The organism is Streptomyces sp. NPDC001858, assembly GCF_053594615.1.
Window position 1 is genome coordinate 1 of record NZ_JBSFEV010000018.1, and the last position, 57,105, is coordinate 57,105.

Below are 57,105 nucleotides of genomic sequence, written 5' to 3' on the forward strand. Positions count from 1 at the left end.
CTTGCGGGTGAGGACGATCGAGTCCGGCGCGAAGGAGGTCACGGGGCTATCCGTACCGGTCGGGAACGTTCAGTGCAATGAGCCGTCGGACGGGGCGCGGCCGACTTTCCCCGACCTTGCGCGGCGAACGGGCGGCCTCCCGCCCGCGTTCCCTCATCGACAAGGAGCACAAGGAGCACGATGAATCCCCTCAGCACAGCCCCGTCGGCGGTGAGCACATCGCTGCTGGACGACTTCTCCCTGGAGATGACCGGCAAGGACGTGCCCAAGCTGGAGGAGGCCCGGGACTCGATACCGCAGGGCACGCGTATCAACGTCACCTTCCTCGGCAACGAGAATCCGCAGCTGCGCCTGGAGGCCTGCCGGGCGGTGAAGCGCCTCGGCTTCGTGCCGGTGCCGCACCTCTCGGCCCGCCGCCTCGGCTCGCAGGCCGAGTTCGAGGAGTTTCTCGCCGCGCTCCGGGCCGACGACGCCTGCGACAACGTTTTCACCGTCGGCGGCGACCCCGCCCGCCCGCAGGGTCCCTACGAGGACTCCCTCGCCCTGATCGAATCGGGCCTGCTCCAGCAGTACGGCGTGCGCCAGGTCGGCATCAGCGGCTACCCGGAGGGCCACCCGGCCATCTCCGGGGACGCGCTGTGGGCGGCGCTGCGGAACAAGAGCGCGGCCCTCGCCGCTCAGGAGCTGGACGGCGCCGTCATCACCCAGTTCGGTTTCGACGTCGACCCGGTCCTCGCCTGGCTCGAACAGGTCCGCGACCACGGCATCGTGCTCCCGGTGCGCATCGGGGTCCCCGGCCCGGCCGGGGTGCGGCGTCTGCTGTCGTACGCCGCCCGGTTCGGCGTCGGCACCAGCGCGTCCATCGCCAAGAAGTACGGCCTGTCGATCACCAATCTGATGGGGACCGCGGGCCCGGACAGGTTCCTGCGTGCGCTGGCGGAGGGCCACGACCGGGGTCGGCACGGCGAAATCAAGATCCACTTCTATACCTTCGGCGGCCTGCAGGCCACGTCCGAGTGGATCGCCCAGTTCAGGAAGGACAACCTCGTATGACCGTCACACAGGCCGCACCCGCCACCACGGCCAAGAACCGGGCCGGAGCGGGGCATCAGGCGTCGCTGATCGTGCAGGGCGCCGACGCCACCGGCATCGTGGCGGCCGTGACGTCCGTCCTCGGCCGGCACGGCGCCAACATCGTCTCCCTCGACCAGTACTCCGACGACCCGCAGGGCGGCGCCTTCTTCCAGCGCACCGTCTTCGGCCTGGACGGGCTGCGGGCGGCGACTCCCGCTCTGCGCGCCGACTTCGACAAGGACCTGGTGACGAAGTACGGGCTCACCTACACCCTGCGCGACCTGTCCGTGCCGAAGCGGGTCGCGATCTTCGCCTCGAAGTCCGATCACTGTCTGCTCGACCTGCTCTGGCGACACCGTCAGGGGCAACTCCCGGTCTCCGTCGCCATGGTGATCTCCAACCACCCCGACACCGCGGCGGAGGTGCGCGGCTTCGGCATCCCCTTCTTCCACGTCCCCTCGATGGGAGCGGACAAGTCGGCGGCCGAGGCCGAGCACCTGCGCCTGCTCAAGGACAACGTCGACTTCGTCGTCCTCGCCCGCTACATGCAGATCCTGTCCGCCGGGTTCATCGACCAGGTCGGCGTCCCGATCATCAACATCCACCACTCCTTCCTGCCCGCCTTCATCGGCGCCGGCCCCTACGCGAAGGCCAAGGAACGAGGAGTGAAGCTGGTGGGCGCCACCGCCCACTACGTCACCGAGGACCTCGACGAGGGGCCGATCATCGAACAGGACGTCGTGCGGGTCAGCCATGCCGACACCGCCGCCGACCTCGCCCGCCGGGGCGCGGACGTGGAACGCGCCGTCCTCTCCCGTGCGGTGCTGTGGCACGCCGAGGATCGGGTCATCCGCAACGGCAAACACACCATTGTCTTCGCCTGAGCCGTGTATCGCCCGCCCCACTCGCCCCGCCAGGGAAACCCGCCCGAAGCGGGGACCGGGTGAGTCGTTCACCAGCAGAAGGCGGTCCACCACCATGACAACCATGATCGACGGAGAGCGGCTCGCCCGGAGCATTCGGGCCCGGGTCGCCGAACTCGTCGCCGAACGGGTCGCCGAGGCCGTAGGCGTCGGAGGAGCGCCCGGACTGGCGACCGTCCTGGTCGGCGACGACCCGGCCAGTGCCGTCTACGTCGCCGCCAAACGGCGCGCCATCCGCGAAGCCGGCATGCGCGACTTCCACCGCCGCCTCCCGCAGCAGGCCACCCAGAAGCAAGTCGCCGCCGTCATCGACGAGTTGGCGGCCGACCCGGAGGTCTCCGGCATCCTTCTCCAACTCCCGCTGCCGGCAAAGCTCGACGCCGCGTCGCTGATCGACCGGATCCCCGCCGCCAAGGACGTCGACGGGCTGACCACGGCCAGCGTCGGCCGACTGGCCCGCGGCGAGCGCGGATTGCGGCCCTGCACACCGAGCGGTGTCATCGAACTCCTGGACGCCGAAGGCGTCGAACTCCAGGGTGCGCGCGTCGCCGTCGTCGGCTGGGGGCAGCTCGTCGGCCGTCCGCTGGCCCAACTGCTGCTGCGGCGCGGCGCGACGGTCACGGTCGCCCACGAGTTCACCGCCGACCTCGCCGCCGTCACCCGCCCCGCCGACATCGTCGTGGTGGCCGCCGGAGTGCGCGGTCTCATCGGCCCCGAGCACGTCAAGGCCGGCGCCACCGTCATCGACGTCGGCATCCACCGCACGCCCACCGGCCTGACCGGCGACGTCCGCGCAGCCGAACTCGACGGCATCGCCGGCCGCATCACCCCCGTGCCCGGCGGGGTGGGCCCGATGACGATCGCCATGCTCCTGGTCAACACCCTCCGGGCGGCCGAGTGGGACCGTGGGCGACCTCGTTGGGATCTCTGTCCACTGCACCGGCCCACTGCGTCGTAGACTCGCGCCTGTCACGGCTTAATCGTTCTAGAAGCCGTTCAAGAAGCCGTTCTGGCAGCGGGACGAGGGAGTGGGTCGGTATGAGCCGTTCCGGCCGGGTGACGTTGAGCGACGTGGCCGAGGCGGCCGGAGTGTCGCGGGCGACGGTGAGCTTCGTGCTGAACGACGACCCACGGCAGACGATCTCCGCCGCCACCCGCGAGCGGGTGACGGAGGCCGCCCAGGACCTGGGGTACGTCGCGCACGGCATCGCCCGCGCCCTGCGCGAGGGTTCCTCGCGCATCGTCGTGCTCAATGTCGACCGGGGCATGGAGGGCAACTTCTCCCGGAGTTACGTCCGGGGTCTGGACGAGGAACTCGCCGAGCACGACCACATCCTTCTGGTCCGGCACGGACATGCGATTCCGGAGGCCACGCAGAAGGTCCTGGACACGATCGTGCCGCGGGCGGTGCTACGGCTCGGCGAGGTCTATCTGGCGGGACACGCGCCGGACGAGCAGGACTGGGAGAACGGGTTCGCCGCCAACGCCGCGCTGCAGATCGGATATCTCGCGGAGCAGGGGCACGCCCGGATCGCGATGGCCCTGCCCGACCACGAGTTCCCGCTGACCGCGGCCCGCCTCGGCTTCGCCCAGGAGGCCGCCCGGCGGCTCGGACTCCCACCCCTGGAGCGGTTCGTCGTGCCGGGGCCCAGGGAGGTCGGCGCGGTCGCCGTCGAGACGTTCCTGACAGCGCACCCCGAGGTCACGGCCCTCGCGGCTTTCGACGACGACATCGCGCTGCGCAGCCTCACGGCCCTGCGTGACCTGGGACGACGGGTGCCCGAGGACGTGGCCGTGATCGGCTTCGACGAGATCGAGCACGGCTCGCTGTACACCCCCGCGCTCACCACCGTCCATATCGACGCCGAGGTCCTCGGACGGATCGCGGCCCGCAACGCCCTCGGCATCGACATCGGGGCTCTGGCCCCGGTGCCGGGGTGGATCGTCGTCCGCGCGTCGGCCTGAGCGGCGGCGCGCCCGCGCATGACGGCGGAGTTCAGGCAAGCCGTGCGTCGCGACGGTGAGGTTCCGCATTGTGTGCAGAGTGCGGCGCGGACGAGGGCCGGTGCCCGCTCCAAGGCGTCGGTATTCTCGGCCACGCCCAGGTAAATCGATCTAGTGATCTCGTCGGCGAGCGCCGAGGGAATCGGACCGCAGACAGAGCGGGAGCGTCGCATGGACGGCATGGACGGCATGGACGGCATGGACGGCATGACGCGGCAGCGCAGCACGTACGAAGCGGTACTCGGGCTGCGGGAGGCACGGTTCGTGGCGGAGCGTCCGCCGTTGTTCAGCCCCGCGGCCGCGGCCCAGGACGAGGCCAACGCGCGGGGTGCCTTCGGCTACTTCGCGCAGACGCTGCTGCCGCTGGAGTATGCGGGCTGGGTCGAAGAAAGCGCCGCCCATGTCCGTTCCTGCTACATCGGCGACTGGACCGCGCTGCACAAGGTGAGCATCCGGGGACGCCAGGCCCTTGAATTCCTCGGCAGGCTGGGCATGAGGGACCTCGCCCGCTTCGAGACGGGGCAGATCAAACACCATGTGCAGCTCGACGAGAACGGCTGGGTCGCCTCCGAGGGCGTGCTGTGCCGAGTCGGCGTCGAGGAGTTCGTCTACACGGCCGGAAGCTGCGACTGGCTCTTGTGGCAGCTGTCGGAGGGCGGTTGGGACGCGGAGGCGATCGACATCAGCCCGGACGTGTTCATCTTCGGCGTCCAGGGACCCGCGTCCCTGGACGTGTTGGAGAAGCTCACCGGAGACGATCTGACGGACATCGGCTTCAGCCGCAGCAGGATGTCACGGGTCGGCGGGGTCCCGGTGCGCGTGTTGCGGACCGGCATCTCGGGCGAGCTGGGCTACGAACTGCACGGACCGACCGAGCACGCCGACGAGATCTGGTCCGCGGTCGTGACGAGCGGGCAGGACCTCGGCATTCGTCAACTGGGTCTGCGGTCGCAGCCCGTGCAGCACATCGAGGCCGGCATCGCCACCAACGGGCTCGACTATCTCCCCGCCTCGATCCTCACCCCGGGCGCGCCCCGGCAGTTCCGCAGGGGCACACCCGGTGGCAGCTTCGTTCCCCGCAACGGCGCGACCGACTACTTCCGCAAGCCGGGCGAACTCGGCTGGGGGTTCCGCAAGGGCATACCCGAACGCGACTTCCTCGGCCGTGACGCCCTGGCTCGCGATGCCGCGAGCGGAACCCCGGAACGCGTGCTGGTCGGCCTGCGGTGGAACGCGCGGGACGTCGGCGGCGTCCTGACGTCGTTGCTGGGCGACGACGAAGCGCCCGACCAGATGGAACTCCCTCGCGTGGCCGGTCCCTGCTTCGACCAGGTTCTGGCGTCCGGCGATGCGGTGGGAGTGTCCACCGGCCGGACGCTGAGCGTGATCCGGCGAGCGATGATCTCCCTCTGCGTGATCGATCCCGCGTACACGACCCCCGGCACCGAGGTGACCGTGCTGTGGGGGAGGCCCGGAACACCGCAGCGGGAGATCCGGGCCACCGTGTCCGCTCTGCCCTTCAAGACGGACAACCGTCGAACCGACGTCGCCAAGCCCTGACGCAATCCAGCGGCCCAGGACCGGCCGGGCCGGGTGGGCGTCTCGCGGACGCGCGTGCCGCCCGCGAGCTGCCCGTCAGGGGCGGCGTCCGCCGTCGAGGAGCGCTTGGAACGCGTCGGTGACCGGACGGAGCGCGTCGTCGAGCTCGTCGATGTCGACGGCCTCGCCGATCCTGTCCGCCGCGGCCCACTGCCGGAGCACGGCGACGTAGGCGGCCTGCACCGCCCCGCCGATCGCGGCCGGAACCGGAGCGTTCGCATCGAGTCCCGTGCGCTCGCCCACGTATCCGCTGACCGTCTCGGCCCATACCCGCCAGTGCGCGGCGGTCTCCGCGACGAGCGCGGCGTCCTGGTCGAGCACCCGGAAGCGGTCCAGCCAGGAGTGCGGCGCCGCCTCCTGCGACAGGCGCGTCGACCGGACGATCGCGGAGCGCACGGCCGTCATGACGGGTGCGTCGTCGGCGTCGAGGAGCGCTGATCGCAGTCGCTCGACGGCGCGGTCGAACTCGCGCCAGACGATCCCCGCCTTCGAGCCGAAGTAGCGGAACAGCGTCGAGCGCCCGACGCCGCCCGCGGCCATGATGGCCTGCACCGTCGTCGCCTCGTAGCCGTCGCGGAGGAGGAGTTCGAAGGCGACCTCTTCGAGCGCCTCACGGGACGAGGCGGGCGGTCGTCCTCGGCGGGAGGGGGCGTCGGTCATCGTCCGATCCTAGGGCAGCGTATTTTTGGGACCAGGTACCATTAATCCGGAAGCGGCTGATCACCCGCTCCGCCCACCCACCGACCGCACGCCACCCCACCCCCATTCCCACCGCACCGGCCACCCGCCGGGAGACGGATGTCCGAGGAGCCAACGATGCGCGCATGGCAGTTCACCGAAGTCGGAGCACCCCTCACCCTCAACGAGGTGCCGACGCCGACGCCGGCCGCGGACGAACTCGTCGTGCACGTCCGCGCCGCCGGGCTCTGCCACAGTGACGTCGGGTTCCTCGACGGCACGCTGACGGCGCTGCTGCCGTTCCGTCCGATCACCCTCGGCCATGAGATCGCGGGCGTCGTCGCCGCCGTCGGATCGGACGTCACCCAGTTCACCGTCGGTCAGCGGGTCGTCATCCCCGCGGCCATCGAAGGGCCGGGCACCTCGAAGAACGGCGGCTTCGCGGACGAGGTCGTGGTGCTGGAACGACTCGTCGTACCGCTGCCGGACGGGGTGCCGTTCGACCAGGCGGCGGCCGCCACGGACGCGGGTCTCACCTCCTATCACGCGGTCTCCGTGCAGGGGAGGGTGACCGCCGGATCCCGGGTCGGGATCATCGGCCTCGGCGGGCTCGGTTCGCTCGGCGCCCAGGTCGCGCTGGCGCTCGGGGCGACGGTGTTCGTCGCCGAGAAGAACGAGCGCGTCCACGACTTCGCCCGGTCGATCGGCGCCGCGAAGGTCGCGAACGACATCACCGACTTCGCCGGAGAGGACCTCGACGTCGTGATCGACTTCGCCGGCTTCGGGACGACCACCGACGGCGCGATCCACTCCGTCCGCCGGGGCGGCCGCATCGTCCAGGTCGGCCTCGGCCGCGCCCGGGCCGAGATCGACCTGCAGGCGCTCACCCTCAACGAGGTAGAGCTCGTCGGCTCGCAGGCCGGGACGAAGGAGGACTGCGCGGCGGTGCTCGACCTGGTCGCCGAGGGCCGGCTCACCTCGCGCATCACCGAGATCGCGTTCGAGGAGATCGGCGACGGGATCGGCCGCCTCGAGCGCGGCGAGGTCATCGGCAGACTGGTCGCCCTCTTCGGCTGATCTCAGCTCTTCTCGTTCGGTCACAGGTGTTGCCGGGCCGCGCGCCGGCGGCGTTGTTCGGCCGGGTTCGCGACCGGTGCGGCGAGCAACAGCCTTTGCGTGTACGGGTGTTCGGGGCTCGCGGTGATCTCGCCCGCCGGTCCGGTCTCGACGATGTCGCCCCGGTGGATGACGCTCACCCGGTGGCTGATGTGCCGGATGACCGCCAGGTCGTGCGAGATGAAGAGGTAGGCGACCCCGGTGCGCCGCTGGATGTCGACGAGGAGTTCGAGAACGCGGGCCTGGGTGGTGAGATCGAGCGCGGAGACGGGCTCGTCGCACACGATGAGCCGGGGGGCGGGCGCCAGCGCGCGGGCGATGGCGACGCGCTGCCGCTGGCCGCCGCTGAACTCCCGGGGCTGCCGCTGCGCCGCGTCCCCCGGCAGCCCCACCTGGTCGAGGAGTTCCGCGACCCGCTGCCGGGCCGCACCCGGCGCGATGCCCTGCACGACCAGCGGCTCGCTGAGGATGTCGCCGATCGTCAGGGCCGGGTTGAGGGAGGAGTACGGGTCCTGGAACACCACCTGGATGTCCCGGGACAGCGCACGTCGTTCCCTGCGTCCGGCGTGGGTGATGTCGTGGCCCCCGAAGCGGACCGTGCCGCCGCTGGGCGCGGCCAGGCCGAGCACCGACCGGCCGATGGTCGTCTTGCCGGAACCCGACTCGCCGACGACGCCCAGGGTCTCGCCCTGCCCCACGGTGAGCGACACACCGTGGAGCACCTCGTGCGGTCGGGCCCTGAAGCCCCGTCCGGGGTAGGCCACGCGCAGGTCGCTCACCTCCAGCAGGCTGGTCATCGGGACTCCTTCTCCAGGGCGCCCACGGAGGCGGCCGGCGGGTCGGTGCGCAGGGTGGTCTCGTCGAGGATCGAGTCCAGGAGGCCGCGCGTGTACGGGTGGCGGGGTGCGGCGAACAGTTCCTCCGTCGCGCCGGTCTCGACGACCGTGCCCTCCCGCATGACGGCCACCCGGCCGCAGCTGTCCGCGACCACACCGAAGTTGTGGGTCACCAGCAGGACGGCCATGTTCAGGTCCTTCTGCAGATCGCGCAGCAGGTCGAGGATCTCCGCCTGGACGGTGACGTCGAGGGCGGTGGTCGGTTCGTCGGCGATGAGCAGCAGGGGACGGCTGGCGACGGCGCCCGCGATGAGGACCCGCTGGGCCATGCCGCCGGAGATCTGGTGCGGATACGAGCGGAAGGTGCGCTCGGGTTCGGGGATGCCGACCCGGGCGAGCAGCGCCAGGACCCGCTCCCGGGCCTCGGTCCTGGACATGGGCGTCGCGGCGCGCACGCCCTCCACCAGCTGGGCGCCCACCGTGGCCGACGGGTCCAGGTTGGACATCGGCTCCTGGGGCACGTACGCGATGGACGTCCCGCGCACCGCCCGCAGTTCGCGTTCGCTCAGGCCGAGCAGCTCGCGGCCGTCGAGCCGGATCGAACCGCGGGTGACGACCGCCTCCGCGGGCAGCACCCCGAGCACGGCGAACGCGGTCTGCGTCTTGCCGGAGCCGGACTCGCCGACGAGACCGAGGGTCTCCCCGGCCGAGACGCTCAGGGTGACGCCGCTGACGACCTCCTTCAGTTCGCCGGTCGGCGTCGGATAGGCGATGGCCAGGTCCTCGACGGTGAGCAGTCCGGAGCCTGAGGACGTCTGGGTGGCCGGCGGCCGGTACCCGGTGGCGGTGACGATGCGGACCGGCTTCGGACGGCCGCCTTCCAGAGCGTCCCGCAGCGCGTTCCCGAGCAGCACCAGCGAGGCGGTGATGATGCCGAGCATGACGCTGGGCCACAGGAACTGCGACGGCTCCTCGTACAGGTTGGAGAACCCCTCGGAGATCATCGCGCCGAAGCTGGGCACCGTGTTCGAGCCCACGCCCAGGAAGGCCAGGCCGGACTGGACGGCGATCGAGGAACCCGCGAGGAACGCCGTGGCGATGACCACCGGCCCGCGCACCACGGTGAACACATGCCGTCGCAGGATGCGCCGGTCGGGCAGTCCCGACACCCGGGCGGCGTCCACGTACAGCTCGTTCTTCACACCGAGCACGAGGTTGCGTACGAGGCGGTAGATGCCGGGGGAGAGCAGTACCCCGAAGATCAGCATCGTGGCCTTGTAGTCGCCCTTGGTCACCGGCATCAGGACGATGAGCAGGAGCAGCCCCGGGAAGGTCATGATCAGGCTGAACAGCCACTCGGTGACTCCGCGCACGCGCCGCCCGAAGTACCCCCCGACCAGCCCGGACGTGATCCCGATCGCCAGGGCGATGCTCGCGCCGAGCAGCGCCGAGACCACGCTCGTGTTGATGGAGAACAGGAGCCTGGCGTAGATGTCACGTCCGCTCTTGTCCCCGCCGAGCAGATAGCCGTGGTCGCCGACGCCGGCGTTGACGGCGTCCAGGTTCGCCTCGTTGGCGCCGTGGTCGGTGAGGACGGGCGCGAGCAGTCCGAGCAGGACGACGACGATCAGCAGGCCCGCGCTGACGACGGCCTGGGGATCGGAGAGCAGCCGCCGCAGGGTCGACCGGCGGCGCGCGTTCGGGTTCGGCGTTGTCAACTGGTCATCCTCGCCTTCGGGTTGAGCCAGCCGTTGAGGAGATCGACGACGAGGTTGACGGCCACGACGAGCAGCACACCGAAGAGGCTGATGCCCATGATGATCGGCACGTCGCCTTGCAGGGAGGCGTTGAACGCGTACTGGCCGAAGCCGGGCAGCGCGAAGATCTGCTCGACGATCAGTGCGCCGCCGAGCATCTGGATGAACTCCAGGGACAGCACCGTCAGGGCCGGCCCGGCGGAGTTGCGCAGGGCGTGGCGCAGCACGATGGAGCGGGTGGGGATGCCCCGGGTGCGCAGGGTACGGACGTAGTCCTTGCGCAGTTCGCCGATCATCGCGCCGCGGATCTGCGAGGTCAGGCTCGCGACCCCGCCCATCATCAGGGCGACCACGGGGATGGCGATGCTTGCCGCCCAGCGGGCCGGGCTCTCGCCGAAGTCCGTGTAGCCGGTGGCCGGGAACATCTGGAGCTTGATGGCCAGCACGTACACCAGCGCGATGGCGACGAGCAGGCTCGGGACGAGATAGCCGGTCATGGCGGCGGCCTGCGCGAACCGGTCGACGGCGCCGCCGCGCGCGGCGGCGGCCACCCCGAGGGCGACGCTGATGGCGGAGGTGGCCAGCAGCGCGACGACGACGATGGACAGGGTGACGCCGAGCCGGGCGGTGATCGCGGAGCGGACCGGTTCGCTGGTGTAGTAGGAGGTGCCGAGGTCACCGCGCACGGAGTGCGAGAGCCAGTCGACGTACTGGACCGCCAGGGGCCGGTCCAGGCCCATCCGGGTCTTCTGGGCGAGCACCTGCTGGGGCGTGGCGCCGTTGCCGAGGACGCTGCTCGCCACGTCGTCGAAGGACGTGCTGAGCAGCAGGAAGGTGATCATGGTCACCAGGACCGCGAGCACGAGGCCCGCGGTCAGGCGACGCAGCACATAGAGCGTCATGAGGGGCGGCTCACCCGCCGGACCGCGACGAGCCGGCCACGCCGAACTGCCGGACGGTGGACATCGTGGAGGAGCCGTCGCCGAGGTAGGCGATGCCCTTCTTGGTGGCCCAGTCGCTGCCGAGGTAGAAGACGGGGGACAGCCAGGCGTTCTCGACGCCGAACTCGTTGATCTGCCGGTAGATCCCGGCGGACTTCGCCGGGTCGAGCTCCTTGGCGGCCTGGTCGAGCAGCCCGGTCAGCTTCGGGTCGGTGGTGTGGAAGACATTGCGGAAGCCGGCCGGGGTGTAGAAGCTGCGGGTCATGATCGCGTCGGAGGCGAGGCCCTCCACCAGCAGGAACATCGGGTACTTGCCCGACGCGACGGCGGAGGTGGTCTGCTGGGCGGGCACCGGCTCCCAGGTCGCCTTGACGCCGATGTCGGCGAGTGCCTGCGTGAACAGCGGCTCGAAGGGCTTGGTGAAGACAAGGCTCGGCATGGTCACCGAGAAGCCCTTCGGGTAGCCGGCCTCGGCGAGCAGCTTCTTGGCCCCGGCGACGTCGTAGGGGTACTTGGCGTTGAGCGCCTCGTCGTAGGCCTTCCCCTTCGGGTTGAACAGCTGGTCGGTGGCCTTGCCGGAGCCCTGCAGCACCTGGGTGACCATCTTCTGCCGGTCGAAGGCCATGTTGATGGCCTGGCGCACGCGCAGATCGCCCAGTGGCTTCAGCTTGGTGCCGGCGCGGTCGCCGAGGACGAGATAGGCGCCCGCGGTCGCCTCCACATGCGTGATCCGGAAGCCGGCCGCCTTGAGCGCCGACAGCTGCGAGACCTCGGCCGTGCCGGCGTTGGTCTGGCCCGCCTTGAGGGCGTTGGCCGAGGCGGTCCGGTCGGTGATCACGCGGATCTTGACCGTCTTGAAGGGGTACGCCTTCCTGTTCCAGTAGTCGTCACGCCGGTTGAGGACGTACACCGAACCGTTGACGGTGGTCTTGGTGTCGAGGGTGTACGGGCCCGAGCCGACCGGGTTGAGAGCGGTGCGCTTGGCGGCCATCGTCTTCGGGTCGCCGATCACCCCGGGCGCCGTCGACAGGGCGCCGAGCAGCGAGGCGTCGGGCCGGGAGAGCTTGAGGACGACCGTGGAGGCGTCGGGCGTCTCGACCGAGGAGACGGCGGCGAGCGACAGCTGGCTCTGCCCGGGCGTGGAGCGGATCCGGTCCAGGGTGGCCTTCACCGCGTTCGCGTCCACCGGGTCGCCCGAGCTGAACTTCATGCCCGGGCGGATCTTCAGCGTCAGGGCGAGGCCGTCCGCGGAGTACGCCCAGCTCTGCGCTGCGCCGGGGTGCAGCTCGCCCTTGTTGTCCTCGAGCAGGAGCGTGTCGAAGATCGAGTCCCAGACGTAGGTCGACTGACCCTCGATCAGCTGGGCCGGGTCGAACGAGTTGGGCGTGCCGAGGATGGACAGCGCGAGGGTCGCGTCGGCGCCGGAGCCCGACGTCGCGGCCGGGGCGCTGTCGCACGCCGTCGTGGCGGTCGCCAGCAGGGCGACGGCCGCGACGGCGGCCAGCGCCTGCGAGCGCCGGCGCGGCCGTGGCCCGGGCCTGGAATGCGAGGAGCGGATGCGCATGGGTGGATTCCTTCGTCCTGGAACCTGAAGAGCCGAGGCGTTGGTCGGTAGGTCGGTGCGGTCGTGCACGGATGCCTGCCCGGGCCGGCCGATGCACGCGTGGGGGAGTGCGGCGGAGCCCTGGGTGAGGCCGGCATGCGGTGGTGAACAGGGCCGCTGCGGTGGTTGCGGATCCGCCGCTGCGTCCTGCCGCGCGAACAGTTACCACGTGGTCGAATTTCATTCGGAAGGTAAGCCCCGGTGGCGGGCGCGGGAAGAGTGTGGACCGCGTTCGTGACCAGAGCGTTATCTGGCGGAAAATCGCCGTGCCCCGGCCCTTGTGTTCGCGGCGGTCACAGCCCACACTCCGAGCAGACCGTGAAAAGCTATGCCTTGGAAGGTTTTCAGAATCGTGCCCCGGGAGTCGGGAAGAGGATGCGCACTGTGACCCAGGCCAAGACCCGCGGCCCGTACACCAAGACCCCGGCCAGACGGGCGGAGATCGTCCGGGCGGCGCGCGAGAGCTTCGCCGAACACGGCTTCGCGAAGGCCTCCCTGCGGGACATCGCCGAGCGGGCCGGCATCACCCACGCCGGACTGCTGCACCACTTCCGCAACAAGGACGACCTGCTCGCCGCCGTGCTCGCCGAACGCGACAACGAGGAGCGCGAGTACGCCGAGTCACGGGTCCCGGACATGGACCATCTGACGCCGTACCTCGGCGACCTGCTGCTCCACCACCAGAAGGCCCTCGAGCTGATGCGCCTGTGGATCGAACTCGCGGCGGCGGCCTCACGTCCGGAACATCCGGCGCACGACTACTTCGCGGAGCGCTACGCCTGGGGACGCCATCAGTTCGCTCGCGGCATGCGCGTGAAGGCCGGGCAGGGGCAACTGCACGAGGCGCTCGCCCCCGACCACGCCGCCACCCTGCTGCAGGCCGTGCTCAACGGCCTGCAGTTGCAGTGGGCGCTGGACCAGGATCTCGACATCGTCGGCCCGATCCGGGCCTTCATGAGCATGACCTTCCCGCAGGCCGCTGCCGAACGGGGCGGCGAAGCATGAGACCCGGCGCCCTCCCCTGACGCTCCCGGGATCGCTGTACGGGCGTCTCAATCCGCCTTCCCCATGCGGCGGAAGGCGGTGAAGCCGCCGCGGGGGAGCGGGCCCACGGTCGTGCCGTCGGGGAAGACGATCCGAGCGGTGGTGGCCGCCGGGACGTCGACCGCGACGGTGAGCTCGTCGCCGTCCGTCCGCCACTCGACGGCGATCGTGCCCTGCGGCGACTCGTGCGTGCCCCGGGCCCACGGCACCGACGGGTGCGGCACGGGCGCGACCTCGAAGGACTCCCAGGCGATCGACCCCGGTGCCTGGCGCAGCCCGAGAACGTGGGTGTGCAGGAAGCGGACCACCGCACCCTTGCTGTAGTGGTTCAGCGACTCGTGGGCGATGCCGGCGCCGTCGACGCCCTCCCAGTCCTCCCAGACGGTGGTCGCGCCGCCGTCGAGCATGTACAGCCAGGACGGCGCGGTGCGCTGGAGCAGCAACTCGTAGGCGACGTCGGCATGACCGCTGTCGGCGAGCACGGGCAGCAGCTCGCCGGTCGCGAGGAAGCCGGTGCCGAGATGGGTGCCGGCCGCGCGGATCAGCTCGACCAGCCGTCCGGCGGCGGCCTCGCGCAACGCGTCGGGGACGAGCCCGAGGGACAGCGCGCGCACATAGCCGGCCTGGGTGTCGCCGGTGGTGCGTCCGTCGGGGGAGAGGAACTCGGTACGCCAGGCCTCCCGGACCCGCTCGGCGAGCACCGCGTAGCGCTCCGCGTCCGCCGCGCGGTCCAGCACCCGCGCCACGCGGGCCAGGGTCGCCGTCGAGCGGTACAGGTACGCCGTGCCGATCTCGCCCTTGTCGGCCATGAACCAGGCGACGGGATCGTCCTTGACGGGGTCGATGGGAGTGCCGTCGTGCGCCTTCGCCCTCGGTTCGGTCCACTCGCCCCAGTGGAAGGAGCCGTCCCACACGTACTGTTCGTGCGCGAGCGGCTCGGGCGAGCGTTCGATACGGGTGGGATGGCGGGCGGTGCGGGCCGTGTCGAGCGCCCACTCGACCCAGCCGACCATCGCCTCCCAGTTCTCGGCCAGGACCGCCCGGTCGCCGTACGACTCGTACAGCTCCCACGGGACGGCGACGACGGCGTCCCCCCAGCCGGCCGAGCCGGTCATCATGGCGAACTGGTCGTCGAGGTGGTGCTTGATACGGCGTCCGTCGGGCGAGAAGTTGGCGATCCGGCCGTCGGGCAGCTGGTCGTCGCGGACCGAGCGCAGCCATTTGCGGCTGAAGCCCAGCACGTCGTACAGGCGGGTCGCGGTGGGTGCGAAGACCTGGTAGTCGCCGGTCCAGGCGAGACGTTCACGCGTCGGGCAGTCGGTGGGTACGTCGACGGCGTTGCCGCGGAAGCTCCACTCGGCGATCTCGTGGAGGCGGTCGAGATCGGCGTGCCCGCAGCCGAAGGCGCCGGTGCGACGCAGGTCCGAGTGGACGACCCGCATGACGAGGCTCGCCGGGTCGAGCGGGGCGCCCTCGCGGCGGACCCGGACGTACCGGAAACCGTGCACCGTGTGGCGCGGCTCGAACGTCTCGCCCCTACCCGAGGACACGACCTCGTCGCGCTGGACGAAGGGGATCGGGGCCTGGCCGGGGCGCGAGGAGTCCAGATGGGCGGTCGTCAGGTCGCCGTCGGGGCCGAGATGCTCGCCGTGGTCGACGACCGTGCGCGTGCCGGGCGGCCCGAGGTCGCCCAGGGCGATCCGACCGGAGGCGTTCTGGCCGAAGTCGGCGATCCACACGCCGTCCGCGACCTGTTCGACCGAGCGTGCGGGCCGCGACTCGACCACGCGCACCGGCGGCGCCGGCGACCAGTCGACCTCGGGCGCCTCCACCTGGTCGACGAGGACGGGCCCGCCGTCCCCGGGCAGCAGCCGGAAGTCGGTGGTCTGCCCGTCCATGAGGTCGGCCCGGGTGATGGCCGACTCCGCACTCGTCCACGTCCCGTCGGTGCGGACGACCTGCCGTACGCCGTCCTCGTAGAGGATGTGCAGCTCGGCCCGTGCGCCGGGCACCGTGCCCCAGCCCGCCGGGAGGCGGAAGGCGCCCACCTGACCCCGGTACCAGCCGTCGGACAGCACGATCTCGAACCGGTTGGCACCCGCCTCGACGGCGGCCGTGACGTCGGACGCCTGGGCGTACAGCGTGCGGTCGTAGGAGGTGGACCCCGGCGACAGCTCGGCCGTACCGGCGCGCACACCGTTCACGTAAGCCTCGTACACCCCGAGCGCGGTGGCGTACAGCCGTGCCGAACGCACCCCGGCCCGCGCCTCGAACCGGGCCGACAGCACGTACGCGGGCCGGTTGCCGTATCCCGGATCGCCGGACTCGGCGGGACTGATCCAGCGGGCCTCCCAGTCGGCGGCGAGCAGACCCGTCTCGAACGCGTGCCACCGTGACCACGTCGAATCGTCGTCGCCGACCTCGGTGCCGAGCGCCCGGACCCGCCAGGCCACCCGGCGCCCGCTGTCCAGCGCCGCCCACGGCCAGGGGAGGAACCGGTGCCCACCGACGGCGACGCGCACCGCGGGCCGCGCCTCGCCGTCGACGGTGCACTCCACCTCGTACGCCACCGCGTGTGCCGCGCCCGACGGCGGCTTCCATGACAGCCGGGGCGCGGGCCCGGATACGGGGAAGTCGTCACCGCCGCTGTCGATGCTGAGGTCGTACGGTGCGTTGCGCATGCGGTGCCTTCTCGGGACTCGGCGGGACGGGATGTCTGTCGGGGCGGCGGCCGGGAGCCGGTGCTAACGGACCGACTTGATCTTGAACTTGACGATCAGGCCACCGACCAGGGCCAGGACCGCCCCCATCAGATAGAGCTGGGTGTAGTTCTTCTCGCCGCCGTCTTCGACGCCGAGGGTGATGACGAGCGGGGCGATCAGCGGGGCGACCGCGCTGGGGATCTTCTGCGCGAAACCGACGACGGCGAGATAGCGGCCGGCCTCGGCCCGGTCCGGCAGGATCGCGAACACGATCGCCTGGTCGACGGCGCTGAACACCGCGATGGCGAACTGCATCAGCACCGCGCCGACCACCAACTGGGGCAGCGAGTGGGCGAACGCCTCGGTCACGGCCCCGGCGACGAACACCGCGGAGCCGATGAGCGCGAACAGCTTGCGCCGGCCGAGCTTGTCGGAGAGGAAACCGCCCCCGATGGCGCCGCCCGCCGCGGCCACCACGCCGATGGTCCCGATGACCGCCACGATCCCGGCGACCTCCTTGACCGGCAGGTCGAGCCGCTGCGCGTAGAAGAACGTCCCGAAGGCCGTGTTGAAGTACAGGCCCATGAAGAAGACGAAACGGCCGAGCCAGTTCCAGCCGAAGTCCGGATACCTGCGCGGGCTGAAGCCGTAGCTGGCGACCATGCTCCGCAGGGTCACGCCGTCGGCGGCCACGAGCGCGCGGGAGTCGCCCTCGGGCTTGAACACCGGGAACAGGATCACCAGGGCGGCGCCCAGCACACCCGGGACCAGGAACACCAGGAACGTGCTGGAGGCCACCCCATAGGCGAGACCGATGCCGATCACCGGGGCGATCTGGGTCATGACGCTGGTCAGCGCCGACACCCGGCCGCGCTGCTCCTCGGGCACCCGGTCCGCCTGGACGTTCTGGACCGCCTGCCCGGTCGTGGCCCAGCCGAGCATGCCGACGGTCCACGCCAGACCCAGCAGCAGGACCGACGGCGCCAGGGCGACCCCGACGAGCGCGACGGTGCCGAGCAGGGCGCCGCCGATCATGAACGGGGTCCGGCGGCCGAGCGGGGAACGGGTCCGGTCGCTCCAGAGGCCGATCAGCGGGCTCAGGACCAGGTAGAGGAACTGCGCGGACCCGGTGACATAACCGAGCTGTTCCTCGTGGCCGGGCGCCAGGTCGTCGATCCGCACCGCGAGCGAGTAGGAGAGGGGGACCATCAGGGCCAGGGAGCTGCCGAAGCCGGCGGCCATCAGCCAGAGCAGGTAGTCCCGGCCGACCTTCGGCAGCGGCGCCTCGATCTCGGCGGGGTCCTGCGATGACACCGGGGGAGAGGGGATCACCACGCTGACATCCCCGTCGTCTTGGGGCATGAGGATTCCTTTGTCACATGAGCCGCAGGTGGTCAGTCGGCCGTCGTCCGGCCGGGCTTGTGGCCGTCCAGGCCGTACCAGCGTCGGCGCAGGGCGAACGCGGCCGACTTGGGCTTTCGGTCCCGGGTGAACACGCCCTTCTTGTTGCCGTCGACGCGGTGGATGCCGGGCGAGGTCTGGAAGTCGGCGAAGTTCCACACGTGTTCGCCGACGAACTCGGGGATGCGGTCGAAGACCCGGTGGTACATGGCGAGGAAGTCGCTCTGGTACTCCTCGCTCCACGGGGCGTCCCAGACGGAGTGCAGGCCGGGCTGCGTGTCGGCGCCGTACTCGGACATCATGACGGGCTTGCCGAACCGCTCGACCCAACCGCGCAGGTCCTGTTCCAGATACCCCTCGGCCGTCGCGAGATCGCCGGTGAAGAGGTACCAGCCGTAGTAGCGGTTGATGCTCAGGACGTCGAACAGGTCGCCGATCCGGTCGTTCTGCGCCGTCGCGAACATGACGGCCGCGTAGGTGAGCGGCCGGGTCGGGTCGAGCTTGCGGGCCAGCTCGACCAGCGGCTCGAAGTATTCCCGCGCGCCCTCCTCGTTGGAGGCCGGCTCGTTGGCGATGCACCACATCACCACGCTCGGGTGGTTCTTGTCCCGTTCGATCAGCTCCCGCAGATGCTGCGCGTGGACGTCCCGGGTGGTCCCGCCGAAGTTCTCCGGCGCGAAGGTGGGGGTCGGCGGAATGCCGGTGAGCCCGCCCTGGACCCCCAGGTTGAGGCCGACGGCGGCCGTCTCGTCGATGACCACGATGCCTTGGCGGTCGGCGAAGTCCAGCACCTCCTCGGCGTAGGGGTAGTGGGAGGTGCGGAAGGAGTTCGCGCCGGTCCACTGCATGAGCTGGACGTCGTGGACGAGGTAGGCGTCGTCGTGGCCCTTGCCGCGTACGGGGGTGTCCTCGTGCTTGCCGAAGCCGGTGAAGTAGAACGGCTCCCCGTTGATGAGGAATTCGGTGCCGCGCACCTCGACCGTACGAACCCCGAAGGACTGGGCGAAGCTGTCCACGGTCTCGCCGTCCGAGACCAACTCCACGACCAGGTCGTAGAGATAGGCCGCACCCGGCTGCCAGAGCGTGACGTCCTCGATGCGCAGGACGCCCTGTGCGCCGTGTCCCTCCGCGACGGTTCTGCCCGCCTCGTCCACCGCGCGCACCCGCACGGTGACCGCGTCGGCGTGCTCGCCGGCGGTCTCCACGGCGTAGCCGACGGTGCCGGCCGCCCCGTCCCGGCCGGTGACGACGGTGACGTCCTCGACGAACGTCCTCGGGGTGCTGTACAGCCGGACCGGGCGCGCGATGCCCGCGTAGTTGTAGAAGTCGTGCAGATACGACTGCCGTTCGCGGCCGTCGGGGCCGGTGGTGACGGTGCCGGGCGGGATGGTCACGTTCGTCAGCCGGTTGTCGACGCCGACGGTCAGCCGGAACTCGGCGCCGGGCTCGACGATGCCGGTCAGGTCCGCCTCGAACGGCGTGTAGCCGCCGGTGTGTTCGGCCACGAGCCGTTCGTCCACATAGACCTGCGCGGCATGGGTGACCGACCCGAAGCGCAGCACCACGCGCTCGTCGGACCAGCCGCGCGGTACGCGCACCTCGCGCTGATACCAGACGACGCCGACGTGGTCGCGTATCTCCGGGTCGACGAACAGGTCGTTGTAGCTGGCGGGCACGGGCGCTTCGAGCGGCGGGGCGAGCCGTGCGGCCCAGGGGGCGGCGCCGGCCCGGGTGCCGAGAGCGAACCGCCACAGTCCGTCGAGGCCGACGAGGTCGCGGGTGGGGGTGGTACGGGGCGAGAGCATGAGGTTCCTACCGGGGGTCGGGGCGGTCGGGGTGGGCGGCACGACGCGCGCTAAATCGTTTCACCGGCGTCCACGAGGAGCGTGCTGCCCGTCATGAACGCCGAGAGGTCGCCGGCGCAGAACAGCACCACCCGGGCGATGTCGTCGGGCACGCCGAGCCGGCCGAGCGGCCCCGGCCGCATCACGGACAGGATCGCCTCGGAGTCCAGGGGGACGCCGGCCGCCGCGGCCGCCGCCATGTTCCCCTCGGTCGGCACGAAGGTCGGCGCGACGCCCAGCACCCGGATGCCGAACGGGGCGAATTCCAGGGCGAGTTGACGGGTGAGACCATGCGCCGCGTGCTTGGAGCCGACGTACGCGGCGAGCCCGGGGGCCGTCCCACGCAACCCGGCCGTGGAGACGACGTTGACGATGACGCCCCCGTGCCCGGCCTCGCTCATCCGGCGGGCGGCCTCCCGCGAGCCGAGGAAGACCCCGCGGGTGTTCACGGCGAACACCTCGTCGAAGGCCTCGCCGGACATCTCCAGCGCGGGAACGCTGGGGAACACCCCCGCGTTGTTCACCCAGACGTCGATCCCGCCCAGCTCTCGGACGGCGAGGTCGGCGACGGCCACGACGCTGTCGGGGTCGGTGACGTCCAGCCGGGCGGCCAGGGCCCGGCCCGGGCCCCGGCCGCCGAGGTCCTCGGCGACGGCGGTGGCCAGATCGTCCCGGATGTCCGCGACGAGCACGTCGGCTCCCGCTTCGGCCAGCCGCTCGGCGATCGCCCGGCCGAGCCCCCGGCCCGCGCCGGTCACGACGGCGCGCCGCCCGGACAGCGAGACGAGTTCGGCCAGGGACTTGGCGGAGACGTCGGGTACGGATACCTGCACGGTGTGTCCTCCGGGTCGGGGTACGGTCAGATCCGGCCGCGGCGGGCGGTCTCGCCCAGCCAGGCCAGCGAGGGCTTGGGGCGGCGCTCGAAGGTCTCGCGGTCGACCGCGACCAGCCCGAACGTCGGCGCCCAGTGGCCCCACTCGTAGTTGTCGAGCAGGCTCCAGTGCAGATAGCCGCGTACGTCCACCCCGTCGGCGATCGCCTTGCCCAGGTGCTCCAGAGCTTCGCCCGTGTAGGCGATGCGGCGGGTGTCGTCGCCGATGGCGATGCCGTTCTCCGTGATCAGGATCGGCAGGCCGCCGGTGGCCTCGGCGGTGTGCCGCACCGCGATGCTCAGCGCGTCGGGCCGGTAGGCGGTTCCCACCAGCGTGTTGTCCGGGTGCGGCGGATAGGGCTCGATGCCGTCCGGGCCGACCCACTGGCTGGAGTACGACTGCACGCCCACGAAGTCGTCGCCGCGCGACCCCTCCAGGTAGAGATCCTCCCAGACGTGCTCCAGCTCCCGCTTCTTCTCCTCCGCCCCGGGACGGGCCACGAAGGCGCGGTTGGCCACCGTCCAGCCGACCTTGGCGCCGGTGCGCTCGCGCAGCACCTCCCGCGCGGCGTGGTGCGCCTCGACGAGCCGCTCGCCGATGGCCGTGTCGGGGGCGGGCAGTTGCGGGCGCGGGCCGTCGTTGTCGAGGGTCGGGCTCTGCCACTCCCCGTCGGCCTGCGCGCTCTGGAAGGCCCGCGCCATGCCGACCATGATGGCCAGCATGTTCGGCTCGTTCATGGTGAGGACCCACTCGACGCCGTCGAGGATGGGCGCGACCGTCTCGACGTACGTCCGGAACCTGTCAACCGCGCGCTCGCCGAGCCAGCCGCCCTCCTCGGCGAACCAGAGCGGGCTGGTGAAGTGGTGCAGGGTCACGACCGGGGTCAGCCCGAGCTCGAAGGCCGTCTCGATCATGCGCCGGTAGTGGTCGAGTTCGGCGCGCGAGACCAGGCCGGGGAGCGGCTCGATCCGGGCCCACTCGATACCGAAGCGGTAGGCGTTGAGCCCCGCGTCCGCGAGCAGCTGCATGTCCTCGCGGTACCGGTGGTAGCTGTCGCAGGCGTCGCCGCTGCGCTCCATGCCCGGAATGCGGCCTTCGTTGGCCCAGAAGTCGCTGTTGAGGTTGTTGCCCTCGATCTGGTGCGGTGCGGTGGAGGCTCCCCAGAGGAACCCGGGAGGGAATTCGGTCATCGTCGACTGCTTTCCGGCTGACGTGGCGGGCTCGTCGGCGTGCGCGTGCGTGGTGCGCGAGCGCCAACTCTTACCGTGTGGTTAGTTTTCGTTGCGACAGTAGACCGCGGCGGCAGCGGAATCCGGAAGATTGTCGAACGGCTTCGTCATCAGAACGTTATGCGGAGGCAGCGTCCCGGCCGACGGGGTGGAGCAGTTCGGTTCGCCTCAGGGGCGGTGACTGCGGGAACGGGGCCTCGGCATGGGTGGGCCGATCCGCACGTTCCCGCGCCGGTTCAGAGAAGTTCGAGCTCGGGGGCGGCGCGCTGCATCACGGCGTCGCTGCCGCGAGAGAGACCCTCGGGCCGCCCGTGAGCGCCTGCGGAGCGTGCGGCGCCGCGTTCATCGGGCGGCGACATGCTCACGCGTCGGCGGGACCCTGGTCGAAGAGCAGGCGTACGAAGTCGGTGACGGGCCCGACGATGTCGAGGTCCTGATCGAGCACCCACTGCAACTGGAGCCCGTTGAGCACGGCATGGAAGAGGATTGCCGCGCTTTCTGGGCTGACGCCCTCGTGCAGCTTGCCGCGCGCGGCCTCGTCGTTGAATCCTTCGGCGAACTGGGTGCGCCCGCGTTCGTAGCGTTCGGCGAAGTAGGCGTGGGCGGGATGATCCCGTCGCGAAGCCGCGGCGGCGAGCTCGATCCACAGGCGCATCAGCTCGGGCGCCTTCTGGTGGTGGCGGATGAGCTCGGCGAGGTAGGGGGCGAGCTGGTCCGGGCCGTCCACTTCTTCCAGGCCCTGCAGCCATTCCTCCGCATCGCGTTGAGCGAGCACCGCGGCGAGGAGTTCGTCCTTGTTGCTGAAGTGGTGCAGGAGGCCGGCGTGGGTGATGCCGGCTCGTTCCGCGATGTCGCGCAGGGAGGCTTTGGCGTAGCCGTTCTCGGCGAAACTGTCGCGTGCCGCTCGTACGATCTCCGCCTTGCGGGCCGGGGTCCTGGCGTACGGTCCACGTGCCTTTGCTTGGCCCACGGTGCGCTCACTCTCCTCGGCGAAGCCGGTCCGGGACGGTTCTAAGCGGCGGCTGAGCGGTTAAATTCTACCATATGGTTAGGATTCGCGTTTCTCGCTCTGTGACGGTCGCGGACGATCGACAGGCAACGCTCCGGATACGGAGATCGATCGTATCCGTCCTGCGCCGGCCGCGCGGGCCTGTTGATTGCTGTCGGCAAGGGGGCGGCCTCGTGGGGCTGGAGGAGCTGCTCGACGAACGCGAGGGCATGCCCGTGCCGGTCACTTCCGTTCCAGCGCGGCCAGCCGCAGCTCAAGTTGGTCGACCCGGTGCCGTAGCAGGGTGACCTGGGCCTCCAGACTCACTTCGCGTTCCGCCCTGCGTTGAATGCGCGGTGACGCGGCGGCACGTTCGATCACCGCGTCCAGCCGGACCAGGCGCTGAGGCCCGTTGGGGCCGTCCACCAGCCGGGACTGGATCTCGCCGTTGCGGTACCAGGACCGCAGGGCCGAGCGGGACACGCCGGTCTCGGTTTCCGCCTTGGCCAGGGTGACCCAGGGTGTCTCGTCCAGTTGCTCGAACAGCTCCAGCTCGCTCTGCCAGCGCGCGAGCCGGTCCTCCCAGTCCGACGGTGTCTCCATCACACCCTCCCTTCCCCACGGTGACCCTGTCAATGACAGTGTATTGACATGGTTGGGACCATGGAAGCATGCCATTCGAGAGGTTCACCGTGGAAGCCCGCAAAGTCGTCGTCACGGCTCAGGAGGAGGCGAGGCTGCTCAAGCACCACCACATCGACACGGAGCACATCCTGTTGGGGCTGCTCGACGCGCCGGACACGACGGCGGCGAAAGTTCTGCACCAGCTCGGGTACGACAAGGCGACGGCGCAGGCCGATATCGCCGCGGTGGTGAAGCCCGGCACACAGGAGTTGAGCGGCCATATCCCGTTCGCGCCGCGCGCGAAGAAGACGCTGGACCTCGCCCTGCGCGAGGCGCAGCAGCTGCACCACACCTCCATCGGTACGGAACACATCCTGCTCGCCCTGGTCAGGGAAGGTGAGGGCCTCGGCGCGAAGCTCCTTGCCGAGCGGATCAACCCGATCGGCAAGATCCGTGCCGCGGTGCTGGCGTCGGTGGAGGGGTCGCAGGACGTCGCGGCCGGCCCCTGGCCGGCCGGCACCCCCGCCACCGCGGACACCGTGTCCGTCGCCAGCGCGCTGGCCGGCGGCGCACCGGTCGGCAGCCACCATCTGCTGGAGGCGATGCTCCGGGCGGAGAACAGCATGGCGGCCAAGGTGCTGCGCGAACTCGGGGTCGACCCGGACGCGGTCGCCGCCAAGATCGACGAACTGGATCCGGAGACGACCACGGACGCGAACCCGGAGGAGGCAGCCGCGCGCAAGATGGAAATCCGGCTGGTCGACGACGAGGTGCACCTGATCCTGCGGGACCCGACCACGCTCACGGCCGCCAAGAAGGTCGCCGAGCTGTCCGACGGCCCGATCCAGGGCGTCGGGCCGGTCGCCGGCCTGTTCGTCCCGCTCTGGCGGTCGACCAACCAACTGCTGCTACAGGTACAGCGCATGCTCGAACCGGACCCCGAAGACGAGGACGGATCCGCCGCGAGCGACGTGGCCAAGGCCGTGCGCACCGTCCTCGCGCCCCGGCTCCGCCGGTGACTGCCGCGCCCGCGCAGGCGTAGCGCGGCTCCTGGCAGGCCGTCGGCGCGCAGGCCTGCCAGGCATGGGCAGTTGCGCTTGCCGACTCGGGCAAGACGCGAACGCGTTCCGCCGGGCACTGCACCGGCCGGCCCTCATCGTCCGGCGAATCGGAGACAACCATGACGACCCCGACCCCGACCCCAATCTCAACCCCAACCCCAACCCCGATCCCGACCATTCCCCCGACCGCCATCACCATCGTCGGAGCCGGTTTGGGCGGCCTCGCCCTCGCCCGTGTGCTGCACGTCAACGGCATCGACGCCGTCGTCTACGAACGTGAAGCTTCACGCGACGCGCGCGGTCAGGGCGGCATGCTGGATCTGCACTCCGGGACCGGGCAGCGGGCGCTGCGCGAGGCCGGCCTGATCGACCAGTTCCACGCGATCGCCCGTCGTGAAGGCCAGGACCTGCGTCTTCTCGAACCGGACGGCACCCTGCTGCTGCAGGAGGACACGCCCGACGACGCCCCGCTCGATCGACCCGAGGTCGACCGGGCCGATCTGCGCAATCTGCTGCTGGACTCCCTCCCCGCACACGCGGTGCGCTGGGGGCACGCGTTCGAATCCGCCGCCGAGGGCCTGCTGCACTTCGCCGACGGCAGCAGCGCGACCTATGACCTGCTGGTCGGCGCCGACGGCGCCGACTCCCGGGTCCGCGCCCTGCTCACCGACGCCCGACCGGCGCACACCGGCCAGAACGCCGTCGAGCTCGGCATTCCCGACATCGACCGCACCCATCCCGACCTCGCGGCGATGGTCGGGCGCGGCAACTACTGGGTGCTCGGCAACGGACAATCCCTGTCGGCGCAGCGCAACGGCGACGGCCGCGTACGCGTCTACCTCAGCTTCTACAACACTGCTGCGGACTGGTTCGCCACGACTGGGATCCCGTTCGGCGACCCGACTGCCGCCCGGGCACGGCTGATCGACCTGTTCGCCGGCTGGGACGCACGCTTCACCGCACTGATCGCAGCCTGCGACGACACGGTCCTGCCACGGTCGATCAGCACGCTCCCGGTCGGCCTGACCTGGCCGTCGACGCCGGACGTGACGCTGCTGGGCGATGCCGCGCACCTGATGCCGCCGGTCGGGCAGGGCGCCAACATGGCGCTGCTCGACGGCGTCCTGCTCGGCCTTGCGCTGGCCGCGCACCCGGACGACTTTCCCGCCGCCGTCAAGCAATACGAGCGCGAGATGTTCGAACGCACCAGCGCCGTCGGCCGGCAGTCCGCGCAGATCCAGGAAGTTCTGACGGCGCCGGACGCCAGCCGGAAAATGCTCGCGTTCTTCCAGCCGGACTGACGGCGACGGCGACCGAACACGACCAAGCGGCCGGGTCGTCGAGAAGAGATGCTTGCGGTGTGGTGGAGGGCATCGTCAGTGCTGATGCGTCATCGTCCCGGGGGCCGAACCACCGCGCTTGTCTTCCGGGCCGACTGGGCGGGCCTGTGCGGCAGTTGGGGAAGGAAGAGCGCCGGGAGGAGCGCGAGGGCGGTGAACGACAGCGCCCAGGCGAAGGTGTGGCCGAATGCGGCTGCCTCCCCGGCGACGCCCGAGTGGTCGGCGAGCTGTCCTTGCAGGATGACGGCGAGGACAGCCGCGCCGAAGGATCCACCGACCTGCTGCATGATCCGCGTGGTGCTGCTGGCGTGCGGGATCTGCGCGGGAGTGAGATCGCGGAAGGCCCCGACCATGACGGCCATGTTGGCGGCGCTGAGTCCCGCACCGCGAACGACGAGTGCGGTGGCAAGGACCAACCCGTTGGCATGCGCGCCCCCGTAGGCGAAGGGCAGCGTCCCCAGCGCGGTGAGCGCTGTGCCGACCAGTACGACAGGGCGGGACCCGATGCGGTCGGTGAGGCCGCCCGCCCCGCGGGCGAGGAGGCTGCCCAGGCCCTGCGGGCCCAGTAGCAGGCCGGCGGCGACCACGCTCCGACCGCGCAACTGCTCGTAGTGGAGCGGCAGCAGCATCGCGCCGAACATCGCCAGCCCGGACAGGAACAGCAGGGCAGAGGACGCGGCGAACGACCGAGTGGCGAACACCGGCTCCATCACCGACCAGATCCCCGACACCGGCGACTTGCGCGGCGACGTCCTGGCCGTGCTGGGGCGGATGGCTCAACGCCATCGTGAGATCGCCCCGGACATCATCCACGGACTCATGGCCGACGCCCCCGACCTCGACCCCGCGACCCTCACCACCATGAGCGGCGTGATGACCACCGTCCTCGAGCGGGCCGCGGAACGTGGTGAGATCGCGTCCGCCGACCTCAGCCCTCGCGTCATCACGTCCCCCACCAACCTCCTGCGGCACGAGATGCTGCTGACCCGCCACCCCATCTCCGACGACGTGCTCATCGAGATCGTGGACGAGGTGTTCCTCCCCCTCGTCCACGCCGCTAGGGGTGGATGGTTGCCCCCGGCGGTGCCGGGTCGGGGCTGATGATGAAGTCCTCCGGCCAGACCGTGAGTTGAATGTCCTGGCCCGCGGCCTCGATCACGTCGTGCAGGTTGCCGTGCTCGCCCCGGTCCAGAAGGAAGAGGGGATCGTCGCGGTGCACCGGGTCGCTGCGCAGCCAGGCGTCGAAGCCGTTGAAGTCGGGGGCTCCCGTCGCGAGGTAGGGCACGATCCGCCGGAACAGCTTGGGCCAGATCACCAACTGCTCCAGCGTGTCGAGGTCCGGGACGTTGGCCTTGCCGTTCGGGTCGGCCTTCGAGCGGGGCCACAACCCCGTTGCCGCCGCCGCTGCCCGCGCCGCACGGGACGTCGTCGCCAGGTGGGTGCGGAGCGAGGCGGGCAGGGTCGCGTAGAACGCCGGGTAGGTCAGGCCTTCCGTGAGCAGCGTCGCGTTGGCGGACCGGTCCACCCCGGCTTCGTCCAGGAACACGTCCGACCCGTCCGGCTCGGTCGGGTCGCCCGGGTAGACGAACCCGATCATTCGGCCGTTGGCGTCGATCCCGTTGGAGAGGACATGTCCGCGGATGCTGTCCTGGTCGGCCGACTTGACCTTGTTCGGATGGTCTTCGAAGAAGGTGACGTTGGTGAACCCGAGGAACTGCAGCAGCCTCTCACGGGCCGCGTTGGCGCCGGCCAGTTCCTGGTGGGTCCCGCCGAAGTGCGTCTCCAGCGCGTCGATCGCCTCCAGGCGCACCGAGATGCCCCGGGCGCTGATGTCCGGCGGCATCCCCGACGGCCGGCGCAGGCTCTCCACGAGGGCGGGCGAGTCCGGCTTGAACTTGACCGTGTCGCCGTCAGGCTCCGGCCCCTGCCGTGGCAGGTCGGGATAGCGGATGACGAACAAGCCCCGCAACAGCGTGTAGCCCATGACATTCTCCTCACCGACGACTAGCCCGATTGTAACTTAAAGATACTGAATATAAACTCTAAGTGACAAATCGGCGGCCGGCTTGCGGCGGTCAGGGCTCGTTCAGAAGGCGGACGGCGCGCACTCGGTGCAGGTGGATGAGGATGTCGTAGGAGCGGGCCAGAGCGACGTCGTACTCCGGCTCCGGGTATGCCGTACCGATGCTGCGGGTGGGGCGGGCCGTCGTCAGCCAGTCGCGCACGACGGCGGGAGCGGTGCGCAGGTCCAGGACGTAGCGGGGGTGGCGTACCCGGTCCAGAACGTACTCGTTGCCTCCCGGCGCCGGAGGGCCGACCGTCTGGGTGAGCATCGCGGTCTCGGCGGGGTCGGTGGCCTTGAACGAACCCTGGCCGAAGGTGAACCCGACGGCCGTGTACCCGGCGCCGAGCCGATCGCGGAGGAAGGCCCCCTGGGTCTTGGGCTGATTCGGCGGGTCTTCCGGTTCGTAGGCGACGTGTCCGTTGTGGGCCGACAGCAGGACCCGGGTCCCGGTCCGCTGCTGCCACCACACGACGTTCTCCGCCATGGCCGAGTCGCGCCAGCGCATGATCGCGGCCACCTGTTCCGGATCGGCGGGGTCGAACGCGTACTGGCGGGCGGTCTGGTCGATCGTCGTCGCGTCCTGGAGCGCCCAGGCATGCGCCTCGCGCTCCTCGTGTGCCTGCGGGTCGGCCGCGGCGGGCGGCGTGAGACGCGCGAGCAGTGCCACGGCCTGCCCGGTCCGCTCGGCCATCTCCTGGCGCTCGGCGAGCGGCCGGGCGAAGTAGGCCTTCTGGTGCGCGCCGGAAGGCAGGGTGGGCGGCAGCCCGCGGTACAGCTCGGCGATGCGTTCCCGAAGCTCGGGGCGTGCTGCGGCGACGTACCCGATCACCCGTTCGTAGAGCTCAGGACCCGTGTAGCCGAAGTCGTCGCCCATGATCCGTACCGGATCGCCCGGGTGCCGGAGGTTGTGGGCCCGCATCCATTCGACCAGGTCCAGATACTCGGCGCTGTTCCAGAGCTCGTACGCGTACTGGAGGTCCTCGCTCATGATGCGGCGCGGATCTCCCTGCCCGTGCACGATGTAGGCGTCGAGGCGCCGTCCGGTGCTCCAGGGGGCCTCCAGGGCAACCGTCCGAAAGCCCCTCTTCTCCACGAGGTATCGGAAGACGCGGTGCTTCATGGTGACGAACTCGTGGGAGCCATGGGTCGCCTCGCCGACCCCGACCACCCGCGCCCGGCCCACCATGGCCCCCACAGGACCGAGGTCTTCCAGACTGCCCGTCGGCTCGGTGGAGTGCAGCGGCCGGGCCGCGCGTTGGATTGCGGCCACGATCCGCCCGTCCCCGTCCCCGCCCCCGCCCCCGTCCTTGTCCCCGTCGCGGGGTGCGGCGGTGGCCGGACCTCCGACCACCATCGCGGCAATCAGCACCAGAACATGAGGAAACGTTCGCACGCACACGTGTTGCCCAAGGCGCGGTGCGCGAAATCTACGGTTCCGGGCAATCCGCTCGCATGGACCACGACGGAGAGAGGCAGCCTGCCGAGGTGGCGTTGACCTGGCGGTAGGCGTGGGCCAGGTCGCCGGCGGTCTTCGCCACCCCGGCCTTCCAGGCCGAGCAGCGGCTTGCACATAAGGCCCGGTGCCGCGCCGTGTCGTCGCCGACGGCCTTCGCGCGCAGGCACGAGTACGCGCGCAGGCGCGGGCCCGGCCGCGGGTGCGGCCGCGGACCCGGGCCGGGCGGAGGCCGCCCGACGGCCGCCGTGGAGGTCCTCCTGCCCCGTACGCGAAGCGTCAACTACGACCGGCGCAGCGCGACGCTCAGTATTGCTCGGTCTCCACGAAACCCGCGTCCGCGTCGTTGTCCACGCCGATGGCGGCGGCGGTCGGGTCGAATCCGGGCGGGCTGTCCTTCAGGCCCAGGCCCATACCGGCCAGCTTCGCCTTGACCTCGTCGATCGACTTCGCACCGAAGTTGCGGATGTCGAGCAGATCCGCCTCGGAACGAGCCACGAGCTCGCCCACCGAGTGGACGCCCTCGCGCTTGAGGCAGTTGTACGACCGAACGGTGAGCTCCAGCTCCTCGATCGGCATCACCAGATCCGCGGCGAGGGCGGCGTCCACCGGGGACGGGCCCATGTCGATGCCCTCGGCGTCGATGTTCAGCTCACGGGCCAGCCCGAACAGCTCGACGAGCGTCTTGCCGGCGGAGGCCATGGCGTCACGCGGACGCATCGCCTGCTTGGTCTCGACGTCGACGATCAGCTTGTCGAAGTCGGTGCGCTGCTCGACACGGGTCGCCTCGACCTTGTACGTGACCTTGAGCACCGGCGAGTAGATCGAGTCGACCGGGATGCGGCCGATCTCCTGACCGACCTGCTTGTTCTGCACGGCGGAGACGTAACCGCGACCGCGCTCGACGGTCAGTTCGATCTCCAGCTTGCCCTTGCCGTTGAGCGTGGCGAGGACGAGGTCGGGGTTGTGCACCTCGACACCGGCCGGGGGCGCGATGTCGGCGGCGGTGACCAGACCCGGACCCTGCTTGCGCAGGTACATCACGACCGGCTCGTCCTGCTCGCTGCTCACGACCAGCTGCTTGATGTTGAGGATCAGGTCGGTGACGTCCTCCTTGACGCCCGGCACGGTGGTGAACTCGTGCAGCACGCCGTCGACGCGGATGGACGTGACCGCCGCACCCGGGATCGAGGAGAGCAGGGTTCGGCGGAGGGAGTTGCCGAGGGTGTAGCCGAAGCCCGGCTCCAACGGTTCGATCACGAACCGGGAGCGGAACTCGTCGACGACCTCTTCGGTCAGGGACGGACGCTGAGCGATCAGCACGTGGTGTTGCCTCCAGTGGTTTGGCGCCCGCGATGTGACGCCGTGGACACCATGAAGCGTACGGGCGATTCGGACGGTTCGGCTTCCGAAGAGGCCGAACCGCCCGGCTGCGACCCGGCAAGAAGGCTTCGGACCTCCCTCCGCCCGCAGCTCGACGGCCGTTTCCGCTCCGCCCGCGGCCAGCTCCCGGGCACGCAGAACAGCCGGGCGGGCCTGCGCGCCTGGCGGGCAGCGGGCCGCGTCACGTTCGCGTGACGTTGCACACGGCCACCTGCGCCGCCAGGAAGCCCCGGCGCCGTGCCGCTCGCGCCGGGGCCTCCTGCGAGGACCGGGGCCTCCTGCGAGGACGGCCGTCTCGGGCCGTCCGCTACCTGCGCAGGCCCAGCGCTTCCGCGCCCGCGTAGCGCGCCTGGGCGCCCAGTTCCTGCTCGATGCGCAGGAGCTGGTTGTACTTGGCGGTGCGGTCGGCGCGGGAGAGCGAGCCGGTCTTGATCTGGCCGCAGCCCCTGGCGACGGCGAGATCGGCGATGGTCGTGTCCTCGGTCTCGCTGGCACGGTGGGACATGACGGCGGTGTAGCCGGCGCGGTGGGCGGTGGCCACCGTGGCCAGCGTCTCTGTCAGGGTGCCGATCTGGTTGACCTTGACCAGGATCGAGTTGGCGATGCCGTCCCGGATGCCGGCGCGCAGCAGCGTCTCGTTGGTGCAGAAGACGTCGTCGCCGGTGAGCTGGCAGCGCTCGCCGAGCCGGGCGGTGAGCAGACGCCAGCCCTCGTGGTCGTCCTCGGCCATCGGGTCCTCGACGGAGGCGACGGGGTAGCGGTCGACGAGCGAGGGAGATGGTCGGCGTGTTCGGCGGGGGCACGGCGGACCCCTTCGCCCGTGTAGTCGTAGACGCCGTCGTGGAAGAACTCCGAGGCGGCCGGGTCCATGACGAGGGTGATGTCGGGTGCCGGGCTTGTAGCCGCTCTGCTCGATGGCGCGTACGACGAAGTCGAGGGCCTCGTCGGCGGTGCGCAGATCGGGGGCGAACCCGCCCTCGTCGCCGACGTTGACGCTGTGTCCGGCGGCGATCAGGTTGCCGCGCAGGGTGTGGAAGACCTCCGAGCCCATCCGGACGGCCTCGGCGAAGGTGGCCGCGCCGATCGGGGCGATCATGAACTCCTGGAAGTCGAGCGGATTGTCGGCGTGCGCGCCGCCGTTGACGATGTTCATCATCGGCACCGGCAGCAGCCGGGCGTCGACGCCGCCGACATAGCGGTACAGCGGCAGCCGGTGGGCAGCGGCGGCGGCCTTGGCGGTGGCCAGGGAGACGCCGAGCAGGGCGTTGGCGCCGAGGCGCGCTTTGGTGTCCGTACCGTCCAGCTCGATCATGGTGCGGTCCACGGTCGCCTGGTCCTCGGCGTCGAGTCCGGTCACCGCGTCCGCGATGCTCTCGTTCACGGCGTCCACGGCCCTGCGCACGCCCTTGCCGTGGAAGCGGGCCGGGTCGCCGTCGCGCAGTTCGACCGCCTCCCGGGCACCGGTGGAGGCGCCCGACGGCACGGCGGCGCGGCCGAGCGAGCCGTCTCTGAGTTCCACGTCCACCTCGACGGTCGGATTGCCCCGGCTGTCGATGATCTCCCGTGCGACGACCCGGCTGATGGCGGTCACGGTGCAGCAGAACGTTCCACCAGTCTCCCAGCACTCTGGCGGCCTGGGCGAGTCCTGCGGGAAGCCGCCCGCGGCCACGTCCGCTTCGACGCGCTGGCCGCCGAGATCGGGCTGTCCCGCAAGGTGCTCACCGAGCGCCTCGGCCGGCTCGTCGCCCAGGGAGTCCTGCACCGCAGCCTCTACCAGCGGCGCCCGGTGCGCTACGAATACCTGCTCACGGACTCCGGGACGGCGCTGCTGCCCCTGCTCGTCGCCATGCAGGACTGGGGCGACCGCTGGCTGGGCGACGGCAGCGTGACGGCGACCGCGGCCGAGGACGGTGCCGAGCACGCCCGGCTGCACGCCCTGGCCGGCACCCGTCTGCCCGACGGCCTCGAACTGCCCGGCACGCAGGGCGCCGACCTGCCCCTGGTCGCACCGGACGCGGTCGCGACCGTGCTGTTCACGTACCCGGGCACGGGCGTCGAGTGGGGCGAGCCGCCGATCCCCGGCGTCGCAGGCTGCACGCTGGAGAACCGGCTCTTCCGTGACGCCTGGCCCGACTTCCGGGGCGCGGGTGTGGCGGTGCGCGGTGTCAGCACGCAACTCGTCGACGAGCAGAGGGAGTTCGCTGGAGCCGAGGGCGTCCCGTACCCGCTCCTCTCCGACGCCGCCCACCAGTTGGCGGCAGCCCTGCGGCTGCCGATGTTCCGCGGCGCGGGACGGCTGCGGCACAAGCGTCTGATCCTGGTCGTCGACGCCGAACGGACCGTCCGCCACACGCTGTTCCCGATCAGCGACATCCCGCACGCCGTCACCGAGAGCCTCCGCCTGGCCGTGGACTGCGCCCGGCATGATTGATCCATGGGGACTGTGACGGCGCTGTACCGGTATCCGGTGAAGTCGATGCTGGGTGAGGCCCTGATCGCCGTAGCGGTCACGGAAGGCGGGCTCTCCGGGGACCGGGTGTACGCCGTGCTCGATGAGGCGGGCACGGTGGGCAGCGCCAAACACCCCCGGAAGTGGGGGGAGTTGCTTCGCTGCCGGAGTCGCCTGGACGACTCCGGCAGGGTCCGGGTCGTGCTGCCGGACGGCACTGCCCGGTCCGTTCAAGGCGCCGACCTGGACGTGGAGTTGTCCAAGCTGTTGGGCCGTCAGGTCTTCGTCTCGGCCACCGTGCCGGAGCACACCGGACTGGAGCGCGCCGTGCCCGAGTACGAGGGCGGTGTCCCGCAGGCGGTACGGGAGTCGGCGACCGTCGATGCCACTGGGGAGAGCATCACGACGGGCAGTGTCTCCCCGGGGACGTTCTTCGACTTCGGCCAGGTTCATCTCGTCACCACGTCCGCTCTGGCCCGCGTGCGAACGGTGTACCCCGCCGGGGACTTCGACGCGCGGCGCTTCCGGCCGAACCTGGTCGTGGACACTCATGGAGGGCCGGGTTTCCCGGAGGACGCCTGGCCGGGGTCACGGCTGCGGGTGGGGGAGGCGCTGTTCCGCGTCGTGGTGCCCACACCCCGCTGCGTGATACCGACCCTCGGCCACGACGAACTGCCGCCGGACCCCGGCATCATGCGCGCGGTTGCCCGTGCCCACCGCGTTCCGGTGTTCGACCTGGGCCGGCTGTCGTGCGTCGGCGTGTACCTGGACGTGCTGGAACCGGGGGCCGTCCGCGTGGGCGACTCGATCTCGTTGCAGCAGACTCCCTGACCGGCATCCTGACCGGCTTCTTGACCGGCTGCTGTCCGGCACGGCGTCATACCGGTCAGCTCGCGCGGCAGAACGGGGTCTTGCCCATGGCGGACTCGATGCCGCCGAGGATCAGGCTCTGGAACTGTTCCGCGCCGGGGAACGAGCCGTCCGTGGAGAAGGCCTTGGCGTCGTGGCCGAGGGTGGTGAGCCAGGCGCGTCCGCCGTCGTAGTACTGGCACCAGGCGACCGGGTGGTGTCTGCCGTGGCCGGGGTGGCCCTGGTTGCCCGTGACGCCCTCCGCGAGCGTGGATTCGTCGACGGTGGCCAGGACGCGGACCTTCGAGGGGGCCGGGACGAGGTTGTACCACTCGTCGGTGAAGCTCCAGCGGGCCGGGAGACCCGCGGTGGAGGAGTCGTGGCGGTCCTGGACGACGACGGTGCCGCGTTGGTCGGGCCCGTGGTCGTAGAAGTTCGCGCCGCCCAACAGGCCCTCGTACCAGGGCCAGTTGTACTCCGTGCCGAAGGCGTTGTGGATCCCGACGAGGCCGCCGCCACCGCGGATGTACTGGCGCAGCGAGGTCTGAGCGGCGTCGTCGAGCGTGTCGCGGCTGGTGGAGTAGAAGACGACCGCGTTGTACCGGAAGAGCCGTGCGGGTGTGGAGAGTTGGGTGACGTCTTCGGTCCAGTCGACGGTGAAGCCGTTCTCCTCGCCCATCCCGACGACGGCTTTCTGCACGACGTTGGCGTCGGCGAGCGCAGGGTTGAGCCCGGTGCCGAGTGCGGGGCCGAGGTTGGCGTGGCGGGGGCCCGCGGTCCGGGTGTAGAGGAGTACTCGGTAGCCGTCGGCGGCCGGGGTGAAGTTGCCCCAGTCGTGGTAGCACTTGGCGCTGATGCCTCGGCAGACTCCGTAGTCGGGGTCGCCGAGTTCGCTGGCTCCGGCTCCGGCTCCGGCTCCGGTGGGGTGGCCCGCTTCGTGCGCTGCCGTCTGCCGCTGGAGGCCGAGGAAGGCGGCCAGGGCGATGAGCAGCGTGGCGCCGACCGCGGCCAGTACGGACACCGTCGTACGAGCTGTACGTGCGCTGGACGCCATGGCGGCCGGTCCTCTCACTGGACGACGATCTTGCCGGTGGACTGGGGGAAGACCGGGTCGTTGTAGAAGTACTCGCCGGGCTTGTCGAAGGTGTGCGTGTGCGACTGGCCCGGCATCAGCAGCCCGGTGTCGAACTCCGCGTCGAAGAAGGCGACCGCGCCGTGCGCCTGCTGGTTGCCGGCGGGGTTGGTGAAGGTGACCGCGGTGCCGGCCGGGACCGTCAGGTGCTGGGGCGCCATGGCGTTCTGGGCGACCGTGTTCTCGGTGGTGCCGGGCGCGCCGGCGCCGGTGTTCCAGACGCGGCCGAGCGTGACGGTGTTGCGCGCTGTCGCACCGGTCACCGCGGCGGTGCGGATCTGGTTGCGGCGGGACGGCGGGGTGGGCGCGGGTGCCTGCCCGACCTTGCCGCCGAGTTTGAACGCCCAGAGGTGGTCGCCGCGCGGGATGTCGGGGAAGGGGAGCCCGTTGCCGCCGGCGAGCACGGCGATGTACTGCTCGCCGTCGATCTCGTACGAGACGGGGATGGTGTTGACTCCGGCGCCGCACTGCCAGGTCCACAGGGTCGTGCCGTCGGTGTCGTCCATCGCTTCGAGGACGCCGTCCGGGCGGCCCTGGAGCAGGACGCGGCCCGCGGTGGTGAGGATGCCGTTGCCGTGGGCCAGCGACCAGGGGCCCTCCTTGCGCCAGGCGACCGTGTTGGTGCGGGGGTCCATCGCGACCAGCCCGCCGCCGAACAGCTCGCCCAGCGGCCGGGCCGTGTTGACGCGGCCACCGCGCGTGTTGGAGTAGGAGGAGTTGACGAGCCCGTAGCCGACGTAGACGTAGCCGGTCCTGGGGCTGAAGGAGGGAAAGCCCCAGTCGGCTCCGCCGCCCGCTCCGGGGAAGATGATGGTCGCCCGGTCCCAGAAGACGTCGTACAGGCCGCCGGCCGGGTAGAAGGGCACGGGCCGGGTCGTCTTGTCGAGCTCCGGATACGGGGAGACGAAGGGCTCGCCGCCGGGGAAGGGCTGGGTGGGCGAGGTCTTCTGCAGGGCGTGCTGGGGGACCGGGCGCTCCTCCATACCGTGGATCGCCTCGCCGGTGCGCCGGTCGAGGACGTAGTACCAGCAGGTCTTCGAGCCGTAGACGACGACCTTGCGCTTCCGGCCGTCGACGATCAGGTCGGCGAGCACCGGGGCCATGACGTTGTCGGCGTCCCAGATGTCGTGGTGGACCGACTGGAAGTGCCAGCGCCGCTTGCCGGTCTTGGCGTCGATGGCCACGATCGAGTTGGCGAAGAGGTTGTCGCCGCCGCGCGAGGAGCCGTCCGTGCGGGGATACGGATTGCCGAACGTCCAGTAGACCAGGCCGAGTTCGGGGTCGACGGCGGGGTGGATCCAGGGGACCGCGCCGCCGGTCTTCCAGGAGTCGCCCTCCCAGGTGTCGTGCCCGAACTCCCCGGGTCCCGGCGGGCCCCAGAAGGTCCACACGACGTCGCCGGTGCTGGCGTCGAGCGCGTATCCACGGCCGCGTGCGCCCGCGGTCGAGCCCTCGGTGCCGATGTAGACCAGGCCGTCCCAGTGCACGACCGCGCCCGCCAGCCCGCCGCTGTTGCCGCCGCACTGGCCGCTGTCGTTGTCGCAGCCGTCGTCGCCGCCGTTGTCGTCGACGATCAGCGGCTTCTGCCAGACGACCGCCCCGGTCTTCTGGTCGAGGGCGTAGACGACGTTGGCGCCGGAGATGCTGAAGACCTTGCCCTCCGCGACGGCGACGCCGCGCATGTTGGTGGTCTCGGTGCCGAGGCCGGCCCGCCAGATCACCTCGCCGGTCCTGCCGTTGATCGCGAAGACGTTCTGCTGGGTGGTCTCCACGTACAGCACGCCGTCCTGCACGACGATCGTGCACTGCTGGTACGCGCTGGTGGAGCCGCCCTCCAGGTTGGTGTGCCAGGCGCCGCCGAGCCGCTTGATGTTCTGCGGGGTGATGGCGCGGAGCGTGGAGTGGTTCTGGTTGGCGTAATTGCCGCCGACCTTGGGCCAGTCGACGCCGGTGGCGCCGAGGGCGGCGGACTGCGGGGGCACGGGGAGCGCGAGTCCCGAGGACCCGTTCGGGGTGCCGTTCGCGGCTGCTTCGGCGGGGTTCGCCAGGGTGGAGACGGTGGCCGCGCTGCCCGCCGCGGCCGTCCGGAGGAAGGTGCGTCTTTCCATCGTTCAGTTCCCTCGATTCGATCAAGGTCCGCTGGATGGTTCGCGTGATCCGCAGAATGGGTTCGCGTGATGAGAGGTCACGTTAGGGACGGCTGTGTGCCCGTGACAAGACGCCCGACGGCGGATTTTCCGGCGAAGAGGCTCAACGACGCGCTAGGGGTGCGCTGTTGGTGCCGCCAGGTGGACCGGCACCATGGACGGCGGCATGGGACTCTTGTTGCGGCGGCCCTGTCCGGTCTCTTCCCAGGCGTGCGCCAGGATGCCGACACTGCGGCTGAGGACGAAGAGGCCGCGGGCCAGCGGCGCGGCGAAGCCGAGTTCGGCGTAGATGACGGCGGTGGCGCCGTCGATGTTCATGGGCACGGGCTTCCTGCCCTCGCGCCCCCGGTTGAGCCGCGCCTCCACCGCGCGGGCCGCCCTCAGGTGAGCGCCCGCCACCAGGCCGTCCGCCACGGCCCGGTCCACCAGGGCCAGCAGGGGGTCGCGGCGCGGATCACGGGGGTGGAAGCGGTGGCCGAAGCCGGGCAGATAGCGCGAGCGGGCCCGCCACTCGCCGACGACCTCCGTCACGGAGAGGTCGAACTCCCGCCCCTGTCCGTGCCGTTCGGTGATCGCGCTCAGCAGCTCCACGCACTGCTGACCTGCCCCGCCATGGACGTCGCCGAGCATGTTCACCCCGGTGGCCACGGCGCTGTTGAGCCCCACCCCGCAGGTGGCGGCCATCCGGGCGGCGGCGATCGAGGGCGCCTGCGGTCCGTGGTCGACGCCTGCCACCAGCGCTGCTTCCAGCAGCGCGGCCTGCGCGGGACGGGGAAGTTCGCCCCGCAGCATCAACCAGATCGTCTCCACGAAGCTCGCGTGGCCGATCAAGTCCTGTACGGGGTGTTCGCGCAGTTCGATGACGCCCGGTTCGACCCGGCTGACGGCGGTGGCCCACCACTGTGCGACCAGGCCGTCCTGTGGCCCGGCCGTCATGACGCGTGGGCCTCGGTGGCGGCGGGGTGCGCCCGCCAGCGGGCGATCAGCCGCTCCCGTTCCTCGGCGTGCTGGTCGAGCAGCGGGGGAGGGACGTCCGGGGTGAGGGGTTCGCCGTCCACCAGCACGCCGTTGCCGCTGACCCGCAGTGTGCGGCCGGAGTCGTCCGGATAGGGCAGATCGGTGAAGAAGCCGCGATGCGCGAGCTGTTCCAGCCGCACCGCCTCGGGGACCGTCAGGACGCGGGCCGCCGGCACTCCGGCCGCGGACAACGTCGTCTCCCACTCCAGGGCGGTCCGCCGGCGCAGCGCCGCGTTCAGCTCGGTGTTGAGCTCCGCGCGGTGCCGTTTGCGCGCCTCGCGCTCGGCGAACCGGGGATCGTCGATCAGCTGGGGGAGTCCGGCGAGACGGCAGAGCGTGACGAACTGCTCCTGCCGGTTGGCCGCGATGTTCAGCCCCCCGTCGGAGGTCTCGAAGGTCCCGGACGGGGCCGCGGTGGCGTTCTGGTCGCCCATCGGCTCCGGATCGACCCCGCTGACCAGGTAGTTGGAGACCGCCCAGCCCATCGCGGAGAGCGAGACCTCCAGCATGGAGACGTCCAGCCGCGCCCCTCGCCCGGTCCGCTCCCGGCCCAGCAGCGCCGCGCTGATCGCGAGGGCCGCGCCGAGACCGCCGAGCGAGTCGCACACCGGGAAGCCCACCCTCAGCGGCGCCGTGTCCGTGGTGCCGGTGATGCTCATCATGCCCGACAGGCCCTGGATGATCTGGTCGTAGGCGGGCGCGGCGCTCATCGGTCCCGACTGCCCGAAGCCGGTGATCGCACAGCTGACCAGGCGCGGGTTGAGTTCCCCCAGCCGGTCGGCGCCGTACCCCATCCGGGCCAGTACCCCGGCCCGGAAGTTCTCCAGCAGCACATCCGCGCCGCGCACCAGTTCCTCGAAATCGGCCCGGTCGCCGGGGTCCTTGAGATCGAGGACGAGGGATTTCTTGCCGGCGTTCTGGGCGAGGAACGAGGCGCCGATACCGGCCCGGTTCAGCTCCGGATCAGGGCCGAGACCACGGGCGAGATCGCCCCGGCCGGGCTGTTCGACCTTGACGACCTCGGCGCCGAGGAGCATGAGGTGATAACTGCAGTACGGTCCTGCCAGCACATTGGTGAGATCGAGTACGCGGATTCCTGAGAGCGGTCGTTCGGGCATGCACCGGCTCCTTCTGCGGTTCCTGCGGTTGCTCGGGGGTCTGTGACTGCTCCGGGTTCTGTGGCTGCTCCCGGTTCCGCGGTCGCTGCCGTGGGCTCATTTCGACGGGCTGAGCGGGTGGTCGAAGCCCTGCTCGGACATCTGCCGGGCGACTTCGGCGAGGGCGCTGGCGAACCGCTCGATGACGGACTCGGGGAAACGGTGGCTCGGCCCGCTCAGCGAGAGTGAGGCGACGACCGCCCCACTGCGGCCCACGACGGGCACGGCGACGGCCGTCAGCCCCTCGTCGCGCTCGCCCCGGCTGACCGCGACGCCGCGCTCCGCCGCCAGATCCGCCCACACCCGCAGCTGCCTGGCGTGCCCCTCGCCGTGCGGGGAACCCGCCGCGATCCGGCGCAGCAGGCTGTCGGGAGCCGTACGCAGCAGGATCTTGGACGAGGCGCCCGCCCACAGCGGGAGTTCGTCGCCGACCCGTACGACATGGCGTAGCGGCTGCGGGCTCTCCTGCTGGGCCACACAGACACGGGACAGACCGCGCAGCATGAACAGGTTGACCGTCTCCTGCTGCTCCTCGGCCAGCTCGCGCATCAACTTGCGGGTTTCCCGGGGCAGTTCCCAGCTGGTCTGCGCGAGATGCGCCCAGCGCCACAGACCGGGACCCGCGGTGTAGCCGGCCGGGGTGTCCCAGAGCAGACCGCACTGCTCCAGCGTCTGCACCAGCCGGACCACCGTGGTCTTGGCCAGGCCGGTGGCGTCGACGATCTCCCGCAGCGTGGCGGTCGGCTGATCCTCCGTCAGCAGTCCCAGGATGTCCAGAGCCCTGCGCACACTGCGCACCCCGGTCGCCTCGGCCGCCCGCTCATGGTCGCTGTCGCTCACGCGCCTTCTCCCTCCGCTTCGAAACTTCCTCGAACTGCCCTCTTGCCACCGCGAGTTGGCGCCCGTACGTTACACGCCGACCCACAGAGCAGTCCACCAGTACCACTCAGCGGTTTCCTGGGAGATCTCATGCTCGAATCCCTTCTCAAGGCCGGCGCGGACACGACGGTGGCCGAAGCGCCTCCGTACGTGGCAGGCCAGTGGGGTGGCAACGGTCCCGCCGCAACCCGAACAGGCCCGTACCTGCGCCGAGTCGTCAGTCGGACGACCACGGCGACCGGCGAGGAGATCTCCCGCGCCCTCGCCTACGCCCGCTCCGCGGCCCGCACCCCGGCCGGGCTCGCACCGGCTCTGCGCGCAGACATCCTGGACCGAGCATCCCGCGCCGCCTGCGCCCACCGCGAGGGCCTGGCCCGCCTCCTCGCCCTGGAACTGGGCAAACCGGTCAAGGACGGACTCGGCGAGATCGACCGGGTCGCGGAGACCTTTGCCGTGTGCGCGGCGGAGGCCCGCCACATCGGCGGCGAGACCCTCCCCGTCGCGGGCTGGCAGCGCGGCGTCGGCAACACCGCCTTCACCTACCGCGCACCGGCCGGAGTGGCCCTCGCCATCACCCCCTTCAACGCCCCCGCGAACCTCCTCGCGCACAAACTCGGAGCCTCCTTCGCCGCAGGCAACACCACCCTCGTCAAGGCTCCGCCGCAGGCCCCGGCCGCCACCGCCGCCGTCGTCGCGCTGCTCCTGGAATCGGGCATGCCCCCGCAGGCCGTGCAACTGCTGCACGGCGGCGGCGAGGTGGGCGCGCTGCTGTGCGCGGCCGACGAGGTGGCCGTCATCAGCTTCACCGGCAGCGCGGCGACCGGCCGGGCCGTCGCCCGCGCGGCCGGGGCCAAACGCCTGGTCCTCGAACTCGGCGGGAACGCGGCCACGGTCGTCTGCGAGGACGCCGACATCGCACAGGCCGCGAAGGAGTGCGCCCGCACCGGCTACAGCAACTCCGGCCAGAGCTGCATCTCCGTCCAACGCGTCTACGTCCACCGCTCCCGCTACGACGCCTTCCTCGACGCCTTCACCGCCGCCGTCGACACCCTCAAGGTCGGCGACCCGTTCGACCCGGACACCGACGTCGGCGCGATGGTCGACGAGGAGGCCGCCGAACGCGTGGTGCGCTGGTCGGCCGAGGCCGCAGGCTCCGGCGCCCGGGTGCTGCGCGGCGGCACCCGGGACGGCGCCACCGCCGCGCCCACCGTCGTGGCGGACCCGCCGCCGGACTCCTCCGTCGTGCTGCACGAGGTCTTCGGCGCGCTGGTCGCGGTGCTCCCCTACGACGACTTCGGCGCGGTCATCGACGCCTGCAACACCAGCCGCTACGGCTTGCAGGCGGGACTGTTCACCCGCGACCTGGGCCGCATCATCACCGCCTGGCGCGAGCTGGAGACCGGCGCGCTGATCGTCGGCGGCAGCTCCAACTACCGCCTCGACCATGTCCCCTTCGGCGGGGTCAAGGACTCCGGCTTCGGACGCGAGACACCCCGCTCGATGATCGACGACTACACGGTCGTCAAAACCCTCATGCTCCGCGGCCAGTCCGTGTGGGGCACCACGACCTCCATCGACACGACCTCCATCGACACGACCTCCACCGACACGACCTCTTTCGACGGGGAGACCGACGCATGACCGTGACCGCCGCCGAAGCCCTGGCCGCCCAACTGGAGTCGTACGGAGTCGAGTACGTCTTCGGCACCTGCGGCCACACCAACATCGCCCTGCTGGACGCCCTCGGCCCCAGCCCGATCGAATTCGTCATCGCCCGCCACGAGCAGGCCGCCGCGCACGCCGCCGACGGCTACGCCCGCGCCTCCGGAAAGCCCGGCGTCCTGCTCACCCACGTCGGCCCCGGCATGATGAACGCCGTCACCGGAGTCGCCACCGCCGCCCTCGACTCGATCCCGCTGATCGTCATCTCCGGCGACATCCCCTCCTACTACGCCGGCCGCCACCCGCACCAGGAGGTCAACCTCCACGCGGACGCCGACCAGACCTCCATCTACCGGCCCTTCACCAAGCGCGCCTGGAACGTCCAACGCGTCCAGGACCTGGCCCGCACCACGGAACGGGCGTTCTGGACCGCGACCTCCGGCCGGCCGGGAGCCGTGCTGGTCAACGTACCGATGGACCTGTTCAGCCGACAGGTCGAGGAGTACACCGACGCGTACCCGCTGCCCGGTGGCGGCGCACTCCCCGGACTCGACCGGGCCACCGCCGAGCGCATCGCCCAGACCCTGCTGAACGCCGAACGCCCGCTGATCTACTTCGGCGGCGGACTGCGCGAACAGGGCGCCCGGCAGGCCCTGTCGGCGCTCGCCGAGCACCTCGACATCCCGCTCGCGCACTCCCTGATGGGCAAGGGCGTCCTGCCCGACCGCCACCCCCTGCTGCTCGGCATGCCCGGCTTCTGGGGCCTGGAGACCACCCACGCGTACACCAAGGGCGCCGATGTGGTCCTCGCGCTGGCCACCCGGTTCGCGGAGACCGACGCCAGCTCATGGAACCCGGCGTACACCTGGACCTTCGGCGACAAGGACAGCCCGCCCAGCAAGCTCATCCAGATCGACATCGACCCCGCCGAGATCGGCCGCAACTATCCCGTCGACATCGGCGCCGTCGCGGACGTCGGAGACGCGGTACGGGCCATCGACGAGGCCGTACGGACCGCCAGGCCACAGCCGCGGGTCCGGGACGGCCTGCGCGAAACCATCGCCACCGCCCGCCGCGCAGTCTTCGACACCGCCCTGGAGGACGGCCGCAGCGACAACTTCCCGCTCCGCCCCCAGCGCATCCTCGCCGACCTCCGCGAGGCGCTCCCCGACGACGCGGTGCTCGTCACCGACGTCGGCTGGAACAAGAACGGCGTCGCCCAGTGCTACGAACTCCCCGAAGGCGGACGGTTCATCACCCCCGGCGGAGCCTCGACCATGGGCTTCGGCCCGGCCGCCGCGGTGGGCGTGCAACTGGCACAGCCGGACCGCGTGGTGGTCGCGCTGATCGGCGACGGCGGAATGGGCGCCCAGTTGCCCGCGGTGCCGATGGCCGTCGAACAGGGCCTGCCCGTCGTCTTCGTGGTGATGAACAACCGGGCCCACGGCACCATCGCCGACCTCCAGGCCTCGTCGTTCGGCCGGTCCTACGGCTGCGAGTTCACAGACGCCGAAGGACAGCCGTACAGCCCGGACTTCGCTGCTTTCGGCCGCTCCTGCGGCGCCGACGGACACACCGTCACCGCCCCCGCCGATCTCTCCAAGGCCCTCGCCGACGCGATCGCCCGGCGCAGGCCCGCCGTCATCGACGTACCGATGGTCAACGAACCCGTGCCGACGCCGGGCCACTGGAACATCAAGGACATCTACCGCGGGTCCTTCGCCGAATGACCGCCCCACGCCTTCCCGCCCGCTCACAACGAGGTGACCTCATGACCCGCAGCAGCACCCCGAGACCACGCGCCACCGTCCGAGCCGCCGTCGGCACGGCCGCCGCGCTCGCCACCGCCCTCACCGCGTGCAGCGCCCCCGGCGAGTCGGCCGACGACGCCAAGGCCTCGTCCGGACCCATCAAAGTCGCCGTCGTCAACGCGCAGAGCGGGCAGCTCAGTTCACTGGGGGACTGGGAGTACAAGGGCGCCAAGCTCGCCGTCGACGAGTGGAACGAGAAGGGCGGCATCGACGGCCGCAAGATCCAGCTGAAGCTCTTCGACGACCAGGGCGACCCGACCACCGGCACCAACCTCGCCCGCAGACTGGTCAGTGAGAAGTACGTCGCCATGATCGGCACGGCGGAGAGCGCGGTGACCATCGCCATGGGTCCCGTGCTCCAGCAGGCGAAGATCCCCAACATCACCTCCGGCCAGTCCGACGGCCTCGTCGCGCTGAAGAGCCCGTACCTCTTCCTCAACGGCCCGACCAGCACCACCTACGACTCGACGCTCGCCCAACACCTGGTGACGGACAAGGGCTTCAAGAAGATCGCCATGATCACGAACAACGGCTCCTTCGGAAAGGGCGAGCACAACGCCTTCCTGAAGGCCATCGGCGACCTCGGCGTCAAGCCGACCACCGACCAGGTCGTCACCACCGACCAGAAGGAGTTCAGCGCCGCGCTGACGAAGATCCGGTCCACGAAACCCGAGGTCATCTTCATCGGCTCGGAGGAGGTCGAGGCCGGACTGATCGTCAAGCAGGCCCGCGACCTCGGCATCACCGCCCCCTTCGCGGGCGCGGCCCCGCAGGGCACCCCCGTCTTCATCGACACCGCCGGCAAGGCCGCAGCCGAAGGCACCATCGTCAGCTCCCCGTACCTCAGCAACGAGGTCAGCGACGCGTCGAAGAAGTTCGCCGCCGCCTACGAGAGCGCCTACGGCGAGGAGGCGGAGATGCACGGCGCCAAGGCCTACGACGGGGCGAACATCCTGCTCACCGCCCTGAAGACCAGCAACGGCGCGACCGGCGAGGAACTCGCGGACGCCATCCGCGCCACCCGCTACAAGGGCCTGCTCGGCGACTTCCAGTACGACGAGACGGGAGTCGGCATCACCAAGACGACCATCGGCGTCATCCGCGACGGCGAACTCGTCCCGCAACCGTAGCCACCGGGAGCACTGACGTGCAGGAAACACTCCAGACACTCGTCGGAGGCCTGAGCCTGGGGGCGGTCTACGCCCTGGTCGCCATGGGGTTCTCCCTGGTCTACCGCACCATGGGCCTGGTCAATTTCGCCCACGCCGACATCGCCATGATCGGCGCCTACGCGGCCTCCACCTTCTATCTGACCTCCCGGTTGCCCTTCGCCGTCGCCATGGTGGTGGCCATCGCGGTCACCGCCGCGATCGGCCTGGTCATCGAGCGGGTGCTGCGGCCCCTGGAGAACAAGGACTTCGACCTGATGCTGATCGGCACGATCGGCTTCGGCATCGTCCTCCAGGCCGTCGCCATCCTGATCTGGGGCACCACCGGACGGGCGGTCCGCTCACCCGTCCGCTCCGCCCCGCTCGACCTGTTCGGGGTGCGCGTCCGCACCTACGACCTGCTGGTGATGGCCGTCGCGGCCCTCGCCGTGATCGGCCTCGCCTGGTTCCTCGCCCGCACCAAGCGCGGCGCGGCCATGCAGGCCGTCGCCATGGACCACGAGGCGGCCACCGCCGTCGGCATCGACGTCGGCCGCAGCAACGCCCTCGCCTTCTCCATCGGCGCGGGCCTCGCCGCCCTGGCCGGCGGCCTCGTCGGACCGATGCTGTACGTTGACGCCTCGCTCGGCGGCGCCCTCGGCATCAAGGGCTTCGCCGCCGCCATGCTCGGCGGCTTCGGCTCGATCCCGGGAGCGGTTGTCGGCGGCCTTGCGATCGGCGTCCTCGACTCCTACGCGGCCGGCCACTTCCAGGGCTACTCGGTGCTCGTCACCTTCCTGGTCTTCACCGTCGCCATCATGATCCGCCCGATGGGCGTCTTCGGGGAGAGGACGGTGAGCCGCGCGTGAGTTTCCGTGTCGGAGCGCTCGGACGGTACGGAGCGCTCGGGGCGCTGGCGGTGGCCGCCTGGCTGTTGCCGTACGGCCTGGGCGGCTACTCCATCCATGTCGTCAACATCGCGCTCATCTATGCCCTGTTGGCCATCGGTATGGGGCTGGCGATGGGCGTCTCCGGGCAGATCAACCTCGCCCAGGTCGCGTTCTTCGGCGTCGGCGCGTACACCCTCGCCATTCTCACCACCGACTCCGGGTACGGATTCTGGGCGGCGGCGGCCGTCGCCGTCCTCGCGACGGTGGCCACCGGCCTCTTCGTCGGCATCCCGGCCCTGCGCATGCAGTCCCACTACCTCGGGATCGTCACGCTCGGCCTGGCGCTCGGCTTCATCAACTGGATCACCAACGCCTCGGTCAGCGGCGGCGCCGACGGCATCTCCGGCATCCCGCTGCCCACCCTGCCCGGCATCGACCTCTCCAGCGAATACCTCTACTACTACCTGGAGTTGGTGGTCTGCGCGCTCGGCCTGGGCTTCGGACTCTTCGTCGTCCGCACCCACCTGGGCCGACGACTGCGCGCGATGCGCGACGACTCCCTCGCGGCGGGCGCGACGGGCGCGGAGATCCCGCTGCTCAGGATGACCGCGTTCCTGCTCGCCAGCCTGTACGGGGGCCTGGCCGGGGTCCTGTACGCGGGCCTCATCCGCTATGTCGCCCCGGAGACCTTCTCCATCGGCAACATGTTCATCCTGCTCGCCATGGTCATCATCGGCGGCCGGCGCTCCCTCGTGGGCTGTGTGGTCGGCGCGATCGGGCTGACCCTCATCAGGGAATGGCTCTCCGACTTCTCGACGTACGCACAACTCGGATACGGCGTGGTGGTCGTCCTCATGGTCGTCTTCGCGCCGACCGGCCTCGCCGGAATCCCGTCCAGGGCAAGGGAGTTCGTGGGCAGGAGACGACGGCGGGGGATCGACGGGAGGGCCCGGCTGGGCCCCTTCCTGCCGTACGAGGCGGTCGAGACACCCCATGCGACGGACGAGCCGCTCCTCGAAATCCGGTCCGTGACCAAGGACTTCCGCGGACTGCGCGCCCTGGACGACGTCTCCCTGACGGTCCGCCCCGGCGAGATCCGAGGGATCGTAGGACCCAACGGCTCAGGGAAAACCACCCTGTTCAACGTGATCAGCGGCTTCTACCGGGCCACTTCGGGACAGGTGCGGTTCGCAGGCCGGGTCACCACCACGGCCCGCCCGTACACGCTCTCCCTCCTCGGCCTGGCCCGCACCTTCCAGAACCTGCGCCTGTTCGGCCAGTTGACCGTCCGGGAGAACATCCTCGTCGCCCTCGACCGCACCAGGACCCACACCATCTGGCAGTACGCGGTATGGCAGCCCGGAGTCGTCCGCCGCGAGCGGCGGCTGCGCCACCAGGCCCAGGAACTCCTGGAACGCTTCGGCCTCACCGACTTCGCCGAGGCCGCACCCGGCTCCCTCCCGTACGGCATCCAGCGACGCATCGAGATCGCCCGTGCCATGGCCGCCCGGCCCCGGCTGCTGCTCCTCGACGAACCGGCCGCCGGACTGAACGGCGAAGAGGTGCAGCAACTCGCCCGCATCGTGCGCTCCATCCGCGACAGCGGCACCACGGTCGTCCTCATCGAGCACAACATGGGCCTGGTCATGTCGCTGTGCGAGCGCGTCACGGTGCTCTCCAGCGGCGGCATCATCGCCGAGGGCACACCGGCGGAGGTGGTCGCCGCGCCCGAGGTGATCGAGGCGTATCTGGGAGATTCCGCGATGGCCGACGTGCCGCGACCGGATCCGAACGCACCCCCTGCCGCACCGCCCGCCGCGCCGTCGGCCCCGCCCCAGACCCCCGCTTCGAAGGAGGCGACCCGGTGAGACTGCTCCCCCCTCCCCGTGTCTCCCGTACCGAAACCGCCGCCACACTCACCGTCGACGACCTGTCCGTGCACTACGGCGGGGTCCGCGCGGTCAGTTCGATCAGCTTCAGCGTGGAGCCGGGGGAGTCGGTGGGCATCATCGGCGCCAACGGCGCGGGCAAGACGTCCACCCTCAAGGCGCTCATGGGCCTGGTACCGCGCGGCGGCGGACGCATCACGCTGGGCGAGCGCGACCTGACCCGCGTACGGGCCCGCGACATGGTGCGCCACGGCATCGGCTACGTACCGGAGGGCCGGCATGTCTTCCCCGGCCTGAGCGTGGAGAAGAACCTGCTGCTCGGCGCGTACGCCCGCCGCTGGGACGCCGAGACCCGGGCCACCCTGGCCGAGGTGCACGAACTCTTCCCGGTGCTGGGCGAGATGGGCCAGCGGCTGGCGGGCGCCCTCTCCGGCGGGCAGCAGCAGATGCTGTCCATCGGCCGCGCCCTGATGGCCGGGCCGCGCATCCTGCTGCTCGACGAGCCGTCCATGGGCCTCTCGCCGAAACTCGTCGGCGAGATCCTGAGCTCGCTGAAACGCCTGCGCGAGGAGGGCCTGAGCCTGCTCCTCGTCGAGCAGAACGCCAAACTCACCTTCGGCGCGACGAGCCACTGCCTGGTCATGGAGAACGGCAGCGTCGCCATGACCGGAACCTCCGAGGAGCTCAGCCAGGACGCCCGGGTGCGCCGAATCTACCTCGGACTGTGAAGCGCTGACATGGCCCACGACTCGTTTCTCATCGGTCTGATCGGCTCCGGCATCGGCGCTTCGTTCAGCCCCGAACTCCACCAACGCGAGGCGGACCGGCACGGCCTGCGCTACCTCTACCGCCTGATCGACCTCGACACCCGCCCCACCGCCCCCGAGAGGATGGGCGAACTACTGCACGCCGCGCGGAACATGGGCTTCACGGGCCTCAACATCACTCTCCCATGTAAGCAGTTGGTGGTCGACCATCTGGACGCCCTTTCGGAGCAGGCTGAGTTGATCGGCGCCGTCAACACGGTCGTCTTCGGGGCGGACGGGCGGGCGACGGGCCACAACACGGATGTCACGGGTTTCGGGGCGTCGTTCGCCCACTCACTGCCCGAAGCCCGGCTGGACCGCGTGGTGTTGCTGGGCGCGGGCGGTGCGGGAGCGGCCGTGGCCCACGCGATCCTCGCCCGTGGCGCCGGCCACCTCACGATCCTCGACCCGCTGACCCACCGCGCGACCGCCCTCGCGACATCGCTCACCCGGCGCTACGGGACAGGACGAGCCTCCGCGGAAACGCAGGACCGACTCCCCGCACTGCTGCCCCACGCGGACGGTCTCCTGCACGCCACGCCCACCGGCACGGCCGCACACCCAGGCCTGCCCCTACCGCCCGAACTGCTGCACCCCCGATTATGGGTCGCCGACGTCGTCTACCGCCCGCTGGAAACCGCGTTGCTGCGCGCCGCCCGCACCCGCGGCTGCACCGTCCTGGACGGCCTCGGCATGGTCGCCTTCCAGGCCGCCGACGCCTTCCGCCTCTTCACCGGCAGGGAACCGGACAACACACGAATGCTCGCCGACGCCGACGAACTCGCCCACGCGTCCGAATAGCCGCACCGGGCCCCGCCCCGAGACTGGCCCATGCAGTGCCGGGGTCGACCGCGCCCCTGTGTCAGTGCCCTGCGGCATGATGACCGCTGTGAACACCGAGATGCTCATAGAGACCTGGCAGCGGCTTCTTGACGACCCTCAGAAGTCATGGGTGCTGTTCGAGCACGGCACTTGTGTCGTGCTGACTGCTCCGGACGGAGACCTTGCTGAACAGGCCACCGAGATCCTGAGGGAGTTCGGCCCGGCGCATGCCGGGTCTTCGGCAGGAGACTTTGGGGTGATCGATCTGAAGGACGCTGAGGGATGGGTTGTCACCGGGCACCACAACGATGTCCTCACCTATGTCGGCCCTGATGAGCCTCATGATCCGTCACAGATCGCCGTCGGGCTGTCCGGACGTTCCAAGCGCCACCGGGATGGCACCGAACTGCGCATAGTCCACGTCGAGGACAGGAGAGCTTCAACGAACCACGCGTAAGCGCCTGCATCACCGTTGCCTTGACCCCGTGGGGCCCACGGCCGGTGCCGGCCGCAGCCCGGCGGCTGCGCATCGAAGCACGCCTGGCAGGCTGGCCGCATGGACGCTGACGCACTGACTCCGGTCCACCTCGACAAGGTGATGGACGGGCTGGCGATGAATCCCGCCTTGCCGGCCCTCATGGTCCGGCGACTGTTCGCATGGCGGCGGGGTTGGGGGAAGGTGGCGATGCGTCCGGACCTCACCGACGACATGCTCGCCGAGATCATCGCGAGCGACGACCACATGCTCCTGCACAGCCTGGCGCGCAACGACCGGCTGCCGGACCGGTTCCGTATCCGTCTGGCCGCCCATCAGGACGAGGCGGTGCGGTCCACGCTCGCCAGCCGCGCGACGACCGCGCCTAGGGAGATGCTGGAGCAGCTCATCGACGATCCCGACCCAAAAGTCCGCGAGTGTCTGGCCAAGGGCCGTCACACACCGCCCGACCTCGGGGCCCGCCTCGCCGCTGACTCCGACCCCGCGATCCGCGCCGCGCTGGCGCAGCACTGGACACAAGCGCCGGAAGCGGTCCGTCGGACCCTGCTGACCGATCCCGAGGCAAAGGTCCGCGCCGCGGCCTGTTCGACGTACTTCCCGCATGGACCGCATCCGATACCGCCCTCGGACCTGCTGCCGGAGCTGTTGGCAGACCCTGTGACTCGGGCGGGCGCGGTGATTCACGCCGTTCTCGACGCGGACACCCTCCAGCAGCTCGCCGGTGATCCGGACAGCGAGGTGCGTGCTGAGCTCGCCCGGCATCCCGACTTGCCTCCGTCGATCCGCGAGGTCCTTGCCGTCGATCCGGCCTTGAACGTCCGGGTGAAGGTCTTCGCCCGCCCTGACACGCCGGAGCGCACGCGGGCACGGATCCACACCTCGGTCCACGAGCTTGCGCGTTCGATAGCCGATCCGAGCGACGATGCCGACGACGAAGCCATCCTGCAGTGGTATCTGGACTGCGGTGCAGTCACGGAGCTGCGGATCCTGCGCCTGCAATGGGTCACGGCCGATCCGCTGCCGTACATCGACTCGCCCTATGTCAGCTTCCGAGTCTCAGCGGCCGCCAGCAAGGCCCTTCCGGCCGACGCGGTGGCCCGACTGCTCGACGACGAGGAGGAGATCGTTCGCCTCACCATGGCTCGCACCGCCCCGCACCGGGTTGATCCCGCGACCGCAGAGAAGATCGAGCGCCGCTACCGCCGACGGGACAAGTTCACGTTCTGGTGGGACAACGCGGAGGCGTTGACGTTCCCCTCAGAGACCCTGCGCCGCTTCGCCACCGATCCTGTACCCCGGCTCCGCTCGTTCGCTCCCCGCGATCCGGATCTGCCGTCGGAACTCGCCGAGAAGCTGGCCTCCGACCCCGAAGAACGCGTCCGCCGCGCGGTCGCGCCCCACCGCAATCTCCCGCTCCCATCCCTGTTCCGACTCCTCGCCGACACCTCGGAGCGCGTCGCGGAGGCCGCCGGCGCCTCGCCGTTCCTTCCGGTCGAGCGCATGGAGTGGCTGCTGACCCGGGCGGGCCTGTAGCCGCCATGTCTCCCAAGCTCGGCAATTGCGGCATTCATGCGTACGTCGCCGCAGCGTCGAGGGGGGCATACTGCCGTCACCCCACGCTTTGTGCGTCGCGACGGTCTTCCTGGAGGGATTCGCCCAACCATGACACTCCTCGTCCCAGTTCGAGGGATTCCATCGGGAGTTGTTCGCCTCGAAGGACGACATCGAGCGGGCCTTGGCGCTTCGCCCTGACGACCCCACTCCGCTCGTCGCGGAAATCTGGAGGGCGCTCGGACTGGGCTACCCCAACCGGGAGATGCAGGTGCTCTGGTCCGAGATCACGGCACGGGCACCGCATCACTTCGAAGCGCACAGCAGTGCCCTCCAGTACTGGACCGAGAAATGGCGAGGCTCGAAGCGGATCGCGCGGGAGTTCGCCGAGAAGTCGGCTGCCGGTGCGCCGCCGGGGAGCCTGTTGGCCGCACTGCCGTTGATCGCCTGGTACGAGAACCATGCCGACGAGCTGGGTGATTTCGGATTTCGCAGTCCGCAGGTACATGCATTGGTTGACACGGCGCTCGCCGACGCGGCACTCGCTGACCCGGACCACCCGAGGCTCCCGGAGGTACGGCACCTGCTGGCGTACTTCCTGTACCGGCAGGGCCGGTACAGGGCGGCCAGGGAGCAGTTCCGCCAGGTAGACGGCTTTACCGAGGCGCTCCCGTGGCGGTATTCATTTGTGAAACCGCTCTACTACAGAGCAGCCCGTACGAAGACGGCCCGCAAGGCACTCGCGGAGCGCCGGCCTCGCTGATCAGCAAGCTGTCGTGGTCACGAATACGATCGCCGTCGGCGCCTGCCGGATGGTAACAGCTGTTACCATCGGGGTATGGCGAAGACACAGCTGGGTGCGCGCGTCGACAGCGAGATCAAGCAACTGGCGGAAGCCCGGGCCCGGGACCGCGGCTTGAGCCTCGGCGACTACATCGCCGTCCTTGTGCAGGAAGACACCGAAGGCCTGCGGCAGCGCGGCTTGGCCGCCGCGGAGCGGTTCCTCAGCGAGCACCAGGACGTCTTCGACGAAGCCGAAGACGCCGACCTCCGCACCTCCGGAGCCCACGCCGCGTAATGGACCTGCACATCGACGTCCCCTGGATCCTGCAAGTCGCGGAGATCGCGGGCGCGGGGGATCCCGTCCCCGAAGACTACGGAGTGCCGGTGGCCGCGGTCGCAGGTCACCGGGCCGAGCTGCTGGACCAGCCCGTCTACGACGGCCCCTACGCCCGTGCCGCCGCCCTGGTGCATGTCCTCGGCCGGTGCCGATGGCTGGAGCGCTCCAACATGGCCGTGGCCGCGGCGACGGGAGTGATGTACCTGGAAGCCTCAGGGATCCCGGTCAAGCCCGCCCGGGAGGACGCCGTGGCGCTGCGTGACCTGCTGCGGGACCCCGCCTGCACCGCTGCGAGGATTGCCACCCAACTACGCGGCTGGCCAAAGGCCACCTGACCCCCCGGCCGGGGCGATCGTCCCCAACTGCTCGTCGATCCGGCCGCGTGTGATCAGCGACGCGGCGCGTGGCCGGCTCCCGTGGACAGGCGGCGCTCCGTCGCGGTGATCAGGATGCCGAGCAGTACCGCCAGATCGGCCGCGCCTTCGGCGTCGTCGGCCCAGCGGGTGGCCTGCAACGGGTGCACCTGGTCGACGTAGACGCCCTCGCGGGCCAGAACGAAGGCCAGCGCCAGCATGGCTGCGCGGGCGTTGCCGTCCTCGAACGGATGGAAGAAGAGGACATCGAGGTACGTCCGGGCGGCGCGTGAAGGGAGGGGCAGGTCCCGGCGGCTGCTTTCGGCGAGGCAGCGCTGGAACCGTGCTTGTGTCTCGGGCGCGAGCCCGTACCGCTCGCGTCCGCCTTTCGCGAAGGCCGGCATCGTGCGGAAGACGACGGCGGATTTGCGGTGCAGCACGGTCCGCTGCCAGTTCGCCATGAGGGCGAAGGTCAGTTGTACGCCCTGCTCCGCGTCGGCGAGAGCCTGGTCGAGGGCGGTCAGCACCCGCGCGGCCCCTTCGGCGTCGCGCCCGCCGCGTGTCGCGGTGAAGAAGTCCCGGAAACCGTCGAGCGGCGTCGGCGGTTCGGCGACGGGGAGCTCGCCGTTCCAACGCGGCCACGCGATCTCGGTACGGATGCGCAGCCAGTCGGCGAGGGCGTCGTCATGGTCGTCGGGCATGTCGTTCATCGGTTTCCGCCCATGGTCCGGGCGAACCGCGAGCTCACCGCGTCGACGACCGTGACGTCTGGCGCGATCCAGCTGCCGAAACGGCCACCGACCGCACCCTCCACGATCTCCTTGGCTCGCTCAGGGTCGATTCCGTTGTAGGCGAGGAACCATTCGAGCACCTGCCTGCAGTGCCCGTACCAGCCGCTTTCGGCATGAGTGCGATCGGCCACCACAGTGACCAGCCGCGTGCACGCCCGCTCCCAATGCCAGGGATCCTTCGAGGACTCGGCCGAGTTCGAGGGTGGCGCCAGGGCGGAGAAGCGCTCCGCCAGATCCTCTAGCCAGTCACGCCATTCAAGGAGGGCCGCGACGACCAGCGGGGCGGTTGCGTCCGCGGTCGTCACGGTGTGGGCGGCGCAGCACCATGTGTCGACGACCCCTCCGTCGGTGTCACCCTCACCCACCGACCAGTTCCAACCGCACGCCCACCGGCCGTAGCGGTCCACCAGAAACCTGGTGATGGGATCCAGCGAATGCCACCGGTTCTCTTCCATGGCCTGGGCGTCGGGCACCAAGGGCGCGACAAGACCGCCCAGTGTCTTCGCCGCATCGTCATCGAGCTCGAACGGATGCCGCAACGGATCCACTTCCGCCCAGGTCAGGGTGTGCGCCCACAGCTCAGTCACGACGCCACTCTGTCGTGCGCAGGCGCTCGAACACCAACGAAATATCGAGCGGCAGCGCCACAACGGTGGGAAGGATCTCCATCGCGTTCGCCGCAGCCAAAGGCCGAGGTCGTCATCTGGTCACGCGAGCTGCGCCGCCTCCCAGTGTGATGCAGGCCACAAGGTCCTGTCGGTCGATCTTGGAATGCGTGGGCCTGTGCCGTGGCTGTACTCGTTGTGGGCCTTCCCTGTCCTGGGGGGCGCACCGGGCAATGGTGGCCGGCGCGACTGGCCACAGGAGCAGGAGCAGGACAGACACAGTCCCGTCTGCTCCGCCGCATCCGGATCGCTGCCCGTGAAAGGTACTCCCGCTCTATGCCACTGGCCCTGCTGGCCCTTGCCCTCGTTGCGTTCGGTATAGGTACGACCGAGTTCGCGACGATGGGGCTGTTGCCCCAGATCGCCGACGGGGTCGGCGTGTCTGTCCCGCACGCCGGCAACATCGTCTCCGCCTACGCACTCGGCGTCGTCGTCGGCGCCCCCGTGCTGACGGGCATCGGCGCGCGCATCGCCCACAAACGACTCCTGGTCCTGCTGTCCGCACTGTTCGTGGTCGGCAACGTCGCGTCCGCCCTCGCTCCCAGCTTCGGCCTGCTGTTCGCCGCACGATTCCTGGCGGGCCTGCCCCATGGAGCACTGTTCGGCGTGGGCGCCGTCGTGGCCTCCCGGCTGGTCGCCCCCGAACGAGCCGGACGGGCCGTGTCGAGGATGTTCCTCGGACTCACCATCGCCAACATCGTCGGCGTCCCGGCCGGCACGGCCCTCGGGCAGCAACTGGGCTGGCGGTACGCCTACTGCGCCGTCGCCGTCATCGGCCTGATCGCCCTGGCCGCGCTGGCCGCCTTCGTCCCCCACCAGCCCCGCGGCAGCCAGGCCGGCATCCGGCACGAGCTGCGCGCCATGGGCAACAGGCAGGTCGCCCTCGGCCTGGCCACCGCCGTCGTGGGATTCGGCGGCTTCTTCGCCGTCTACAGCTATCTCGTGCCGATCCTGACCCACCTGACGGGCTTCTCCGAATCCTCGACCACCTGGGTCCTCGCGCTCTACGGCATCGGCATGACGCTCGGCACACTGATCGCGGGCCCACTGACCGACCGTGCCCTGCGTCCGACGCTGTACGGCGGGCTCGCCCTGCTCGGCGCGTCGCTCGTGACGTTCTACTTCACGGTCCACAGCGCCGTTCCCGCCCTGGTGACGCTTGCCTTCATGGGCGCGATGGGCGCCCTGGTCACCACGCCCGTGCAGATGCTGCTCATGGCCAAGGCGAAGAACGCCCCGACGATGGCAGCGGCCTCCAACCACTCCGCCTTCAACCTGGCCAACGCCGGCGGAGCCTGGCTCGGCGGCCTGGCCATCTCGGCCGGCTGGGGCTGGGCCTCACCCGCCCTGGTCGGCGCGGCCCTCGCCGCCGCCGGCCTCGGCCTCGCCTTCCTCGGAGGCATCACCGACCACGGGAACGGGAGCTCCGAGGTGATCACTTCGTCGGGAGCCGAAACCTCGTCAGAAGCCGGACAGGTTCCGACGGCCCCTACCGCCCCTACCGCCCCTACGGCCCCGACAGCTCCGACGGCCTGACGGCGCGGCAAGCGATGGCCGTGGGACGGCAGGGCGGTCAGCCTGAGCACGTCTCGAGCATGGCCTCCTGACCGCCGTCCTCACCCAGGCCGCCGAGATACGCACGCCGGGCGTGCCGCAGCCGCACGGGCTGCTACCACCAACCGTGCAGAGCGTCGATCAGGCTCGACACGGCGGTGAAGAACGCCGCCCAGGCGAGGATGTCCCTGCGGTGCGGAGGCGGGGAGTCTGGGGTGGTCGGATCAGGCATTGCTGGGCCCCCTGGGCTGCCGGCTTCGTGTCGTATCGGTCGTCCAAGGCCTTTGTAGGCGGTTCGCCTGCCGCGTACATCGGGCCGGTTGCGGCGGCGTTGCTGAGTGGCCGCAGGCAGGGGGGCGCGCCGAACACCGCGCAGCTGCGCGCCTGTTGCACGGTGCCGATTGCCGCGACGATGACGGCATGGACCAGGAGCGAACTGTCAAGGGCCGGCTGCCCTACCCCTACGACCAGGACCTTTCAGGTGTGCTGTGCCGAATGAACCGGCGCACGCCCTTCAGCAGACGAAGACTGGCCAACGACCCCGTGACCGCCGCCTACGTCCTCGCCGGCATGCAGTTGATCCGCCGTCACCTGGGCCCCGGGGCACAGCGAGTGCTCAGCGATCCGGACGACGACAACTCGCTCGGGCGTCCTCTGCTGAGCTTTCTGTCCCAGCGGGCCATCGCGGCCGAAATGGCCAACAACCCAGAGCCCTTCTCCCGTTTGGGCTCGACCGCAACTCTTCGGTGCAGCTGGAGGTCACACTCGGACTACATCGCCGACCTGCTCAGTTTCGGCCTTTGGTCGTTGCACGAGCCGGCGCTGTACGACTCGCGGATCGGTCCGGACACCGAACGGCTCCTTGAGGGGCCGGAGTTCGTCGAAGCGGCGCATCGGCTGTGCTTTTACGACCTCACCACCATTGTGGACGGCCCGACGTTCCGCCTCGAACTCGTGGCCACCGCCGCCGCCGAGGGCGACGAGGTGATCCAGGAGGCTCTGGCGGCGAATCACCAGGGCGCGATGGCACCTTGGAAGCAGATGTACCAGGAGATGTTTCTGGCTCGTGGACTGCGATTGCGTCCCGGCGTCAGTCTGGACGACTTCGCCGGAATGCTCGCCGCCTTGGCATCGGGGTATGCGCTGCGTCGCATCGGCAACCCCGCCCTGGTCAGCATCGATACCGCGCAGGAGCGGTGCATTTTCGGCACCGCGGCACTGGCCCTGCTCCTGGGCTGCGTGGAGCATGTCGCTGAAGGCGACACAACGGGTGTGAGTATGGACGACGCGGTCCATGAACTCATCTACGGCCAGCATGAGCCTGCGCCCGAAGGGCAACCGGCCTGCTCCGAAAGCGAGTCGCGCGCATTCCTCGCTCAG

The 57,105-nt window shown here is 70.5% G+C and carries 50 protein-coding genes (1 of these 50 only partly in view); 26 read left to right on the forward strand and 24 right to left on the reverse strand.

Features of this window, described 5'->3' with window-relative positions:
• Positions 1–180: 180 nt before the first annotated feature.
• The 5 genes from ACWCPF_RS24105 to ACWCPF_RS24125 all read left to right on the forward strand — a co-directional run bounded on the left by ACWCPF_RS24105 (position 181) and on the right by ACWCPF_RS24125 (position 5,561).
• Positions 181–1,053: a methylenetetrahydrofolate reductase gene (locus ACWCPF_RS24105; RefSeq protein WP_451047134.1), complete on the forward strand. Its 873-nt coding sequence runs from the start codon at positions 181–183 to the stop codon at positions 1,051–1,053.
• Entirely contained in the window at positions 1,050–1,958 is a 909-nt protein-coding gene (purU, locus tag ACWCPF_RS24110; RefSeq protein ID WP_451047135.1) for a formyltetrahydrofolate deformylase, read from the forward strand. The genes ACWCPF_RS24105 and purU overlap by 4 nt, the downstream gene beginning before the upstream one ends.
• Before the next feature lie 94 nt (positions 1,959–2,052).
• A complete protein-coding gene (locus tag ACWCPF_RS24115; RefSeq protein WP_451047136.1) occupies positions 2,053–2,955 on the forward strand; it encodes a bifunctional 5,10-methylenetetrahydrofolate dehydrogenase/5,10-methenyltetrahydrofolate cyclohydrolase in 903 nt (300 codons plus the stop codon).
• Between the two features lie 80 nt (positions 2,956–3,035).
• Positions 3,036–3,962 (forward strand): LacI family DNA-binding transcriptional regulator, encoded by a 927-nt coding sequence (locus tag ACWCPF_RS24120; RefSeq protein WP_451047137.1) that lies wholly within the window; start codon positions 3,036–3,038, stop codon positions 3,960–3,962.
• A gap of 210 nt (positions 3,963–4,172) precedes the next feature.
• Positions 4,173–5,561 (forward strand): aminomethyl transferase family protein, encoded by a 1,389-nt coding sequence (locus ACWCPF_RS24125; protein ID WP_451047138.1) that lies wholly within the window; start codon positions 4,173–4,175, stop codon positions 5,559–5,561.
• Positions 5,562–5,636: 75 nt separating this feature from the next.
• Here ACWCPF_RS24125 and ACWCPF_RS24130 read toward each other — a convergent pair whose 3' ends face one another.
• Complete coding sequence (locus ACWCPF_RS24130) at positions 5,637–6,260, reverse strand: acyl-CoA-like ligand-binding transcription factor (protein ID WP_451047139.1); 624 nt, start codon at positions 6,258–6,260, stop codon at positions 5,637–5,639.
• 156 nt (positions 6,261–6,416) lie between these two features.
• Here ACWCPF_RS24130 and ACWCPF_RS24135 point away from each other — a divergent pair, with 156 nt between their 5' ends.
• Positions 6,417–7,355, forward strand: a complete 939-nt coding sequence (locus ACWCPF_RS24135) for a zinc-binding dehydrogenase (RefSeq protein WP_451047140.1) — start codon at positions 6,417–6,419, stop codon at positions 7,353–7,355.
• A 20-nt stretch (positions 7,356–7,375) separates the two neighbouring features.
• Here the strand turns inward: ACWCPF_RS24135 and ACWCPF_RS24140 are convergent, their stop codons facing one another.
• Genes ACWCPF_RS24140 through ACWCPF_RS24155 form a run of 4 tightly spaced genes read right to left on the reverse strand, consistent with a single transcriptional unit; the run spans position 7,376 to position 12,492 of the window.
• Complete coding sequence (locus ACWCPF_RS24140) at positions 7,376–8,191, reverse strand: ATP-binding cassette domain-containing protein (RefSeq protein WP_451047141.1); 816 nt, start codon at positions 8,189–8,191, stop codon at positions 7,376–7,378.
• On the reverse strand, positions 8,188–9,948 hold the full coding sequence (locus ACWCPF_RS24145) for an ATP-binding cassette domain-containing protein (protein ID WP_451047142.1): 1,761 nt from the start codon (positions 9,946–9,948) through the stop codon (positions 8,188–8,190). Before ACWCPF_RS24145 ends, ACWCPF_RS24140 begins: the two co-directional genes overlap by 4 nt.
• Complete coding sequence (locus ACWCPF_RS24150; protein WP_451047143.1) at positions 9,945–10,889, reverse strand: ABC transporter permease; 945 nt, start codon at positions 10,887–10,889, stop codon at positions 9,945–9,947. Before ACWCPF_RS24150 ends, ACWCPF_RS24145 begins: the two co-directional genes overlap by 4 nt.
• A gap of 10 nt (positions 10,890–10,899) precedes the next feature.
• On the reverse strand, positions 10,900–12,492 hold the full coding sequence (locus ACWCPF_RS24155; RefSeq protein ID WP_451047144.1) for an ABC transporter substrate-binding protein: 1,593 nt from the start codon (positions 12,490–12,492) through the stop codon (positions 10,900–10,902).
• A 423-nt stretch (positions 12,493–12,915) separates the two neighbouring features.
• Between ACWCPF_RS24155 and ACWCPF_RS24160 the strand changes: the two genes are divergently transcribed.
• Positions 12,916–13,536: a TetR/AcrR family transcriptional regulator gene (locus ACWCPF_RS24160; protein ID WP_451047256.1), complete on the forward strand. Its 621-nt coding sequence runs from the start codon at positions 12,916–12,918 to the stop codon at positions 13,534–13,536.
• Between the two features lie 47 nt (positions 13,537–13,583).
• Here ACWCPF_RS24160 and ACWCPF_RS24165 read toward each other — a convergent pair whose 3' ends face one another.
• The 7 genes from ACWCPF_RS24165 to ACWCPF_RS24195 form a co-directional block, all read right to left on the reverse strand.
• Positions 13,584–16,256 (reverse strand): family 78 glycoside hydrolase catalytic domain, encoded by a 2,673-nt coding sequence (locus tag ACWCPF_RS24165; protein WP_451047145.1) that lies wholly within the window; start codon positions 16,254–16,256, stop codon positions 13,584–13,586.
• Positions 16,257–16,319: 63 nt separating this feature from the next.
• Positions 16,320–17,639, reverse strand: coding sequence for an MFS transporter (locus ACWCPF_RS24170; RefSeq protein ID WP_451047146.1), 1,320 nt, complete (start codon positions 17,637–17,639; stop codon positions 16,320–16,322).
• Positions 17,640–17,671: 32 nt separating this feature from the next.
• Positions 17,672–19,483, reverse strand: a complete 1,812-nt coding sequence (gene uidA, locus ACWCPF_RS24175; RefSeq protein WP_451047147.1) for a beta-glucuronidase — start codon at positions 19,481–19,483, stop codon at positions 17,672–17,674.
• A 50-nt stretch (positions 19,484–19,533) separates the two neighbouring features.
• Positions 19,534–20,355 (reverse strand): SDR family NAD(P)-dependent oxidoreductase, encoded by an 822-nt coding sequence (locus ACWCPF_RS24180; RefSeq protein WP_451047148.1) that lies wholly within the window; start codon positions 20,353–20,355, stop codon positions 19,534–19,536.
• 26 nt (positions 20,356–20,381) lie between these two features.
• On the reverse strand, positions 20,382–21,584 hold the full coding sequence (locus ACWCPF_RS24185; protein WP_451047149.1) for a glycoside hydrolase family 1 protein: 1,203 nt from the start codon (positions 21,582–21,584) through the stop codon (positions 20,382–20,384).
• 400 nt (positions 21,585–21,984) lie between these two features.
• A complete protein-coding gene (locus ACWCPF_RS24190; RefSeq protein ID WP_451047150.1) occupies positions 21,985–22,593 on the reverse strand; it encodes a TetR/AcrR family transcriptional regulator in 609 nt (202 codons plus the stop codon).
• Positions 22,594–22,854: 261 nt separating this feature from the next.
• A complete protein-coding gene (locus tag ACWCPF_RS24195; RefSeq protein ID WP_451047151.1) occupies positions 22,855–23,214 on the reverse strand; it encodes an excisionase in 360 nt (119 codons plus the stop codon).
• Positions 23,215–23,282: 68 nt separating this feature from the next.
• Between ACWCPF_RS24195 and ACWCPF_RS24200 the strand changes: the two genes are divergently transcribed.
• Both ACWCPF_RS24200 and ACWCPF_RS24205 read left to right on the forward strand, forming a co-directional pair.
• Positions 23,283–24,254, forward strand: coding sequence for a Clp protease N-terminal domain-containing protein (locus ACWCPF_RS24200; protein ID WP_451047152.1), 972 nt, complete (start codon positions 23,283–23,285; stop codon positions 24,252–24,254).
• Positions 24,255–24,415: 161 nt separating this feature from the next.
• Positions 24,416–25,597: an FAD-dependent oxidoreductase gene (locus ACWCPF_RS24205; RefSeq protein WP_451047153.1), complete on the forward strand. Its 1,182-nt coding sequence runs from the start codon at positions 24,416–24,418 to the stop codon at positions 25,595–25,597.
• Positions 25,598–25,686: 89 nt separating this feature from the next.
• Here the strand turns inward: ACWCPF_RS24205 and ACWCPF_RS24210 are convergent, their stop codons facing one another.
• A complete protein-coding gene (locus ACWCPF_RS24210) occupies positions 25,687–26,337 on the reverse strand; it encodes a hypothetical protein (RefSeq protein ID WP_451047154.1) in 651 nt (216 codons plus the stop codon).
• On the opposite strand from ACWCPF_RS24210, the gene ACWCPF_RS24215 reads away from it, so the two are divergent.
• Positions 26,327–26,737, forward strand: coding sequence for a TetR-like C-terminal domain-containing protein (locus ACWCPF_RS24215; protein WP_451047155.1), 411 nt, complete (start codon positions 26,327–26,329; stop codon positions 26,735–26,737). The two genes, ACWCPF_RS24210 and ACWCPF_RS24215, sit on opposite strands and share 11 nt — an antisense overlap.
• Here ACWCPF_RS24215 and ACWCPF_RS24220 read toward each other — a convergent pair.
• The 4 genes from ACWCPF_RS24220 to eno form a co-directional block, all read right to left on the reverse strand.
• Entirely contained in the window at positions 26,694–27,620 is a 927-nt protein-coding gene (locus ACWCPF_RS24220; protein ID WP_451047156.1) for a hypothetical protein, read from the reverse strand. The two genes, ACWCPF_RS24215 and ACWCPF_RS24220, sit on opposite strands and share 44 nt — an antisense overlap.
• Positions 27,621–27,711: 91 nt before the next feature.
• Positions 27,712–29,070, reverse strand: a complete 1,359-nt coding sequence (locus ACWCPF_RS24225; protein WP_451047157.1) for an erythromycin esterase family protein — start codon at positions 29,068–29,070, stop codon at positions 27,712–27,714.
• 390 nt (positions 29,071–29,460) lie between these two features.
• Positions 29,461–30,477, reverse strand: coding sequence for a DNA-directed RNA polymerase subunit alpha (locus ACWCPF_RS24230; RefSeq protein ID WP_451047158.1), 1,017 nt, complete (start codon positions 30,475–30,477; stop codon positions 29,461–29,463).
• 367 nt (positions 30,478–30,844) lie between these two features.
• Positions 30,845–32,062, reverse strand: a complete 1,218-nt coding sequence (gene eno, locus ACWCPF_RS24235) for a phosphopyruvate hydratase (RefSeq protein WP_451047159.1) — start codon at positions 32,060–32,062, stop codon at positions 30,845–30,847.
• Between the two features lie 12 nt (positions 32,063–32,074).
• Here eno and ACWCPF_RS24240 point away from each other — a divergent pair, with 12 nt between their 5' ends.
• The gene (locus tag ACWCPF_RS24240; protein ID WP_451047257.1) at positions 32,075–32,968 is read left to right on the forward strand and encodes a winged helix-turn-helix transcriptional regulator; all 894 of its coding nucleotides are present in this window, start codon (positions 32,075–32,077) and stop codon (positions 32,966–32,968) included.
• Positions 32,969–32,971: 3 nt separating this feature from the next.
• On the forward strand, positions 32,972–33,817 hold the full coding sequence (locus ACWCPF_RS24245) for an MOSC domain-containing protein (RefSeq protein ID WP_451047160.1): 846 nt from the start codon (positions 32,972–32,974) through the stop codon (positions 33,815–33,817).
• A gap of 55 nt (positions 33,818–33,872) precedes the next feature.
• Here ACWCPF_RS24245 and ACWCPF_RS24250 read toward each other — a convergent pair whose 3' ends face one another.
• From ACWCPF_RS24250 to ACWCPF_RS24270, 5 genes are all read right to left on the reverse strand, one after another.
• Positions 33,873–34,889, reverse strand: coding sequence for a ThuA domain-containing protein (locus ACWCPF_RS24250; protein WP_451047161.1), 1,017 nt, complete (start codon positions 34,887–34,889; stop codon positions 33,873–33,875).
• A gap of 14 nt (positions 34,890–34,903) precedes the next feature.
• A complete protein-coding gene (locus tag ACWCPF_RS24255) occupies positions 34,904–37,075 on the reverse strand; it encodes an outer membrane protein assembly factor BamB family protein (RefSeq protein WP_451047162.1) in 2,172 nt (723 codons plus the stop codon).
• A gap of 153 nt (positions 37,076–37,228) precedes the next feature.
• Positions 37,229–38,050, reverse strand: coding sequence for a citryl-CoA lyase (locus ACWCPF_RS24260; RefSeq protein WP_451047163.1), 822 nt, complete (start codon positions 38,048–38,050; stop codon positions 37,229–37,231).
• Entirely contained in the window at positions 38,047–39,249 is a 1,203-nt protein-coding gene (locus ACWCPF_RS24265; protein ID WP_451047164.1) for a CaiB/BaiF CoA transferase family protein, read from the reverse strand. Before ACWCPF_RS24265 ends, ACWCPF_RS24260 begins: the two co-directional genes overlap by 4 nt.
• Before the next feature lie 96 nt (positions 39,250–39,345).
• A complete protein-coding gene (locus tag ACWCPF_RS24270) occupies positions 39,346–40,128 on the reverse strand; it encodes an IclR family transcriptional regulator (protein WP_451047165.1) in 783 nt (260 codons plus the stop codon).
• Positions 40,129–40,257: 129 nt separating this feature from the next.
• Here ACWCPF_RS24270 and ACWCPF_RS24275 point away from each other — a divergent pair, with 129 nt between their 5' ends.
• The 12 genes from ACWCPF_RS24275 to ACWCPF_RS24330 all read left to right on the forward strand — a co-directional run bounded on the left by ACWCPF_RS24275 (position 40,258) and on the right by ACWCPF_RS24330 (position 52,697).
• On the forward strand, positions 40,258–41,808 hold the full coding sequence (locus ACWCPF_RS24275; protein ID WP_451047166.1) for an aldehyde dehydrogenase family protein: 1,551 nt from the start codon (positions 40,258–40,260) through the stop codon (positions 41,806–41,808).
• Positions 41,805–43,559 (forward strand): thiamine pyrophosphate-binding protein, encoded by a 1,755-nt coding sequence (locus ACWCPF_RS24280; RefSeq protein ID WP_451047167.1) that lies wholly within the window; start codon positions 41,805–41,807, stop codon positions 43,557–43,559. Before ACWCPF_RS24275 ends, ACWCPF_RS24280 begins: the two co-directional genes overlap by 4 nt.
• Before the next feature lie 41 nt (positions 43,560–43,600).
• Positions 43,601–44,770 (forward strand): ABC transporter substrate-binding protein, encoded by a 1,170-nt coding sequence (locus ACWCPF_RS24285; RefSeq protein ID WP_451047168.1) that lies wholly within the window; start codon positions 43,601–43,603, stop codon positions 44,768–44,770.
• A 17-nt stretch (positions 44,771–44,787) separates the two neighbouring features.
• The gene (locus ACWCPF_RS24290; RefSeq protein WP_451047169.1) at positions 44,788–45,657 is read left to right on the forward strand and encodes a branched-chain amino acid ABC transporter permease; all 870 of its coding nucleotides are present in this window, start codon (positions 44,788–44,790) and stop codon (positions 45,655–45,657) included.
• Positions 45,654–47,546 (forward strand): branched-chain amino acid ABC transporter ATP-binding protein/permease, encoded by a 1,893-nt coding sequence (locus ACWCPF_RS24295; protein ID WP_451047170.1) that lies wholly within the window; start codon positions 45,654–45,656, stop codon positions 47,544–47,546. The genes ACWCPF_RS24290 and ACWCPF_RS24295 overlap by 4 nt, the downstream gene beginning before the upstream one ends.
• Complete coding sequence (locus ACWCPF_RS24300; RefSeq protein WP_451047171.1) at positions 47,543–48,295, forward strand: ABC transporter ATP-binding protein; 753 nt, start codon at positions 47,543–47,545, stop codon at positions 48,293–48,295. Before ACWCPF_RS24295 ends, ACWCPF_RS24300 begins: the two co-directional genes overlap by 4 nt.
• Before the next feature lie 9 nt (positions 48,296–48,304).
• Entirely contained in the window at positions 48,305–49,174 is an 870-nt protein-coding gene (locus ACWCPF_RS24305) for a shikimate dehydrogenase (RefSeq protein WP_451047172.1), read from the forward strand.
• A 79-nt stretch (positions 49,175–49,253) separates the two neighbouring features.
• A complete protein-coding gene (locus ACWCPF_RS24310; RefSeq protein WP_451047173.1) occupies positions 49,254–49,652 on the forward strand; it encodes a hypothetical protein in 399 nt (132 codons plus the stop codon).
• 99 nt (positions 49,653–49,751) lie between these two features.
• The gene (locus ACWCPF_RS24315) at positions 49,752–51,224 is read left to right on the forward strand and encodes a hypothetical protein (protein ID WP_451047174.1); all 1,473 of its coding nucleotides are present in this window, start codon (positions 49,752–49,754) and stop codon (positions 51,222–51,224) included.
• 169 nt (positions 51,225–51,393) lie between these two features.
• Positions 51,394–52,005 carry a hypothetical protein gene (locus tag ACWCPF_RS24320; RefSeq protein ID WP_451047175.1) on the forward strand — a complete coding sequence of 204 codons (612 nt, stop codon included), beginning with the start codon at positions 51,394–51,396 and terminating at the stop codon, positions 52,003–52,005.
• Between the two features lie 75 nt (positions 52,006–52,080).
• Positions 52,081–52,320, forward strand: coding sequence for a hypothetical protein (locus tag ACWCPF_RS24325; protein ID WP_451047176.1), 240 nt, complete (start codon positions 52,081–52,083; stop codon positions 52,318–52,320).
• Entirely contained in the window at positions 52,320–52,697 is a 378-nt protein-coding gene (locus ACWCPF_RS24330; protein ID WP_451047177.1) for a fic family toxin-antitoxin system, toxin component, read from the forward strand. Before ACWCPF_RS24325 ends, ACWCPF_RS24330 begins: the two co-directional genes overlap by 1 nt.
• A 53-nt stretch (positions 52,698–52,750) precedes the next feature.
• Here ACWCPF_RS24330 and ACWCPF_RS24335 read toward each other — a convergent pair whose 3' ends face one another.
• Positions 52,751–53,425: a Fic family protein gene (locus ACWCPF_RS24335; RefSeq protein WP_451047178.1), complete on the reverse strand. Its 675-nt coding sequence runs from the start codon at positions 53,423–53,425 to the stop codon at positions 52,751–52,753.
• Positions 53,422–54,093, reverse strand: coding sequence for a hypothetical protein (locus ACWCPF_RS24340; RefSeq protein ID WP_451047179.1), 672 nt, complete (start codon positions 54,091–54,093; stop codon positions 53,422–53,424). The genes ACWCPF_RS24335 and ACWCPF_RS24340 overlap by 4 nt, the downstream gene beginning before the upstream one ends.
• 354 nt (positions 54,094–54,447) lie before the next feature.
• Here ACWCPF_RS24340 and ACWCPF_RS24345 point away from each other — a divergent pair, with 354 nt between their 5' ends.
• Both ACWCPF_RS24345 and ACWCPF_RS24350 read left to right on the forward strand, forming a co-directional pair.
• Entirely contained in the window at positions 54,448–55,707 is a 1,260-nt protein-coding gene (locus tag ACWCPF_RS24345; RefSeq protein WP_451047180.1) for an MFS transporter, read from the forward strand.
• Positions 55,708–56,145: 438 nt separating this feature from the next.
• A protein-coding gene (locus ACWCPF_RS24350) for a hypothetical protein (RefSeq protein ID WP_451047181.1) crosses the window boundary here: on the forward strand, positions 56,146–57,105 show its 5' portion. The gene runs 96 nt beyond the window's last position; 960 of the gene's 1,056 nt are visible here — the first part of the coding sequence; its start codon is at positions 56,146–56,148; its stop codon lies off the right edge, out of view.

Coding starts and splice junctions, on each gene's coding strand:
- ACWCPF_RS24105 (WP_451047134.1), top strand. CDS start 181: ATGAATCCCCTCAGCACAGCCCCGTCGGCGGTGAGCACATCGCTGCTG.
- purU (WP_451047135.1), top strand. CDS start 1,050: ATGACCGTCACACAGGCCGCACCCGCCACCACGGCCAAGAACCGGGCC.
- ACWCPF_RS24115 (WP_451047136.1), top strand. CDS start 2,053: ATGACAACCATGATCGACGGAGAGCGGCTCGCCCGGAGCATTCGGGCC.
- ACWCPF_RS24120 (WP_451047137.1), top strand. CDS start 3,036: ATGAGCCGTTCCGGCCGGGTGACGTTGAGCGACGTGGCCGAGGCGGCC.
- ACWCPF_RS24125 (WP_451047138.1), top strand. CDS start 4,173: ATGGACGGCATGGACGGCATGGACGGCATGGACGGCATGACGCGGCAG.
- ACWCPF_RS24130 (WP_451047139.1), bottom strand. CDS start 6,260: ATGACCGACGCCCCCTCCCGCCGAGGACGACCGCCCGCCTCGTCCCGT.
- ACWCPF_RS24135 (WP_451047140.1), top strand. CDS start 6,417: ATGCGCGCATGGCAGTTCACCGAAGTCGGAGCACCCCTCACCCTCAAC.
- ACWCPF_RS24140 (WP_451047141.1), bottom strand. CDS start 8,191: ATGACCAGCCTGCTGGAGGTGAGCGACCTGCGCGTGGCCTACCCCGGA.
- ACWCPF_RS24150 (WP_451047143.1), bottom strand. CDS start 10,889: ATGACGCTCTATGTGCTGCGTCGCCTGACCGCGGGCCTCGTGCTCGCG.
- ACWCPF_RS24155 (WP_451047144.1), bottom strand. CDS start 12,492: ATGCGCATCCGCTCCTCGCATTCCAGGCCCGGGCCACGGCCGCGCCGG.
- ACWCPF_RS24165 (WP_451047145.1), bottom strand. CDS start 16,256: ATGCGCAACGCACCGTACGACCTCAGCATCGACAGCGGCGGTGACGAC.
- ACWCPF_RS24170 (WP_451047146.1), bottom strand. CDS start 17,639: ATGCCCCAAGACGACGGGGATGTCAGCGTGGTGATCCCCTCTCCCCCG.
- uidA (WP_451047147.1), bottom strand. CDS start 19,483: ATGCTCTCGCCCCGTACCACCCCCACCCGCGACCTCGTCGGCCTCGAC.
- ACWCPF_RS24185 (WP_451047149.1), bottom strand. CDS start 21,584: ATGACCGAATTCCCTCCCGGGTTCCTCTGGGGAGCCTCCACCGCACCG.
- ACWCPF_RS24195 (WP_451047151.1), bottom strand. CDS start 23,214: ATGGAGACACCGTCGGACTGGGAGGACCGGCTCGCGCGCTGGCAGAGC.
- ACWCPF_RS24200 (WP_451047152.1), top strand. CDS start 23,283: ATGCCATTCGAGAGGTTCACCGTGGAAGCCCGCAAAGTCGTCGTCACG.
- ACWCPF_RS24205 (WP_451047153.1), top strand. CDS start 24,416: ATGACGACCCCGACCCCGACCCCAATCTCAACCCCAACCCCAACCCCG.
- ACWCPF_RS24220 (WP_451047156.1), bottom strand. CDS start 27,620: ATGGGCTACACGCTGTTGCGGGGCTTGTTCGTCATCCGCTATCCCGAC.
- ACWCPF_RS24245 (WP_451047160.1), top strand. CDS start 32,972: ATGGGGACTGTGACGGCGCTGTACCGGTATCCGGTGAAGTCGATGCTG.
- ACWCPF_RS24250 (WP_451047161.1), bottom strand. CDS start 34,889: ATGGCGTCCAGCGCACGTACAGCTCGTACGACGGTGTCCGTACTGGCC.
- ACWCPF_RS24255 (WP_451047162.1), bottom strand. CDS start 37,075: ATGGAAAGACGCACCTTCCTCCGGACGGCCGCGGCGGGCAGCGCGGCC.
- ACWCPF_RS24260 (WP_451047163.1), bottom strand. CDS start 38,050: ATGACGGCCGGGCCACAGGACGGCCTGGTCGCACAGTGGTGGGCCACC.
- ACWCPF_RS24265 (WP_451047164.1), bottom strand. CDS start 39,249: ATGCCCGAACGACCGCTCTCAGGAATCCGCGTACTCGATCTCACCAAT.
- ACWCPF_RS24275 (WP_451047166.1), top strand. CDS start 40,258: ATGCTCGAATCCCTTCTCAAGGCCGGCGCGGACACGACGGTGGCCGAA.
- ACWCPF_RS24280 (WP_451047167.1), top strand. CDS start 41,805: ATGACCGTGACCGCCGCCGAAGCCCTGGCCGCCCAACTGGAGTCGTAC.
- ACWCPF_RS24285 (WP_451047168.1), top strand. CDS start 43,601: ATGACCCGCAGCAGCACCCCGAGACCACGCGCCACCGTCCGAGCCGCC.
- ACWCPF_RS24305 (WP_451047172.1), top strand. CDS start 48,305: ATGGCCCACGACTCGTTTCTCATCGGTCTGATCGGCTCCGGCATCGGC.
- ACWCPF_RS24310 (WP_451047173.1), top strand. CDS start 49,254: ATGACCGCTGTGAACACCGAGATGCTCATAGAGACCTGGCAGCGGCTT.
- ACWCPF_RS24315 (WP_451047174.1), top strand. CDS start 49,752: ATGGACGCTGACGCACTGACTCCGGTCCACCTCGACAAGGTGATGGAC.
- ACWCPF_RS24325 (WP_451047176.1), top strand. CDS start 52,081: ATGGCGAAGACACAGCTGGGTGCGCGCGTCGACAGCGAGATCAAGCAA.
- ACWCPF_RS24330 (WP_451047177.1), top strand. CDS start 52,320: ATGGACCTGCACATCGACGTCCCCTGGATCCTGCAAGTCGCGGAGATC.
- ACWCPF_RS24335 (WP_451047178.1), bottom strand. CDS start 53,425: ATGAACGACATGCCCGACGACCATGACGACGCCCTCGCCGACTGGCTG.
- ACWCPF_RS24345 (WP_451047180.1), top strand. CDS start 54,448: ATGCCACTGGCCCTGCTGGCCCTTGCCCTCGTTGCGTTCGGTATAGGT.